Raw genomic sequence first — 56,737 nt, 5'->3', positions numbered from 1 at the left:
GATGCGACGCATCATGGAGGCGGCCGGCCAGTCGCTGCCCGAGGTCAAGCCGATCCTCGAACTCAACCCCGAGCACGCCCTGGTGGCGCGCCTCGAGAGCACCGAGGGCGAGGGCTTCGAGAACCTGGCGCGCATCCTGCTCGACCAGGCGATCATCGCCGAGGGCGGTCATCTCGATGATCCGGCCACCTACGTCAAGCGTCTCAATGCCCTGTTGAGCGCCTGATACCCCGGCGCTACCGCTTTCTTGCGGTAAGTGACCACTACCCCGTCGGCCCTCCCTGCCGGCGGGGTTTTTCGTTGCCGAGGGCGCAGCGGGGCCCGAGTTTTGGCGAGTGGCGCCCTAAGCCACCTTGATCCGATGGCTGCGTTGTGGTGCTCTATAGCGTTCTGGTTCTCGGCACCGGGCATCGGCACCGGTTCAGTCATTGTGGGGCCGCCCAGGGCGGCCTGAAGCAAGGAGATGGAACGTGAAAATAGGCGCACCGAAGGAGACTGCCCGGGGGGAAGCGCGTGTTGCGCTGACCCCCGAGAGCGCGAAGCAGATCCAGAAACTGGGACATGAGTGCCTGATCGAGGCCGGGGCCGGGGTGGCGGCCGGCTTCAACGATGACGCCTACCGCGAGGCCGGGGTCACCGTCGTCGACGGGACAGAGGCGCTCTGGACCGAGGCCGAGGTGGTCATCAAGGTCCGCGAACCCTCCGAGGAGGAGGCCCGTCGGTTGCGTGAAGGCCAGACGCTGATTGCCTTCTTCTGGCCGGCCCAGAACGAGGCCCTGCTCGAGCTGTGCAAGGCCCAGGGGGCCACCGTCGTCGCCATGGACATGGTGCCGCGCATCTCGCGGGCGCAGAAGATGGATGCGCTCTCGTCGATGGCCAACATCGCCGGCTACCGGGCGGTGATCGAGGCGGGCAACAACTTCGGGCGCTTCTTCACCGGCCAGGTGACCGCGGCGGGCAAGGTGCCGCCGGCCAAGGTGCTGGTGATCGGCGCCGGCGTGGCGGGCCTCTCCGCCATCGGCACCGCCACCAGCCTGGGGGCAGTGGTACGCGCCTTCGACGTGCGTCCCGAGGTGGCCGAGCAGATCGAGTCCATGGGCGCCGAGTTCCTGTTCCTCGACTTCGACGAGAGCCAGGACGGCTCGGAGAGCGGCGGCTATGCCGCGCCCTCCAGCCCCGAGTTCCGCGAGAAGCAGCTCGAGTGCTTCCGCGAGCAGGCCCCGGACGTCGACATCGTCATCACCACGGCGCTGATCCCCGGCAAGCCGGCGCCCAAGCTGTGGCTGGAGGACATGGTCGAGGCCATGAAGCCCGGCTCGGTGATCGTCGACCTGGCGGCCGAGAAGGGCGGCAACTGCGACCTGACCCGGCCGGACGAGAAGGTGGTGACCGACAATGGCGTGACGGTCGTCGGCTACACCGACTTCCCCTCGCGCATGGCCACCCAGTCCTCGCTGCTCTATTCCACCAACATCCGTCACATGCTCACCGACCTCACGCCCGAGAAGGACGGGAAGGTCGTGCATGACATGGAAGACGACGTGATCCGCGGCGCCACTGTGACCCACCAGGGCGAGGTCACCTTCCCGCCGCCGCCGCCCAAGGTCAAGGCCATCGCCGCGGCCAAGCCCAAGCCCAAGGAGAAGGAGCCGACGCCGGAGGAGAAGAAGGCCACCGAGCTTGCCGCCTTCAAGGCGCAGACCAAGCGCCAGGTGACCCTGCTCGCCGTGGGCGGCGCGCTGATGCTGCTGCTCGGCCAGGTGGCCCCGGCCTCCTTCATGCAGCATTTCATCGTCTTCGTGCTGGCCTGCTTCGTCGGCTTCCAGGTGATCTGGGGCGTCAGCCATTCGCTGCATACGCCGCTGATGGCGGTGACCAACGCGATCTCCGGCATCATCATCCTCGGGGCGATCCTGCAGATCGGCTCCGGCAGCGTCGTCGTCGGCGTGCTCGCGGCGATCTCGGTGCTGATCGCGTCCATCAATATCGTGGGTGGCTTCCTGGTGACACGCCGGATGCTGGCCATGTTCCAGAAATCCTGAGCGGCGGAGACACGACATGTTGGGTCAAGGATTCGTATCTGCCGCGGCGATCGCGGCAAGTGTATTGTTCATCCTCTCGCTGGGTGGGCTGAGTAACCAGGAGAAGGCCAAGCGTGCCGTCTGGTACGGCATCGTCGGCATGGCCGTGGCGGTGTTCTTCACCGCCTTCGGGCCGGGGATCGGCGGCTACTGGTGGATGATCCCGATGATGATCATCGGGGCGGGTGTCGGCGTCTACGTGGCCGGCAAGGTCGACATGACCGAGATGCCGCAGCTGGTCGCGGCACTGCACAGCTTCGTCGGCCTGGCCGCGGTCTTCGTGGCCTGGAGCGCGGACCTGGAGCGGCGCCGGGTAATGGCGGCGCGGGCCGTGGATGCCTCGATGGAGGAGTTCTCGGCCTTCGCCGCCCTGGTGGCCACCAAGGCCCCGGACGAGCTGCTGTTCCTGCAGGTCGAGGTGGTGCTGGGCATCTTCATCGGCGCGGTGACCTTCACCGGCTCGGTGATCGCCTTCGGCAAGCTGGCCGGCAAGGTCGACGGCAAGCCGAAGCAGTTGCCCGGCGGGCACATGCTCAACGCCGGTGCGGCGGCCCTGTCGCTGCTGCTGGCCATCCTCTATCTCAACGGTGCCGGCTTCTGGACCCTGCTGGTGCTGGCGGCGCTGGCCTTCTTCATCGGCTACCACCTGATCATGGGCATCGGCGGCGCCGACATGCCGGTGGTGGTGTCGATGCTCAACAGCTACTCCGGCTGGGCCGCGGCCGCCATCGGCTTCACGCTCTCCAACGACCTGCTGATCGTCACCGGCGCCCTGGTGGGCTCCTCCGGTGCCATCCTGTCGTACATCATGTGCAAGGCGATGAACCGCAACTTCATCAACGTCATCCTCGGCGGCTTCGGCGGCACTCAGGGGCCGGCGGCGGAGATCGAAGGCGAGCAGGTGGCCATCGACGCCGGCGGCGTGGCCAGCGCCCTCAACGATGCCGACAGCGTGATCATCGTGCCGGGCTACGGCATGGCGGTGGCCCAGGCCCAGAATGCGGTCAGCGAGCTGACCCGCAAGCTGCGCAGCGCCGGCAAGAACGTGCGCTTCGGCATCCACCCGGTGGCCGGTCGCCTGCCGGGGCACATGAACGTGCTGCTCGCCGAGGCCAAGGTGCCCTACGACATCGTGCTGGAGATGGACGAGATCAACGACGACTTCCCCACCACCGACGTGGTGATCGTCATCGGCTCGAACGACATCGTCAATCCGGCCGCCCAGGAGGATCCCAACAGCCCGATCGCCGGCATGCCGGTGCTCAAGGTCTGGGAATCCAAGCAGGTCTTCGTCTGCAAGCGCGGCCAGGGTACCGGCTACTCCGGCATCGAGAACCCGCTGTTCTTCAAGGAGAACACGCGGATGTTCTACGGCGATGCCAGGTCGAGCATCGACTCGCTGCTGCACCTGATCGACTGACCCTTGCGCGCCCGGGCCGAATCGCCGGCCCGGGCCTCGACCTCCCGACACGCCCCTTCGCGGGGCGTTTTTCGTTACACTGCCCTTCATCCATCCAACTTCCCGGGGCGACCATGTCAGACCAACCCATGCGCGTGGCGGTGCTCGGCGGCGGCAGCTTCGGCACCGCCCTGGCCAGCATCGCCGCCGATAACGGTGCCGAGGTGCGCCAATGGCTGCGCGACCCCGAGCTGGCGGCGCAGATCACTCGCGAGCACCGCAACGGCCGCTACCTGCCCGACTACGCCATCAATGCCGCGGTGGTGGCCTCCACCGAGATGGCCGAGGTGCTCGAGGGCGCCGAACTGGTGCTGGTGGCCATTCCCTCCAAGGCCTTCCGCGAGGTGGTACGCCAGGCACGGCCCTTCCTGCACGAAGACCAGATCCTGGTCAGCACCACCAAGGGCATCCAGGAGGAGGGCTTCAAGCTGATGAGCCAGATCCTCGAAGAGGAGACCGGCTTTGCGCATATCGGCGTGATCTCCGGGCCGAACCTGGCCTCGGAGATCGCCGACAAGCAGCTCACCGCCACGGTGATCGCCAGCGACGACCCGCAGACGCGTACCCGCGTGCAGACCGCGCTGGGCTGCGACTACTTCCGGGTCTATGCCAGCAACGACCGCTTCGGCGTGGAGCTTGGCGGAGCGCTCAAGAACATCTACGCGATCGCCGCCGGCATGGCAGCGGCGCTGGGCATGGGCGAGAACACCCGCAGCATGCTGATGACCCGGGCGCTTGCCGAGATGAGCCGCTTCGCGGTCGACCAGGGAGCCAACCCCATGACCTTCCTGGGACTGGCCGGGGTCGGCGACCTGATCGTCACCTGCTCCTCGGCGCTGTCGCGCAACTATCGGGTGGGCCAGGCCCTGGGCGAGGGCAAGACCCTGGACGAGGCGGTACAGGCCCTGGGCCAGGTCGCCGAAGGGGTCAACACCGTGCGCCTGGTGCGCGACAAGGCCCACGAGGACGGCGTCTACATGCCGCTGGCCGAGGGCCTCTATCAGGTGCTGTTCAAGGGGGTGCCGGCCCGCGACATGGCGCGGCTGCTGATGCTCGGCGAGCAGAGCAGCGATGTGGAGTTCGTGCTGCCCCGCAAGGACGTGCAGCAGGATCGTCGCGACAGGGGCGGACGCCTTGGCTGAGCGGCTGCTGATCATGCGCCACGGCGAGGCCGGCCACGGCCGGCCGGATGCGGCACGCGAGCTCACTGGGCAGGGCGACCGGGAGACGGCCCGCATGGCGTGCTGGCTCGCGGCCCGCGAGGAGCCGGACCTCACGCGGCTTCGCCTGCTGGTCAGTCCCTATGTGCGGGCCCGACAGACGGCGGAGCGGATCGCCGAGCCTCTGGGGCTCGTGGTCGAGACCCTGCCGATCATCACCCCCGACGATCCCCCCGAGGCGGTGGTCGAATGGCTACTGGAGCAGCCGGAGGGGCGGCCCATGATGCTGGTCAGCCATATGCCGCTGGTCGCGGCCCTCACCGGCCTGCTGGTGGAAGGGCGGGTCGATCGCGGCCCCGGCTTCCCCACGGCCGCCGTGGCCGAGCTGGAAGCCGAGGTGTGGGCGGCGGGTTGCGCCAGGCTGGCGCGTTTCACGGCACCCGCCGACCTGGACTAGATCAGGCCGACGGCCCTGAGCCCGAAGGCACCCAGGGTGATGGTCAGGCTGGCCATCAGCGTGGTCAGGGCGATGATGTTGGCGGTGAGTGCGGCATTGCCGCCCATCGCCTTGGCCATCACGAAGGCCGCGGCGGCGGTGGGGCTGGCGAAGAACAGGAACATCACCCCGAGCTCGCGTCCCTCGAAGCCGGCCCCCCAGGCGGCGCCGGTGGCCAGTGCCGGGACGGTGACCATCTTCATCAGGCTGGCGCTGACCGCCAGCCGGCCCGAGTCGCGGATCTCCCCAAGCGAGAGGGTGGCGCCGATGCAGATCAGGGCCAGCGGCAGGGTCAGGGAAGCGAAGTAGTCGCCGGAGGTCATCAGCCAGCCGGGCAGGGGCAACCCCACGGCGGCCACGGGAACGGCGGCGACCACCGCGAGGATCAACGGGTTGGTGGCGATATGCCCGAGGATGCTGCGCCAGTCGGTGTGCCGTCCCTCCTGGTAGCTGGCCAGGGCGATCACCGAGAAGGCGTTGTAGGTGATGATCACCACCCCCAGCAGCAGGCCACCGGCGGACAGCCCGTAGTCGCCGTACATGCCGGCGGCGAGCGCCAGGCCGACGATGCCGCAGTTGCCGCGAAAGGCGCCCTGGACATAGACGCCGCGCTCCTCTCGGGGCACGCGCACAAGCGCCCAGCCCCAGCTGAACAGGAAGCTGCCCAGGGTTGCCAGGGCGAAGAAGCCGAGCAGCGCCGGGTTCAGGGTGGCCGTCAGGTCGGCACGGATGATGCTGAGGAAGATCAGCGTCGGCAGGGTGGCCTTGAAGACCAGCATCGAGGCGGTGGAGACGAAGGCGCGGTCGATCCAGCCGGCGCGCTTCAGGCCAATGCCGATGAAGACCATGGCGAACACCGGCAGGGTGATCTCCAGGGTCTGCAGGAAGAGGGTGGAGAGCTCCATGGGGCCTGGCCTAGCGCGTCAGCCAGAAGCCGACGACGATGGCGGCCACCACGGTCACCAGGAACACGCGATTGCGGGTGCGGGTATCACGGATGGGCTTGCGGGGGTCTTCCACGAGGGGCTCCTGTCGATTGGCCTGTCGCCGCCGGGCGACTTGGCGGATCATGGTAATCCCGTTAGCCTGCTATCGCCAGAAGGGTGCCGGCCGGGCGCCCGCCAGCAGGAAGAGTCCATGAGCAGATCCGACCACGCCTCGCGCATCCCCCTCGTCTTTGCCCACGCCAACGGCTTCCCGGGGCAGAGCTACCGCAGCTTCCTGGCGCCGCTGGCCGAGCGGTTCGACGTGCACCCGCTGGATCGGCTGGGCCATCATCCCGACTTCCCCGTCGGGCATAACTGGCTGGCCCTGCGCGACGAGCTGCTCGAGCACCTGGCCCGCCTCCCGGGCCCGGTGGTCGGCGTGGGCCACTCCATGGGCGGCGTGCTGATGGCCATGGCCGCCGAGCGCATGCCCGAGAGGTTCCGCTGCGTGGTGATGCTCGACCCGCCGCTGATGCTGGGCCTGGAGGCCTGGGTGATGAAGGCGGCCAAGCGCCTGGGCCTGGCCGACCGGGTGACCCCCGCGGGCAGGAGCCTGGGCCGTCGCGACAGCTGGCCCGACCGCCAGGCGATGTTCCACTACCTGCGCCGGCGGGGACTCTTCCGGCGCTTCACCGAGGCCGCCCTGCACGACTACGTGGACGGCGGTACACGGGAGCTGGACGACGGTCGCGTGGTGCTGCTCTACGACCCCGACATCGAGGTGCAGGTCTTCCGCCACCTGCCGGACCACCTGGGTGATCTCCCCGGCCGGGTCAGGGTGCCCCTGGGGGGGCTGGCCGGTGCCGAGTCCGACCTGCTCACTCCGCGTCGACGTCGCCGTCTGGCACGGCGGGGCGTGAGCGTGGCCCAGGTCCCGGGCGGACACATGTTCCCCATGGAGTTCCCCGACCAGACCCGCTCGGCCCTGCTGGCCCTACTCGACGACCTGCTGGAGTCGCCGGCATGAGCGAGCCCCGCTCCCTGAGACTGGCAGGCGGCCGCCTGGCGGCGCTGGCCTGGGGCGATGATCAGGCCCCCACCTGGCTGGCGCTGCACGGCTGGCTGGACAATGCCGCCAGCTTTTCACGCCTCGCCCCCCGGTTGGTCGCAGACCTCGGCATCCGGGTGGTGGCCATCGACTTTGCCGGCCATGGCCTGTCCTACCACCGTCGTGGCGACTATGCACTGTGGGACTACTGCCACGACCTCCTCGATGCCTGTGACCACCTGGGCCTCGCGCGGGTGCCCTTGCTGGCCCACTCCATGGGGGCCGGGGTGGCCTGCCTGACGGCCGCCGCCCTGCCGGAGCGCGTCGAGACGCTGGTGCTGCTCGACGGCCTGGGGGCGCTGACCACCGAGGCCGGCGAGGCACCTGGCCAGCTGCGCAAGGGCCTGCTCGCCGATCGGCGCCCCCTCTCGACGGGGCCGCGCTATCCTGATAATGAGACCGCCGTGGCGGCACGGGTGGCCGGCGGGGCGACGCCCATCGATGCCGAGACGGCGCGCCCGCTGGTGTCACGCAACCTCGAATCGTTGCCCGGTGGTCACGTGCAGTTGCGCACCGATGCCCGCCTGCTGCGCCCGTCCCTGGTGCGGCTCTCTCCCGAGCAGGTGGGGGCCATGCTGGCAGCGATCCGTTGCCCGGTGCTGCTGGTGGAGGGGGAAACCGGCATCCTGGGAGAGCGGGCGCGGGCACGCCAGGCCCGGGCGGCGGTGGCGAGGCTGACGCGCCGCGTGCTGCCGGGAGGGCATCACCTGCACCTGGAGCCGTCGGCCGCAGCAGGGGTGGCGGAGGCCATCGTCGAGTGGCACGAGAGCTGATCCTGGGAGCCGAGAAGGGGGGCGCATCATGAGCCAGCAGCGGGAAGCCGACAACACAGGGCGCAAGAGCGTGGCACTGGTGCTCGGCAGCGGGGGCGCCCGTGGCTATGCCCACATCGGGGTCATCGAGGAGCTCGAGGCGCGAGGCTATCGGGTGGTGGCGATCTCCGGCTGCTCCATGGGCGCCCTGGTGGGCGGCGTCTACGCGGCAGGGGAGCTGGCCGCCTACCGCGACTGGGTCTGCCGGCTGGACTACTTCGATGTGCTCAGGCTGGTCGATGTCACCTGGAGCCCCATGGGGGCCATGCGGGCCAACAAGGTGATGGGCAAGCTCGAGAGCCTGATCGGCGATACCCGCATCGAGGACCTGGAGATCCCCGTGACCACCGTGGCCACCGACCTGACCCGTCAGCGCGAGGTGTGGTTCCAGAGCGGCTCGCTGCTCGAGGCGATCCGCGCCTCGATCGCCGTGCCCGGGGTGATCACGCCGGTGCATCGCGGCGACCAGGTGCTGGTGGATGGCGGGCTGCTCAACCCGCTGCCGATTATCCCCACGGTGTCGGCCCAGGCGGACTGTGTGCTGGCAGTCAATGCCACGGCGCATAGCCCGCGCCCGGTGACCCTGGAGGAGTTGCTGCCCCCCGAGGAGGTCGCCGAGGAGCAGGCGCGCGAGAAGTCTCGGGAAGCCGGTGGCGTCGACTTTGCCAGCTGGATCGACGGGGTCCGCGGGGCTACCCGTCGGCTGTTCGATGGCTTCGGCAATACCAACGCCACTACCAGTACCAATGGCGGCAGGAGCGAGGTGGACGAGGCCCTGGAGCGCGGCCGTCGCGAGTGGGGACGCCTGGACATGGTGCTGGCCTCCTTCGACATCACCCAGGCGGCCCTGGCCAAGTACAAGGTAGCGGGCTATCCGCCGGATGTGCTCATCGAGGTACCCAAGACGGTCTGTGGTGCCTATGAGTTCCACCGCGCCGAGGCGTTGATCAGTCTCGGCAGGCACCTGGCCGTGGAGGCGCTGGACCGCTTCGAGGGACGTGCCCATCCCGGCTGGGGAAGCCCGTCCATCGTCGTGGAAACGCCGACCAGGGAAGGCCAGGAAGGGGAGGGGGTGTCCTGAACGGTGTCAGGCCTGACTGCCGCGCCGCCTGAGCAGCACGTAGACCGCCCCCGTGCCGCCGTCGATCGCGGTCGCCGAGCAGAAGGCCAGCACGCTCGGCCACTCCCGCAGCCAGGCATTCACGTGGCTCTTGATCACCGGATAGTCGCTGGTGGTGCCCCAGGCCTTGCCGTGGACGACCAGCACGCAGCGCCGGTGGCGGCTCGCGGCGTCGCGCAGGAAGGCCTCCAGTTCCTGCCGGGCCTCCTCGAGGGTATGGCCATGCAGGTCGAGCCCGGCCTCCCAGCCGATGCGCCCGCGCTTGAGCTGCTGGCGGGTGCGCCAGGGCAGGTCGGGCAGCGCGAAGTCGAGGAACTCGGAGGGTCGCACCGGCTCCACCCGGCCATCCGAGGTGCGACCGGCCGCGGCGAGGTCGTCAGGGGCCGAGGTCGCCGCGGCCCGTCGCTCGGCCGCGGCGGGATCCCCCCGGCGCCGGCGCCCGGGATCGGCCCGGTTGCTGGCGATCGGGCGCACGCCGGCCTCTTTCAGGGCCTGGCGAAAGGCACTGATCTCGTCCTCGTCCGAGGGATGGCGGTCTCGACTCATGGGGCATTCGGCTTGTGACGCAAAGCGCCAGTATACCGCCCCTGCCGTGGCTGTGAACCGCGGGCCCGGTTACAATCGGCTCTCGTCCCGACCCGAACCCTCCGACTCCAGGATGCCCCGTGGCTGAATCTCTCCCTGATGCGTCTTCCTCCACCCTCGTGCTCAGCGACGAGGCCCTCGCCGATGGCCTGGTCACCCTGCGCGACTGCCTGCGCTGGGCCGCCAGCGAGTTCCACCTGGCGAGCCTCTTCTACGGCCACGGCACCGATTCCGCCTGGGACGAGGCCGTGGCGCTGACGCTGGGCGCCCTGCACCTGCCCTGGAACGTCGACCCGGCGGTGCTCGAGGCGCGGCTGCTGCCCATGGAGCGTGCCCGCATCGTGTCGCTGGTTCGCGCCCGCATCGAGACCCGCCGCCCGCTGCCCTACCTGTTGGGCGAGGCCTTCTTCGCCGGTGTCCCCTTCAGCGTCGACGAGCGGGTGCTGATTCCCCGCTCGCCCATCGCCGAGCTGATCGAGCATGGCTTCGCCGCCTGGTTCCCCGTCGAGCCGCCGAGGCGCGTGCTCGACCTCTGCGCCGGATCGGGCTGCATCGGCATCGCCACGGCGCTGCACCTGCCCGGCTGCGAGGTCGACCTGGCCGACATCAGCCCCGACGCCCTGGCCGTGGCCCGTATCAACATCACCCGCCACGAGGTGGGCGAGCGGGTTCGTGCCGTGGCGTCCGACCTCTTCGCGGGGCTCGCCGGCCAGCGCTATGACCTGATCGTCTGCAACCCGCCCTATGTGGACACCCGCGACCTGACCACCATGCCCGCCGAGTTCCGCCACGAGCCGGCATTGGCGCTGGGCGCGGGGGCCGACGGGCTGGATATCGTGCGCCGCATCCTGCGCGAGGCTCGCGAGTACCTCACCGACGCGGGCGTATTGATCGTCGAGGTCGGCAACTCCGACCATCACCTGGAGGCTGCCTTCCCCGAGGTGCCCTTCCTGTGGCTCGAATTCGAACGCGGTGGCCAGGGGGTGTTTGCCCTGACCGCTGCAGAACTCGACGCCCATGCGGCGTCCTTCGCCTGATTTCCATCTCCCGACCCAGGAGGAGCGACCATGTCCGGCAACACCTTCGGCAAGCTGTTCACCGTCACCACCTTCGGCGAGAGCCACGGGCCTGCGCTGGGGGCCATCGTCGACGGCTGCCCGCCGGGACTGCCGCTCACCGAGGCGGACCTGCAGCGCGACCTGGATCGCCGTCGCCCCGGCAGTTCCCGCCACACCACCCAGCGGCGTGAGCCCGACCGGGTACAGATCCTCTCCGGCGTCTTCGAGGGGGTGACCACCGGCACGACCATCGGCCTGATGATCGAGAACACCGACCAGCGCTCCAAGGACTACTCGAAGATCAAGGACCAGTTCCGCCCGGCCCACGCCGACTACAGCTACCACCACAAGTACGGTATCCGCGACTACCGCGGCGGCGGGCGCTCCAGTGCCCGGGAGACCGCCATGCGAGTGGCGGCCGGGGCCATCGCCAAGAAGTATCTTGCCGCGCAGGGGATCTCCGTCCGCGGTTACATGAGCCAGCTCGGCCCGATTGCCATCGACTTCAAGCAGTGGGACGCGGTGGACGAGAACCCCTTCTTCTGCCCCGACCCCGATCGCGTGGCGGAGCTCGAGGCCTACATGGACCAGCTGCGCCGTGACCAGGACTCGGTGGGGGCAAGGATCAGCGTGGTGGCAGAGGGCGTGCCGCCGGGGCTTGGTGAGCCGGTGTTCGATCGCCTGGACGCCGAACTGGCCCACGGCCTGATGAGCATCAACGCGGTGAAGGGCGTGGAGATCGGCGACGGGTTCGCCGCCGTGGCAAGCCGCGGCAGCGAGCATCGCGACGAGATGACCCCCGAGGGCTTCCTTTCCAACCATGCCGGCGGGGTGCTCGGCGGCATCTCCAGCGGTCAGGCGATCATCGCCCATCTGGCGCTCAAGCCTACCTCCAGCATCACCACGCCGGGGCGCAGCATCGACGTCCATGGCCACCCGGTCGAGGTGGTTACCAGGGGGCGCCACGACCCCTGCGTGGGCATCCGTGCCACGCCCATCGCCGAGGCGATGATGGCGCTGACGCTTATGGACCACCTGCTGCGTCACCGCGGCCAGAATGCCGAGGTCCAGGTGTCGACGCCCCGATTGCGCTGAGCCGCGCTATCCGGCATGGCTGCTACACTTCAGTGGACCATCCACAAGAGTGACGCCATGAAGATCAACGTCGAGTTCGACCTGACCCCCGAGGAGTTTCGCCGGGCGCTGGGCCTGCCGGACGTGGAGGCCTTCCAGAAGGACCTGCTGAATCGGATCTACAAGCAGATGGAGTCGGGTACGGAAGGGTATGACCCGATGAGCCTGATGCAACCCTTCCTGCAGCAGCCCGGCTTGTCCCAGAACCTCTCCCAGGGGCTCTCCCAGGGCCTGTCCAGCTTCGGCAACTACCAGCAGATGATGCTCGACATGCTGACCAAGGCCGCCAGTTCCGCGAGCAGCGGCGGCGGGACAGCGAGCGGAGACCAGAAGGGAGGCCAGAAGACGGACGCGGGGGAGTCCGGGAGTTCGGGTAAGTCGTCCGGTGGCTCAGCCGGGAAGTCCAGCGCGGGCAGCACCTCCCGCAAGTCCACGGCCAGTGCCCGCTCCCGCAGCAAGCGCGAGAGTTGACGGCGGAAGCCGACGGGGCGCATTCGACCTTCGCGGGGGGCGCCATTAATACGGTTGCAACACAGCTGGTGGCAGACTAGGCTTTGTGCAGTGCAGCAAGCCGTTCGTTATCGATCCTCCAGGAGGAGTTCGACATGCAAGACCAAGACAAGATGATCAACGCATTCAACGAGCAGACCCGTCAGTTCTTCGAACCGATGCGCAAGCTCAACTCCCTGATGCTGAACAACATGGAGAAGATGACCCAGTATCAGATGGAGTCCATGAAGCGCTACAGCCAGATGGGCACCGAGCGCATGCGAGACGCCGGCGAAGTGACCGACGCCGAGAGCATGCGCGACTTCGGCACCCGCCAGGCCGAGATGATGAACGAGCTCTCCAAGCAGATGCTCGAGGATGCCAAGGCGATGAGCGAGATGAGCCTGGAGTTCAAGGCCGAGCTCGAGAAGCTCTATGCCGAGTCGGGCAAGCAGCTCGCCGAGCAGGCCGAGAAGGCCGGCCAGGCCGCCAAGGGCGAGGCACCGAAATCGGATGAGCCCGCCAAGGCGACCAGCCAGTCCTCGTCGCGCAAGCGCTGATAACAGGATAAGCTAGCCGCGCCTGTCCGGTGCCCGGATCCCGGGTGCCGGACCTTGCCGTGGTTGGCCATGCCTTGCCCAGCGCGAGGTGATGCGGTAACAGACTACAAGGCCTTAGGCCGGTGTCAGTGTCCGGCCGTCAGCAACACCGGCCTTGATGAATAACAGGAGGGGTCAATGCAGTCAGGGGTGCAAGCACCGACACAGGCCGAGCTCGAGGCGTGGAATGCCCAGCTCGCCGTGATCGGCGAGGAATACAAGGCCTTGATGCAGGATCTGCTGGCACGCATGGTGCCCAGCGATGCCGCGGAATCGGTCCATGAAGACATGCGCCAGTGCTTTCAGGCCGGTGCCCAGTCGCTGATGCAGAACCCGCCCCTGCTGTGGCAGACCCAGTCCCGGCTGCTCCAGGACCAGTTCCAGCTGTGGCAGCAGTCGCTGCGCAGCCTCGCCGGCGAGGAGGTCGAGCCGCTGATCACCCCGGACAAGGGCGACCGCCGCTTCCGGGACGATGCCTGGCGCGATGATCCCTACTACCTGGCGATCATGCAGCAGTACCTGCTGTTCTCGCGCATGGTGGAAGAGCTGATCGAGCGCCTGGATGGCCTCTCGGAGGACCAGAAACGCAACCTCGGGTTCTATGCACGCCAGCTGGTCAATGCCATGGCGCCGACCAACTTCGTCACCACCAACCCCGAGGTGATGCGCAAGACCATGGAGACCCGTGGCCAGAACCTGGTCGAGGGCCTGGCCCGGCTGCGCGAGGACCTGGCCAACTCCGCCGAGGGTCTCAATGTCACCATGACCGATCGCAGCGCCTTCGAAATCGGCGAGAACATCGCCGTCACCCCGGGGGCGGTGGTCTACGAGAACGAGCTGATCCAGCTGATCCAGTACACGCCGGCCACCGAGCAGGTCTACAAGACCCCGCTGCTCGTGGTGCCGCCCTGGATCAACAAGTACTACATCCTCGATCTTCGTCAGGACAACTCCCTGGTGCGCTGGCTGGTGGAGCAGGGCCACACCGTCTTCCTGATCTCCTGGCGCAACCCCGGCCCCGACCAGCGCGACCTGACCTGGGCCGACTACATGCAGATGGGCCCCATCGCCGCCATGGGGGCCATCGAGCAGGCCACCGGCGAGAAGTCGGTCAACCTGATGAGCTATTGCATCGGCGGGACCCTCGCCGCCTCGACCGTGGCCTACCTGACCAGCACCCGGCGTGGCCGCAAGGTCAAGTCGGTGACCTACATGGCGACCCTGCAGGATTTCCGCGACCCGGGCGAGATCGGTGTCTTCCTCTCCGAGCCGGTTCTCGAGGGCATCGAGGCCAAGCTCGAGCGGGATGGCTACCTCGACGGCCGGGTCATGGCCTACTCCTTCAACCTGCTGCGCGAGAACGACCTCTTCTGGTCCTTCTACATCAATAACTACCTGAAGGGCGATGCACCCGCCCCCTTCGACCTGCTCTACTGGAATACCGACGGCACCAACCTGCCGGCCGGGACCCACGCCTGGTACCTGCGGCACATGTACCTGGAGAACCGTCTGGTCCAGCCGGGTGGCATCGAGCTCGACGGGGTCAAGATCGACCTGCGCAAGATCTCCACGCCGAGCTACTTCATCTCCACCCGGGAAGACCACATCGCCAAGTGGAACAGCACCTACTACGGCGCCCTGCTGCCCAAGGGGCCGGTCAAGTTCGTGCTGGGTGGCTCCGGCCATATCGCCGGGATCGTCAATCCGCCCAGCAAGAACAAGTATGGCTACTGGACCAACGACGAGCTGCCGGGCACCGCCGAGGAGTGGCTGGAGGTCGCCGAGCCCCATGAGGGCTCCTGGTGGCCCCACTGGCAGGCGTGGATCACCGAGAACGGCTATGTGGACACCGAGAAGCTGGTGCCGGCGCGACAGCCCGGTGACGGCGAGCTCGATATCCTCGAGCCGGCCCCGGGGCGCTATGTGCGCATGACCATCCCCGAGGTGCTGGGCGAGAAGTAAGCGCCGAGCTACAAGCGCCGAGCTACAAGCGAACCCCGAGGCCATGACCTCGGGGTTCGCTTTTTTCGGGAGCAGCACACACTGATGGCTGCTTGGCTGCTTGGCTGCTTGGCTGCTTGGCTGCTTGGCTGCTTGGCTGCTATTGGCTCGGCGCTCGGCGCTGAATCCCCGGCAGCACCAGCAGGGCGGCCAGCAGCCAGGCTGGCCAGCTGCCCGTGCGGGTAAAGGGCGTGAGGCCTTGCATGGGCGTGACCTCGCCCTCGAGGACGGTGGCCTCGAACTGCGGGGCCCGGGCCGTGACCCTGCCCTGCGGGTCGATGAGGGCAGTCACGCCGTTGCTGGTGGCACGCACCACCGGGCGGCCGTTCTCCAGGGCCCTCAGGCGGGCCATCTGCAGGTGCTGCATCGGCCCGATGGAGCGCCCGAACCAGGTGTCGTTGGAGACGGTGAGCAGGACCCCGGCATCGCGGGCTCGCGAGGCCACCAGGTCGGCATAGATGATCTCGTAGCAGATGGCGTTGCCGATGGTCAGCTCGCCGGCGCGGATCGGCGCCTGGTTGGCCGGTCCCGGGGCCATGGTCGGCGCCGGCAGGTCGAAGAAGGCGATGGCCCCGCGCAGCAGGCTCTCCAGCGGCAGGTACTCGCCGAACGGCACCAGGTGGGCCTTGCGATACTCGCCCTCCACGTCGCCCCGACCGACGACGCTGTTGTAGTAGCGGCCCTCGTCGTCACGCTGCAGGATGCCGGTGAGCAGGTCGGTGTCCCTCGGCAGGCCGGCCCGGGCCCGGTCGAGGTGGGGGGCGGCCTGGTCCTCGAACATGGGCAGGGCGGCCTCGGGCCAGATCACCAGGTCGACGTCCGTCTCCAGTTCGCGGGTCATCGAGAGATAGGTGTCGACCGCGCGGCGCTGCCCCTCGGGGGTCCACTTGATCAGCTGGGGGAGGTTGCCCTGGAGCAGGGCGACGCGCACCGGCTCGCCGGCGGGGGAGGTCCACTGGGCGGGCAGGGCCAGCGGCACCAGCCACAGCGCGGCGAGCGGCGCGGCGGCCCAGGCGCGGCGGCGAAGGAGCTCGACGCCGAGGCTGCCGGTGAGGGCGGTGATCAGCGTCAGCAGGTAGACGCCGCCCACCGGGGCCCAGGGGGCCAGCGGAGAATCGACCTGGGCGCTGCCCAGCAGCAGCCAGGGGAAGCCGGTGAACAGCCAGGTGCGCAGCCACTCGCCCAGTACCCAGGCGCCCGCGAAGCTCAGCGCGGCGAGGCGCGGCCCGCACAGCCGCCGGTAGAGCCAGAGGGTGAGGGCGAAGAACAGCGCCAGGCCGGCGACGAACAGCGCGGTGAGCAAGAGCGCCAGGGGCACGCCGGTGTAGCCGTAGTCATGGATCGAGACGTAGACCCAGGAGGCCCCGGAGCCGAACAGGCCCAGCCCGTAGCACCAGCCGCGAAGCGCCGCCTGGGCGGGCGTCAACGCATGCAGTCCCAGGTAGACCAGACCGGCGGCCACCGGGCCCAGCCACCAGAGCGCGAAGGGAGCGGCACTGAGGGTGGTCAGGCCGCCGGCGAGCAGGGCCGCCAGGCAGCCCAGTGCCGGGGTCAGTCGGGCGTCAGCCATGGTGTCCATCCGTGGTCATGGGGCCGCGTCACTCCTCGGCGCTCTCCTCGCAGGGTTCGGCCTCGAGCAGGCGGATGCGGCGGTTGTCGGCGTTGAGTACCGTGAAGCGCCAGCCACCGATCTCGGTGTGTTCGCCGCGTCCCGGCAGGTGCCCGAAGCGCTGCATCACCAGGCCGCCGAGGGTGTCGAACTCGTCGTCCGAGAAGCGGGTGCCGAAGCGGTCGTTGAAGTCCTCGATGGTGGTCAGGGCGCGAATCGCATAGCGCTCGTCCCCCAGCTCGCGGATATCGATCTCCTCGTCGATGTCGTGCTCGTCCTCGATCTCGCCGACGATCTCCTCGAGGATGTCCTCGATGGTGACGATGCCCGCCGTGCCGCCATACTCGTCCACCACCACCGCCATGTGGTTGCGGGTGTCCTGGAACTCCTTGAGCAGGCTGTTGAGGCGCTTCGACTCGGGCACGAACATGGCCGGTCGCAGCACCTCGTCGAGCTGGAAGGGCATGCCGTTCCCCTGGCCGCCACGCAGCAGCGGGAGCAGGTCCTTGGCCAGCAGGATGCCCTTGACCTCGTCGAGGTTCTCGCCAATCACCGGATAGCGGGAGTGGCCGGTCTCGAGTATTACCGGCAGGTATTCCTCGAGGGGCTGGTCGAGGGCGATGGCGGTGATCTGGGAGCGAGGGATGAGGACCTCGCGCACCTGCTGGTCGCTGATGTTCAGGGCGCCCTCGATGATCATCATGGCGTCCTGGTCGAGCTTGAGGCGGGAACCTGCCTGGCGCAGGAACTCCAGCAGTTCGTCGCGAGAGCTGGGTTCATCGCTGTCGCTGGACAGGGCACTGAACAGCTTGTCGAGCCAGGACTTGCTGCCCTGACTGCTCGATCGGTCTTCGCTCATGCGTCGGCTCTCTCGTCCTCGGTATCGGAATCGTGATTCGACGGCGCATAGGGGTCGGCGATCCCCAGCGACGCGAGTATCTCACGCTCGAGGGCCTCCATGGCCTCGGCCTCGGTCTCCTCCAGGTGGTCATGACCCAGCAGGTGCAGGGTGCCGTGGACCACCATGTGAGCGTAGTGAGCGCGCAGCGACTTGTCCTGCTCCGCGGCCTCGCGGACCACCACCGGGTGGCAGACCACCAGGTCACCGAGCAGCCCCAGATCGACCCCGGGCGGGTTCTCGAAAGGGAAGGAGAGCACGTTGGTGGGCCTGTCCCTGCCGCGGTAGTCGCGATTGAGGGCCCGACTCTCGGCGTCATCGACGAAGCGGATGGTGAGCTCGTGGCGTGGCTCATCGGCATGACGGGCCAGCACCACGGCCACCCAGGCCTCGAGCTCGGCCTGTGACGGCAGGCCGTCGACCTCGAGCGCGACCTGGCGGTCGATGAGCAGGGCGCTCATGAGTCGACGGGCCCCTGGTCGTCGTGGCGCTGCTTGTCCTGCCGGGCGCGCTCCAGGCGTTCCTGCCGCAGGGACTCGCGCTCCTCGCGCTGGGCGCGCTCGGAGGCTTCCTGCTCGGCCTCGAAGTGGTCATAGGCCTCGATGATGCGCTGTACCAGCGGGTGGCGCACCACGTCCTTGGCGGCGAAGTGGGTCACGCCGATGCCGGGGGTCCCCTTGAGCACCTCGAGCACCTGGATCAGCCCCGAGGTCTGGCCGCGGGGCAGGTCGACCTGGGTGACGTCGCCGGTGATCACCGCGGTGGAGCCGAAGCCGATGCGGGTCAGGAACATCTTCATCTGCTCGCGGGTGGTGTTCTGGCTCTCGTCGAGGATGATGAAGGCGTTGTTGAGGGTGCGCCCGCGCATGTAGGCCAGCGGGGCGATCTCGATCACCTGGCGCTCGATCAGCTTGGCCACCTGCTCGAAGCCGATCATCTCGTAGAGGGCGTCGTAGAGCGGGCGCAGGTAGGGGTCGATCTTCTGGGCCAGGTCCCCGGGCAGGAAGCCGAGCTTCTCGCCGGCCTCCACGGCCGGGCGAACCAGCAGGATGCGGCGCACTTCTTGCTGGTTGAGCGCCTCCACCGCCGCCGCCACGGCCAGGTAGGTCTTGCCGGTACCCGCCGGGCCGATGCCGAAGTTTATGTCGTGGGCGCGAATGCTCTGCACGTAGCCCTGCTGGTTGAGGCCGCGGGGCTTGATCAGCGTACGCGGAGTACGCAGCAGCACCTCGTCCTCCGGCTCGCCACCTTCCTCCTCGTCCAGCGCTTCCAGGCCCGACTCCTGCAGGAAGAGGTGCACGGTGTCCGGCTCCAGGTCGCTGGCCTCGGTCTCGCGATAGAGGTGTTCCAGCACGTTGGCGGCCGCCTTGACGCGATGGGTCGGTCCGGCGAGCTGGAAGATGTTACCGCGGTTGCGCAGGGTGATGCCGAGCCGCGACTCGACCAGCTTGAGATGTTCGTCCCGCTGGCCGCAGAGGTTGGCCAGGCGCCGGGGGTCGTTGGGCTCGAGGTTCAGGGTGACGATGCGATTGGCCGTGGAAGATGGCTGGCTCAAGGCAGGGGGATCCGTTTAAGGGAATGTGGGGGTCAGCTTACTGCCCCGGCCTTGGCCGGGGCAATCGTGGCGCTCAGAAGCGAGCAGGGGAGGCCAGCTCGCCGCGCAGCGAGTTGGGCAGCGCCTCGCTGATCTCCACGTCGACGAAGTAGCCGATCAGCTCGAAGGGGTTGGCGGCACGGAAGTTGACCACGCGGTTGTTCTCGGTGCGCCCGGAGAGCTGCCCCGGATCCTTCGGCGAGAAGCCGGTGACCAGGATGCGCTGGGTGGTGCCCACCATGCGCCGGCTGATCTGCATCGCCTGCTGGTTGATGCGCTCCTGGAGGATCGCCAGGCGCTGCTTCTTGATGCCTTGCGGGGTGTCGTCCTCGAGGCTGGCCGCCGGCGTGCCGGGGCGTGCCGAGTAGACGAAGCTGAAGGAGTGGTCGAAGCCGATGCGGTGGATCAGGTCCATGGTGGCCTCGAAGTCCGCCTCGGTTTCGCCGGGGAAGCCGATGATGAAGTCCGAGGAGAAGCTGATGTCCGGGCGCAGTGCGCGGATGCGCTCCATCTTCTCGACGTACTCCTCGACGGTGTGGCCGCGCTTCATGGCGGCGAGCACGCGATCCGACCCGGCCTGCACCGGGAGGTGCAGGTGGCTGACCAGCTCGGGGATCTCCCCGTAGGCCTCGATCAGGCTGTCGGAGAACTCCACGGGATGGGAAGTGGTGAAGCGGATCCGGTCGATGCCCTCCACCGCCGCCACGCAGCTGATCAGTTCGGCCAGGTCGATCTCGTCGCCCAGCTGGTTCTCGCCGCGGTAGGCATTGACGTTCTGCCCCAGCAAGTTGATCTCGCGCACGCCCTGGTCGGCCAGGTGGATCACCTCCTCCATCACTGCCTCGAAGGGGCGCGAGACCTCCTCGCCGCGGGTATAGGGCACCACGCAGAAGGTGCAGTACTTGGAGCAGCCCTCCATCACCGAGACGAAGGCGGTGGCGCCGTCGGAACTCGGCTTGGGCAGGTGGTCGAACTTCTCGATCTCGGGAAAGGTGACGTCGACCACCGAGATCTGGTCGTTGCGCCGCGAGTCGAGCATGGACGGCACGCGATGCAGGGTCTGGGGCCCGAACACCATGTCGACATGGGGCGCGCGCTTGCGCAGCGCCTCGCCCTCCTGGCTGGCCACGCAGCCCCCGACGCCGATCACCAGGTCGGGGTTGGCCTCCTTGAGCTTCTTCCAGCGCCCCAGCTGGTGGAACACCTTTTCCTGGGCCTTCTCGCGAATGGAGCAGGTGTTGAGCAGGATGACGTCGGCATCGCGCTCGTCGTCGGTGAGCTCGAGCTGATGGGATTCGCCGAGCAGATCCGCCATGCGCGCGGAGTCGTACTCGTTCATCTGGCAGCCATGCGTCTTGATGAAGAGTTTCTTCGCCATAAGAATAGGTCGCGGCATCTGGCGCGACGGTGCACCGGTGGATGGACGTTGGCAGATGGCCGAATGGCCACCCGGACAAGACCCAATATTATACGCGGCGGCCGCCATCGGGGCCAGCTGACGGCCGGCGCGACTGTGGTACCCTGTGCGCCTTCAAGGGGCGGGCACGGGTGCGTGCCCTGGTCAGAAAGTGACCGGCAGCGGCAAGGGGCGGTTGGCATGCCGGCTGCGGGTGGCTTTCCAGCGGTTTTCCCGATGGTTGTCCACAGTCGCTGTGGGTAACCCGATACCACGAACAGCATCGCCGCCGCGGCCGGCAGGGACGTCCGCAGGTGGTGCGCCCTACGCGACAGAGCCGCGACACGCGAGCCTTGGACAGCCAGGATAACGGCATGACGATACATAGACTCAAGATTCTGACACTGGGCGTGGCGCTCGCGACGCTCCCCCCCATGTTGCATGCCCAGGAGGCGGCCGACGGCACCGCCTGGGTGTCGGATGAGCTCACCACCTATGTGCGCAGTGGCCCGACCGACGGCTATCGGATCGTCGGCACCCTGACCGCCGGCGAGCCGGTGACGGTCCTCGAGACCAGCGGCGACTACAGCCGGGTGGAGGACGCCGATGGCGACGACGTCTGGGTGCTCAGCAGCGAGCTGCAGGAGGACCCCAGCGCCCAGCAGCAACTGCCCGCGCTGGAAGCCCGGGTGGAGGAGCTGACCGACGAGCTTTCCGGCATCAACGACACCTGGGAGAGCCGTACCGCGTCGATGACCGAGACCCTCGAGGTCCGCGAGCGGCGCATCGCCGAACTCGAGGCGCACAACTCGGCGCTCGAGGGGGAGACCGAGCAGTCGCGCTCCACCATCCGCGAGCTCCAGGCCCGCCTGGATACCCAGGAGGAAGACCTGCTGATGCGCTACTTCATGTACGGTGGCGGGGTCGCCGGGGCCGGCCTGCTGGTGGGGCTGATCGTGCCCCACCTGCCGCGTCGTCGCCGCAAGCGAGATCGCTGGTTCTGATGCCGGGCCGGCAGGGGGAGTGATGGCCAACGAATGGCTGGAGCGCTGGCGCGAGGGGCGCATCGGTTTCCACCGTGACCGGCCTCATCCGCTACTGGTCCGCTACTGGCCCGGCCTGGGGGTGCGGGCCGGCACCAAGGTGCTGGTGCCGTTGTGCGGCAAGAGCCTGGACATGCGCTGGCTGGCGCGCCATGACCATCCGGTGCTGGGCATCGAGCTGGCCGGGCAGGCCATCGAGGCGTTCGTCGCCGAGGGCGTGGGGGAGGTGACCCGCTACCGTCAGGCCGGTTTCGACATCTGTCGCCAGGGCAGCGTGGAGCTCTGGAGCGGCGACTTCTTCCACTTCCATATCGAACAGGCGGCGGAGATCGGGGCCTTCTACGACCGCGCCGCCTTGATCGCCCTGCCGGCGGCCACCCGCCAGCGCTACGCCTTCCACCTGGCCCAGCTGATCCCCCCCGGTGCTCGAGGGCTGCTGATCAGCCTGACGCGTGGCCCGGGGGGTCCACCCTTCAGCGTGTCCGCCGAGGAAGTGCGCGAGCTGTTCGAGCCCAACTTCCGCATCACCCACCTGGAGGACGGCGAGCCGGAGCCCAACGGCTTTCGCGAGAGTGCCTGGGCGCTGGAGCGCCGGGGCCCGCTGACCTGAGGCGTTCAGCGTGCCAGCAGGCGTCCCAGCTCGGGGTCGCGGAAGGCACGGTCGAGGCTGTCGGAGAGCAACTCGTTGACCATGCGGGTGTTGGCCTCCTTGTCGGGGCGCACCGCATAGCTCTGGGTGCGGCGTGAGGTATAGGTGCCGGTATAGGTGTTGTCGCCGTTGATCGCCTCGGCGACCAGCACTGCCTCGAGCCGTGCCTCGTCGATGACCGGACGGCTCTCGCCACGCTCGTAGCCCAGGTGGTCCAGGGTCAGCGTCAGGCTGGGTCGTCCCTCGGCGCGCTCGTTGGTCGGGGTGAAGCCCATTTCCCGCACCGCGCGTTCCGCCTCCGCCTGCAGCCGCGGCACCAGTTCGTGGGCGTTCACGGTGATCACGGCGGTGGACATGGCACTGCCGGTCCGGGTGCCGATCACCTCGCTGTCACGACCATCCACGGCCGTCACGGTGACCTCCTGACCGCTGCCGCTCTGCGGCACCTGGGCCGTACGCCTGGGGTCGAGCTGCAGATAGTGAGGGCTGGCACAGCCGGCCAGCCAGCCGGTGGCGAGGAGCAGGGCACAGGCACCCAGGAAGTGACGACGCTGCATGGAAAGTCTCCCGATGATCGCAGGGCTCCGAGTATATCCCCCGGCTCTGGTGGCCGAAACCGGTGGGGCGACCCGTCCCGTGCGAGGGGTTACACTGCAGGGATAGCCACAGGAGCCGCGACATGATCCGACCCGCCACCCGGGAGGAGTTCCCGCAGCTTGTCGACATCTGGCTGCGCGCCTCCCAGCAGGCTCACCCCTTCATCTCCGAGGCCTGCTGGAAGGCACGTGCCGATGACATGGCGCTTCGCCGCCTTCCCGCCTGCGAGGTGCAGGTGCTGGAGGCCGGCCGACGCGTGATCGGCTTCTGCGCCATGCACGGTGATCATCTCGAGGCGCTGTTCGTGGACCCCGAGGTGCAGAGCTTCGGCCATGGTTCCGGCCTGATGGCCCACGCCATGGAGGGTCACCAATGCATCACCCTGTGGGTCTATTCGCGCAACGTGAGGGCCGTCTCCTTCTACCGGCGGCTGGGGTTCAGCATCGTCGATGAGCGTGAGGACCCGGAGACCGGGGAGCAGGAGTCGCTCATGGCCTGGTCACGCTGACGGCACGGGGCGCCATGCTCGGAGACGCGGCACCGTCGGCGGTGCAGGGCGGGAGCCCGCATGAGGCGCCGGGCGAGGTCCTGACCCTCGCGGGCCTCTGGTAGAATGCCCGGGATCGCGCGATCGCCTGCACACCCCCATGACGGACGACTCCATGACCGACACGACCCGCGACTTCCTCATCGCTCCTTCCATCCTCTCCGCCGATTTCGCCCGGCTGGGCGCGGAAGTGGATGATGTCCTGGCCTCTGGCGCCGACATCGTCCACTTCGACGTGATGGACAACCACTATGTACCGAACCTCACGATCGGGCCGATGGTCTGCGAGGCCCTGCGCAAGCACGGGGTGAGCGCACCCATCGACGCCCACCTGATGGTCAAGCCGGTGGATCGGCTGATCGGCGACTTCATCGATGCCGGGGCCAGCTACATCACCTTCCACCCGGAGGCCTCGGATCACATCGACCGCTCGCTGCAGCTGATCCGTGACGGTGGCTGCCAGGCCGGCCTGGTGTTCAACCCGGCCACGCCGCTCTCCCATCTCGACCACGTGATGGACAAGATCGACATGATCCTGCTGATGAGCGTCAATCCCGGCTTCGGGGGCCAGTCGTTCATCCCCGGGACCCTGGACAAGCTGCGCGAGGCGCGCCGCCGCATCGATGCCTCGGGTCGCCCGATCCGCCTGGAGATCGATGGCGGGGTGAAGGTCGACAACATCGCCGAGATCGCCCGGGCCGGTGCCGATACCTTCGTGGCCGGCTCGGCGGTGTTCAAGGCGCGCAACGAGGCCGACCCGCACCGCTACGACAGCGTCATCCGCGAATTCCGCGACCAGCTGGCCAGGGCATAGGGCGCCCCGTGAAGGAGGCGGTTCCTGCTCCCCTGTGGCATCTCTACCTGGTGGAGACGGCCGGCGGTGCGCTGTACACCGGGATCACCACGGACGTGGCCCGGCGCCTGGCCGAACACCGTGCCGGCCGGGGGGCCAAGGCGCTGCGCGGCAAGGGACCGCTGGTGCTTCGTCACCAGGAACCCGTCGGCAGCCGCGGTGAGGCATTGCGCCTGGAGGCACGCCTGAAGCGCCTGACCGCGCGGGCCAAGCGCACCTGGCTGGCACAGCGGCAGGTGGAGCCGGGAGAGGTCCCGATGGCCTGACGGTCAGTCCGGATGAAGGGGCTGGGTCAGTGTAGCTTCATGCGTGGCTTGAGGAAGCGGTTGATGCCATCCACCACCACGATGAGGCCCGTCTTGAGCGTGCCGTGGATGGCACGCTGGTGCATGCGATAGAGCGAGGCATAGAAGAACTTCGCCAGGTGGCCCTCGATGAACAGGCTCCTTGCCGAGGCCCCGCGCATCAGGCTGCCGACGGCTTCGAAGTGCGCCAGCGAGATCAGCGACCCCCGGTCCCGGTAGACAAAGGGCTTGAGCGGCCTGCCGTCCAATTGCGCCCGCAGGTTGCGAGAGAGCGTCGCGACCTGCTGGTGGGCGGCCTGGGCGCGCGGGGGCACCGTGCTGCCATCGCGCTGGGGGCAGCTGGCACAGTCTCCCATGGCGAAGACAAGGGGGTCCTCCGTGCTCTGCAGGGTCGCGTGAACCTTGAGTCGGTGATTGGACTCCGTCGGCAGTCCCAGCTCTGAGAGGAAGGGCGGGGCCTTGATGCCCGCCGCCCAGACGGCGAGATCCGTGTCGATGCGCTTGCCATCGGCGGTATGGATCGCGTCGGCCTCCACCCGGGTCACGCGGGTGGCGGGATGGAGGTGCACGCCGAGGCCCGCCAGTTCCTGGTGGACCGCCTGGCTGATGCGCTCGGGCAGGGCCGGCAGGATGCGGGGGGCGGCCTCGAGCAGGTGAACCTCGAGGTGGTCACTGTCCAGGTCCGTGACGCCGTAGCTTTGCAGCATGCGCGAGGCTTCGTGGAGTTCCGCCGCCAGTTCCACCCCGGTGGCGCCGGCGCCGACGATGCCGACGACCATGCGGGCATGCTTGTCCCGGCGCGGATTGTTGTAGCGCAGGAAGGTATTGAGCATGTCCCGGCGGAAGGCCTCGGCCTGCTGCGGGCTGTCGAGGAAGTGGCAATGCTCGCCGACGCCCGGCGTGTCGAAGTCATGACTGACGCTGCCCAGCGCCAGCACCAGGAGGTCGTACTCGAGCATGCGGGAGGGCAGCACTTCGCTGCCGTCCTCGTCGAGGATGGGGGCCAGGTTCAGGGTGCGAGCCTCGCGGTCGACATCACACAGGGTGCCGCGCTGGAAGCGGTAGCCATGGACGGCGGAGTGCCCCTGATAGGAGATCTCGTCGAGCCCCGAATCCAGCGCCCCGGTAGCGACCTCATGCAGCAGCGGCTTCCAGATGTGCGTCGCATTGCGGTCGACCAGCACGATCTCGGCTCGCCCGCGCCTGCCGAGCTTGCGGCCTAGGCGCGTGACCAGTTCGAGGCCGCCGGCACCACCCCCGACCACGACGATTCTTGGCACACTCATGCAGCGACTCCAGATAAGGGACGGGTCTCCAGCATAAGCCCTTGCCCGATTTCCTGCCCATGACCTGTCCGGCATAATGTTCGCCCGACCGCATCGCGAGAGGCATCATGCACCCCATACTGAACGACATCCGTCTGGTGACCTTCGACCTGGACGGGACCCTCGTCGACTCCGTGCCCGACTTGGCCGCGGCGGTGGACGCCGCCCTCGCGGATCTCGACCTGGCGCCCCCCGGCGAGCCCCGGGTCCGCGACTGGGTGGGCAATGGCTCGCTCAGGCTGATGGAGCGCGCCCTGCGGGACGCCCTGGGCCGGGACCCCGACGCGGGGCTGCTGGCCCGGGCCCACCAGGGCTTCCTCCACCACTACGGTCGCGACCCCAGCGCTCGCACCCGGCTCTATCCCGGGGTGCGGCAGGCGCTGGACGCCCTGCACGACCGGGGACTGCCCCTGGCGCTGGTGACCAACAAGCCCAGCGCCTTCATCGCGCCGATCCTCGAGGCCTTCGGCCTGCAGGCGCACTTCGGCCTCTGTCTGGGGGGCGACAGCCTGGCGCAGAAGAAGCCCGACCCGGCCCCGCTGCTGCATGTGGCGGCCCACTTCGACGTCTCGCCCTCGGCCTGCCTGATGGTCGGTGACTCGCGCCATGACATCGAGGCCGGACGCGCCGCGGGTTTCCGCACGCTGGCCGTGCCCTACGGCTACAATCACGGCGAGCCGGTGCGCGATAGCGCCCCGGATGGCGTGGTTGAATCGCTGGCGGAACTCGTTTAACGTGAGTCCGGCTAATGCTATAAGCGCGGCCCAATCAATATGTTATTGCTATAAGACGCGGAAACCCCTCGATGATCAGCCGCACGAAGCCGGACCCTCTCTCGACCGCCGTCCGACGCCTGCCCCGTTCGCCTGCCCGCGGCGGCTGGCGATGGTGACGCTCGCCTCGCGAGCCTGACCCGCGGCGTCCCTGCGCCCGCCATCGCCAACCCGTCACATCGAGGACCCGGGCATGATGACTCCCGAACGCTTCCACGAGCTGGCCGACGCCGGCTACAACCGCATTCCGGTCACCCGCGAGGTGCTGGCCGACCTCGACACGCCGCTTTCCACCTATCTCAAGCTGGCCGACGCGCCCTGGACCTTCCTGCTGGAGTCCGTGCAGGGCGGCGAGAAGTGGGGGCGCTACTCGATCATCGGGCTGCCCTGCCGAGAGCGCCTCGAGGTTCGTGGCTTCACCGTCAGCCATATCGTCGATGAACAGCTCCAGGGCGCCGGCGAGGTGGAGGATCCGCTGGCCTGGATCGAGCAGTTCCAGGCCCGCTTCAAGGTGCCGCGTCTCGATGACCAGCCGCGCTTCGACGGTGGCCTGGTGGGGTACTTCGGCTACGACACCATCCGCTATATCGAGCCGCGCCTGCGAGGCGTCGAGAAGCCCGACCCGATCGGTGTGCCGGACATCCTGCTGATGGTCTGCAACGACCTGGTGGTGTTCGACAACCTCTCCGGCCGCCTGGCGCTCTGGACGCATGCCGACCCCGCCGAGCCGGAGGCCTACGCCCGCGCCCTGGACCGGCTGGAACGCCTGGAGGTCCGCCTGCGCAGCGCCACCCTCAACACCATCAGCCCCGGCACCGGGCGCGCCGCGGTGGAGGAGGGGCACTTCACCTCGGGCTTCACCGAGGAGGGATTCAAGGCGGCCGTGGAGACCATCAAGGAGTACGTGCTGGCCGGCGATGTCATGCAGTGCGTCCCGTCCCAGCGCATGTCGATCCCCTACCAGGCGCCGCCGCTGGACCTCTACCGGGCCCTGCGCAGCCTCAATCCCTCGCCCTACATGTTCTACCTGAACCTGGGCGATCATCAGGTGGCGGGCTCCTCGCCGGAGATCCTCACGCGGCTGGAGGAGGGCGAGGTCACGGTACGGCCCATCGCCGGCACACGCAAGCGCGGCCACAGCGAGGAGGAGGACCGCGCCCTGGAGGCCGACCTGCTGGCCGATCCCAAGGAGCTCGCCGAGCACCTGATGCTGATCGATCTGGGGCGCAACGACGTGGGACGCATCAGCGAGACCGGCTCGGTGAGGGTGACCGACCGGATGGTGGTCGAGCGCTACTCCCACGTGATGCACATCGTCTCCAATGTCGTCGGGCGCTTGAAGCCGGGGCTTTCCGCCATGGACGTGCTGCGCGCCACCTTCCCGGCGGGCACGGTGTCCGGCGCGCCCAAGATCCGGGCACTCGAGATCATCGACGAGGTCGAGCCGGTCAAGCGCGGCGTTTACTCCGGCGCGGTGGGCTACCTCTCCTGGCACGGCAACATGGACACCGCCATCGCCATTCGCACGGCGGTGATCAAGGATGGCCAACTGCACGTCCAGGCCGGCGCGGGCATCGTCGCCGACTCGGTGCCCGAGATGGAGTGGCAGGAGACGCTCAACAAGGGCCGCGCCCTGTTCCGTGCCGTGGCCATGGCCGAGCGTGGCCTGGATAACCTCGAGTGACCCCTGATTCCTGTTGTCCGGCGCTGGCCGGGCGAGTGCCGGAGAGCCTGCCATGTCCGTGCTGATGATCGACAACTATGACAGCTTCACCTTCAACGTGGTGCAGTACCTGGGGGAGCTGGGCGCCGAGGTGGTGACCCTCCGCAACGACGCCATTACCCTGGAGGAGATCGATGCCCTGGCCCCGAGCCACCTGGTGATCTCGCCGGGGCCCTGCACGCCCGACGAGGCCGGCATCTCCATGGCGGCCATTCGCCGCTTCGCCGGGCGGATCCCCGTGCTGGGCATCTGCCTGGGTCACCAGGCCATCGGCCAGGTCTATGGCGGCAAGGTGGTCCGCGCGCCCCAGGTGATGCATGGCAAGACCTCGCGGATCCGCCACCTCGGCCAGGGGGTCTTCGAGGGCCTCGAGGACCCCTTGGAGGTGACGCGCTACCATTCGCTGGTGGTGGAGCGCGAGGGCCTGCCTGACTGCCTCGAGGTCACCGCCTGGTGCGACGATGACGATGTCACCCCGGGGCTGATCATGGGGCTGCGCCACCGTGAGCTGGATGTCGAAGGGGTGCAGTTCCACCCCGAGTCGATCCTGACCCGCCAGGGCCATGAGCTGCTGGCCAACTTCCTGAAACGTCGCTGAGCCGTGCCCATGCCAGAGGAGAGCAACGTCATGCAGATGCGAGAGGCCATCGGTGCGGTGATGCGCCGCGAGAACCTGAACTTCGCCGAGACCCACGAGGTGATGCGCCAGATCATGACCGGCGAGGCCAGCGATCCCCAGATCGCCGCCTTCCTGGTGGGCATGGCCATGAAGGGCGAGACCGCCGAGGAGATCAGTGCCGCGGCCCAGGTGATGCGCGAACTGATGAACCCGGTCCGGCTGCAGGCCGACAACGTGGTCGACATCGTGGGCACCGGGGGCGATGGCGCCAACCTCTTCAACGTCTCCACCGCGGCAAGCTTCGTGGTCGCCGCGGGCGGGGCCCATGTCGCCAAGCACGGCAACCGCGGGGTCTCCTCCTCGTCGGGCAGTGCCGACCTCTTCGCCGTGGCCGGCATCAACCTGAACCTGGATGCCGAGCAGGTGGGCCGCTGCATCGAGCAGGTGGGGGTAGGCTTCATGTTCGCGCCCAACCACCACCCGGCGATGCGCTATGCCGTGGGCCCGCGTCGCGAGATGGGGGTGCGCACCCTGTTCAACATCCTGGGGCCGCTGACCAACCCCGCCGGCGCCCCCAACCAGGTACTGGGGGTCTACGCCCCCGAGCTGGTGCCGCTGATGGCCGAGGTGCTGCGGCGCCTGGGCAGCGAGCACGTGCTGGTGGTGCATGCCGAGGACGGCCTCGACGAGATCTCGCTGGCGCAGCCGACGCTGGTCGCCGAGCTGAAGGCGGGCGAGATCCGCGAGTACACCATCGCCCCCGAGGACTTCGGCATCGCCCGCCAGTCCCTGGACCCGCTGCGAGTGAAGACCGCCGAGGACAGCCTGCGACTGGTCGAGCAGGCCCTGGTGGGCGAGGGGCCGGCGGCGGACATCGTCGCGCTCAACGCCGGCGCCGCCCTCTATGCCTCGGGGGTGGCCGACAGCCTCGCGGAGGGTGTGGCCATGGCACAGGACGCCCAGGCCTCCAAGCTGCCGCTCGAGAAGCTCCGGGAGCTCGCCAACTTCACCCGCGTGTTTACCCAGTGAGGCCCGACATGACCGAACCCCGTCCCCTGCCCACCATCCTTGAGCGCATCCTGGCCCGCAAGGAGGAGGAGGTCGCCGAAAGGCGCCGTGTCGTCTCCGAGCAGGATCTGCTGCGCCTCGCCGCCGAGCAGGCCGCCCCGCGGGGCTTCGTCGCCGCCCTCGACCGCGCCATCCAGGCCGGCGATCCGGCGGTGATCGCCGAGATCAAGAAGGCCTCGCCCTCCAAGGGGGTGATCCGCGAGGACTTTCGCCCCGGCGAGATCGCCGCGAGCTACGCCCAGGGCGGTGCGGCCTGCCTCTCGGTGCTCACCGATGCCGATTTCTTCCAGGGCCATGAGGACTACCTGATCGAGGCACGCGAGGCCTGTACGCTGCCGGTGATCCGCAAGGACTTCATCACCCACGGCTACCAGGTCAGCGAGGCACGCGCCCTCGGCGCCGACTGCATCCTGTTGATCGTCGCCGCCCTCGACGATGCCCGGATGGCGGACCTGCATCGCCAGGCCATGGCACTGGGCATGGACGTGCTGGTGGAGGTGCACGACGCCCTGGAACTCGACCGGGCACTCAAGCTCGACCTCGCGCTGGTCGGGATCAATAACCGCGACCTGCACACCTTCGACACCCGGCTCGAGACCACCCTGGAGCTGCTGCCGCGGATTCCGGCCGGCGTCAGCGTGGTCACCGAGTCCGGCATCCATACCCGCGACGACGTGCTGCGCATGCGCGAGCATGACGTCAACGCCTTCCTGGTGGGCGAGGCCTTCATGCGTGAGGCCGACCCCGGTCAGGCCCTGCGGCGGCTGTTCTTCTGATCGCCTGTCCTGCGCAAGCGACAGCGGGCAGCCTTCGGGCTGCCCGCTGTGGTTTCGGGCATCGGGAGTGGCTCACATGCCGAGTTCAACTCAGCGCTGGAAGACCCAGAGGATGGCCGAGACCACCAGGCTCGCCAGGATCATGGTGGTGATCGGGAAGTAGAACGAGACATTCTCGCGGCGGATGACGATATCGCCGGGGAGCTGGCCCAGGGGCAGCTTGGAGAGCCAGGGCCAGAGCAGACCCGCGGCGATGACGATGAGGCCGATCAGGATCAGGGTGCGGTTCATGGGGCAGCGCCTCCTCGGGCCGACACGCCTATGCCTGGTTCAAGGGACCGTGTCGGCGGTGACCGGTTCGCGACAGCAGGGTGACGGTCAGCGCCGGCAGGAAGGTCAGCGTCACGAAGGCGGTGCCGAGCAGGCCGAACAGCACGATGGCACCCACCCCTCGGTAGAGCTCGGTCCCTTCGCCGGGCAGGAAGACCAGGGGCGAGAGCCCGCCGATCGTGGTCAGGGTGGTCATGGCGATGGGGCGCAGGCGGCTGGCCACGGCGTCGTGCACCGCCTGGCGCACGTCCGCGGTGGCCTCGCGCAGATTCACGCGGGCCTGGTGCACGACCAGGATGGGGTTGTTGACCACCGTGCCCATCAGGATCAGAAAGCCCAGCATGGTGATCATGTCGAAGGGCTGGCGGATCTCGGCGAGCCCCAGCCGGGGCAGCCAGCCACCCACCAGGTTCATCAATGCCAGGCCGACGATGCCGCCGGCCGCACCCAGCGGGATGGTGGCCAGGATCAGCAGCGGATAGCCCCAGTGGGCGAAAATCGCCACCAGCAGCAGGTAGACGAGGACCAGGGCGATCAGGCCGTTGTCCATCAGCGAGGCGCGGGTGGCATCCAGCTGGTCACCGGCGCCGGTGAGGGTGACATCGATATGCCCCGGCAGCGCCCCCGACTCGCGCAGGTGCTCGATCACCTCGCGGTTCACCCGCTCGATCCCGGCCTCCAGGGGCACGTCGCGCGGCGGGATGATGTCGAGGGTCACACTGCGGCGGCCATCCACGCGGCGCAGGGTGGCGGTGGCGACGGTCTCGCGTATCTTCGCCAGGCTGCTGAGCGGCAGGGTGACGCCGAGGGGCGTGTGGACCGGCAGGTCGACGAGGTCGTCCAGAGCGGCGGCGTCCACACCGTTGCCATAGCCGTAGAGGTCGATCTTCTCGCCCTCGAAGTAGACGTCGTCCAGGTAGGTGCCGTTGCTCAGGGCGGCCACGGTGGTGCCCAGGTCGTCGGCGTCCAGCCCCACCTCGGCGGCACGGTCCCAGTCGGGATAGACCTCGATCAGGGGCTGCCCCAGGTCCAGCGCCGAGGGACGCGACTGGATGCGCGGACTGGCAAAGACCTGCTCGGTGCGGGCATACAGCCGGTTGGCCGCCGCGTAGAGTTCGGCGAGGTCGTTGCCGGCGATGTCCAGCGTGATGCTGCGCGTGCCGCCGTCATTGCTGGAGATGATCGAGCCGCGCGAGGCGAAGGCGCGCATGTCGGGATAGGCCTCGAAGCGCTGGGTCAGGGCGTCCATCAGCGCTTCGATATGCGCCGGGTCGCGGGTCTCGGCGATGATGCGCAGGCTTTGCGGTCCGACCTGGGTGCCTATGGTGCGTATGGCGGGAATCTCGCTTCTGCCTTCGTCGAAGTCGCTCGGGTCGGCACCTACGTGGGGCAGCAGCTCGGCCTGGACCTCCTCGGCAATGGCCGCCATGGTCGAGAGGTTGTAGCTGGCCGGGGCATTCATGCTGGCGAAGGTCTTGGCCTCTTCCCCTTCCGGCAGGTAGGCGGCCGGCGGCGTCAGCCATGCGAAGATCGCCAGGCCGCCCGCGAGTGCCATGGCCATGGCCGCCCAGCGCCGCGCCGTGGAGGCGATCAGCGCATCGACCAGGCGCAGGCAGCCGCGCATCCAGCGTGGCGCCTGGTGGCCGGCGGACGAGCCGCGTCCATGGAAATCGAGGTGGGCGCCGAGGGTCGGTATCACGGTAATCGCCACGACCAGCGAGGCGAGGATCGAGGTGGCGATGGCCACGGCGATGTCGGAGTAGAGCTGGCCGGCCTCCTCCTCGATGAAGAAGATCGGCACGAACACCAGCACGGTGGTCAGGGTGGAGGCGAGCACCGCCGGCCAGACCTGCTGCACGCCCACCAGGGCGGCCTCGAAGCGCTGGCGGCCGTTGCGGCGCTGGGTCTCGATGCTCTCCAGCACCACGATGGTGTTGTCGATGGTCATGCCGATGGCGAAGGCGACCCCGGCCAGCGAGATCACGTTGAGGCTGCGGCCGGCCAGCAGCAGCCCCAGGAAGGCGGCGATGGTGCAGATGGGGATGCCGATCACGCCGGCAAGGGTGGCGCGCGGCGAGCGCAGGAAGGCGAACATCACCAGGGTGGCGAACAGTGCCCCCAGACCGAGATTGGTCCAGACATTGGCGATCGAGGCCTCGACATAGCGCACGTCGTCGCTGGAGAGCGCCAAGTGCAGGCCCTGCTCGGCGAGCAGGCCGTCATTGAGGGACTCGACCTCTGCCAGCATGCCGCGCTTGATGTCGATGACGTTGGAGCCGGGCTGGCGACGCACCTGGACGCTGAGCACCGGGTCGCCCCGGGAATCGAAGGAGCGCTCGCTCAGTTCGGCGTGGGAGAGGCGTGCCTCGGCGACATCTCCGAGCCGGATCACGGTATCCCCGCGGCGCGTGAGGATCAGCGACTCGAGCTCGGCGATGTCCTGGAAGCGTCCCACCGTACGCAGCAGGTAGCGCCGCTTGCCGCTCTCCAGGTCGCCGCCGGAGACGTCCTGGTTGCGGGCCTGCAGGGCGTCGCGAATGTCGCCGATGCCCAGCGAGTGGTCGGCCAGGGCATCGGGGTCGATGAGCAGCTGCATCTGCCGTTCGGCGCCGCCCGACACGGTTACCTCGGAAACGCCCGCCACGCTCTCCATGCGCGGGCGGACATTGTCCTCCAGGTAGTCGCGCAGCGCCGCCGTGTCGAGGTCGCGGGGGTTGCCCTCGCGGGGTGCCACGTTGAAATACATGAAGGCGTTGGCCGAGAAGGAGTTGGCCACGATGCGCGGCTGGTCGACGTTGGTCGGGTAGGAGGGCACCTGGCTCAGGGCGTTGTTGACCCGAATCAGCGTCTCGGTGAGGTCGATACCGAAGGGAAAGTCGAGCTCGATCTCCGCCGCGCCGCTGGTGGCGGTGGATTCCATCCGCACCAGGTTGGGAACGTTGCGCAGGTATTCCTCCTGCTCGATGAGGATGTCCTTCTCGATGTCCTGGGGTGTGGCGCCGGGCCAGCGGGTCTCGACGCCGATGGTGCGGACCTCCAGGTCGGGAATCATCTGCACCGGAATCCGCCAGATGGCGGCAATGCCCAGCACCAGCAGGATCAGCACCACGACGCTGACCAGAACGCCATGACGGATAATCGCCGCGAACATGGAATCATGGCTCCTTCATTCGTCGTCCAGGGTGAGGCGCTGCCCTTCTTCCAGGCGCTCGTTGCCCCTCAGGACGACACGATCACCGGCCCTGACGCCCTGCTGGATGGCGACCTGGCCGTCGTGGCTGGCCCCGGTGGTGACGCGTCGCTCGTCGGCGTGCCATTCGCCGTCCTCCTCGCGGGCCAGCCAGAGGCTGACGCTGCCGTCCGGGCGGCGGATCAGGGCGTCGCGTGGCACGGCGGGGCGGCGTTCGCCGCTGAGCATCAGCCGACCCTGCACGGCCATGCCCGGCAGCATGGGCGGGGGATCATCGAGGGTGGCGCGTAGCAGGAACTGGCGCGAGGCACCGTCCTCGAGCGGGACATCGGCGATGGGCCGGGCGGCTAGCCAGGCGTCGCTCCCCGGCAGGCGTACTTCGATCTCGGCGTCGCTGAGCCGGTGATGCAGGTCGAGGGGCACGGCGAAGTCGAGCGTCAGCCGTTCGAGGTCGATCAGCGTCAGGATCGGCGTGCCGGACGCCGCCCACTCGCCGATGGCCACATCGCGGTGCGTGAGCCTACCGGCGAACGGGGCCCGCAGGTGGTGGCGCTCGAGGCCTACCTGGAGGCGGTCACGCTCGGCGCGGCGACGTTCGAGCGTTGCCTCGGCAATGGCGACATCGGTCTCGCGCTGCCTCAGCTCGTTGCTGGCAATGTTGCGCCCTTCGCTCAGGCGGGTGGCTTCCCGGAGTCGCCGGCGGGCATTGTCCCTTGCCGCCAGGGCTTCGCTGACGTCGGCTTCGGCGCTTTGTGCCTGGAGCGCGATCTCCTCGGCATCGATGCTCAGCAGCCGGTCGCCGGTTTGCACGTCGTCGCCGAGCGAGACTGGCAACGCGGTGATGCGCCCCTCGACATCGCTGGAAAGGTGCGCGGTGCGCGGGGCCGTCACGCTGCCGTTGATGTCGATCGTCTCCACGATGACGCGCTCCTCGACCCGGGCGGTGGTGACGAGGGCATCCTGGGCCAGCAGCGGGGCGGGGAGTCCGAGCAGCAGGCCCAGGCCGAGGAAGCAGCGCATGGAACGGATGATGGTCACGGTTCTCCTTGTGGTATCGGGCGCCAGCCTGCCGCCAAGGGGGTATCCTGCGCCTGGTTCTGCCCGAGGAACGGCAGCGAGTCCCATTGGCCGGGATACTCGCCGCTCAACCTCGAGCGATGCGCAGCTGCTGCAACAACCCCTGAAGCGGGTGGGGCAGGCCCTGGTCCGAGAACCGCTTCACCTGGCTGCGGCAGGAGTAGCCGGTAGCCAGCAGCTTGCCCGAGTTGGCCTCACTCTCCACCACCGGCTGCCATGACTGGGCGTAGATGGTCTTCGAGGTCTCGCGGTTGCGCGCCTCGTGGCCGTAGGTGCCCGACATGCCGCAGCAGCCGGTGGCGACGAGCTCGAGCTTGAGGCCGAAGGCGACGAATACCTGCTGCCACGCCCAGGGGCTGCCCGGGGCGTTGGTCTTCTCGGTGCAGTGGGAGAGCAGCCGGTAGCCCGGGGCGTCGAGGCTCAGGCCAGGGGGCGCCAGCCGCGCGGCCTGGGTCACCAGCCACTCCTGCAGCATCAGCACCTCGGGCACGGCGTCCGGTCCCAGCGCCTTCACGTACTCCTGGCGATAGGTCAGGGTCATGGCCGGGTCGATCCCCACCAGCGGCACGCCGAACGCCGCCAGGGTCCTGAGGCGTCTGGCCTGCTTCTCGGCGGTGCGTTCGAAGGCGCCCAGGAAGCCCTGGACATCGAGCGGCTTGCCGTTAGGCGAGTAGGGCGCGACGAAGACCCGCACGTCCAGGCGCGAGAGCAGCTCGACGATGTCCATCACCAGCCTGGCCTCGAAGTGGCTGGTGAAGGCGTCCTGCACCAGCACCACGCTGCGGGCCTTCTGCGCCTCGGTGAGCAGGCCGAGCGACGTCGGCGTGGCCTCCGCCACGCCCCAGGCGGCGAGCTGCTTCCTCAGGCTGGCGCGGGAGAGCTTCGGGCTGTCCACCAGGCCGAGCGGGCCGGCCAGCAGCCGGTCGACCAGGCGATTCTCCAGGGCGGCGTTGTAGAGCGGCGCCATCCGGGCCAGCGTCGGCACCAGGAACTCCATGCCACCCACCAGGTAGTCGCGCAGCGGGCGAAGGTAGCGGCCGTGGTAGACCTCGAGGAAGCGCGAGCGGGAATCCGGGACATTGACCTTCACCGGGCACTGGCCGGCGCAGGACTTGCAGGCGAGACACCCCGCCATGGCGTCGTACACCTCGTGGGAGAAGTCTTTCTCGCCGCGCCGCCTGGCCAGGGTGTTCCTGAGCCGCAGCGGGAAATCCTTGACGAAGCCCCAGGCGCCCTCGGCCTTCTTCTTCCTCGACTCATCGACCAGGTCGGTGCCGGCCTCGCCCTGGAGGCGCAGCCATTCGCGGATCAGGCTGGCGCGTCCCTTGGGGGAGTGGATGCGGTCACGGGTGGCCTTCCAGGAGGGGCACATGGCGTCATCGGGGTCGTAGTTGTAGCAGGCGCCGTTGCCGTTGCAGTAGACGGTGGCCGCGTGGGCCTGCCAGACCCGCTCGTCTATGGTGCGGTCGAACTGGCCGCGGGTGGGGACCCCGTCGATGGTCAGCAGGTTGGGATCGACCCACTTGACCGTTACCTCTTGATCAGAGGCGCTGGTTTGTGAGGCCTTACCCGCGGCATCGGGCGGGATAGAGAGCGGCGAGGCGATCTTGCCGGGATTGAGCTGGTTGTGGGGATCGAAGGCCGCCTTGACCCGTTGCAGGCTGGGATAGAGTTCGCCGAAGAAGCGGGGGGCATACTCCGAGCGCACGCCCTTGCCGTGTTCGCCCCACAGCAGGCCGTGGTACTTCTTCGTCAGTGCGGCCACCTCGTCGGAGACCTCGCGGATCAGCCGGGCCTGGGCCGGGTCCTTCATGTCGATGGCCGGCCGCACGTGCAGCACCCCGGCATCCACGTGGCCGAACATGCCGTACTCGAGGCCCCGGGCGTCCAGGGCGGCGCGGAACTCGGCGATGTAGTCGGCCAGGTGCTCCGGCGGGACGGCGGTGTCCTCGACGAAGGGGATCGGGCGCTTCTCGCCCTTGGCATTGCCCAGCAGGCCAACGGCACGCTTGCGCATCCCGTAGACCCGCTGGATCTGCTCGCGCCCCTCGGCCAGCGTATAGCCGAGGCGGGGCACGCTCGTATCGGCCTCCAGGTGGCGACAGAAGGCCGCGACCCGGTCCTTCAGCCGGTCGGGGGCGTCGTCATTGAATTCGATCAGGTTGATGCCGCGCACCGGCGTCTCGCCCGAGGGAAAGAATTCCGCCACGCTGTCCCAGACGAAGTCCTCCATGGCCAGCATCAGTACCTTGTCGTCCACCGTCTCGATGGAGGTGGGCTGTGCCTGCGGCTGGGCTGTTGAAGCGCCGAGCGCCTGCGGCTGGTCTTGTGAAGAGCCCATCAGGGCCCGAGCGTCGCGCAGGGCGTCCATGAAGCCGGCATAGCGCACGTTGACCAGGGTCGAGTGCTTGGGGATCGGCAGCACGTTGAGCACCGCCTCGTCGAGCAGGCCCAGCGACCCCTCGGCGCCGCACAGCAGGCTGTTGATGTCGAGGCGACCCTTGGCGTCGCGCAGGTGCGCCAGGTCGTAGCCGGTCAGGCAGCGGTTGAGCGGCGGGAACTTGGCCTCGATCAGCTCGCCCTGGGTATCGATGATCTCCCGCGCGGTGCGGTAGGCCGCCCCGGTGACGTCCTGGCGCTCGCACTGGCGGGCGAGCTCGGCGTCCTCCAGCGGGCGGCTAATGAGCCGCTCGCCGCCCAGCAGCAGGGTCTCGAGTTCGAGCACGTGGTCGCGGGTCTTGCCGTACTCGCAGCTGCCCTGGCCGCTGGCGTCGGTGGAGATCATGCCGCCGATGGTGGCGCGGTTGGAGGTGGAGAGGTCCGGGGCGAAGAAGAGCCCATGGGGCTTGAGCGCCGCGTTGAGCTGGTCCTTGACCACGCCGGCCTGGACCCGCACCCGGCGCTGCTCCACGTCGATCTCGAGGATCGCGTTCATGTGCCGCGAGACATCCACCACCAGGCCGTCGGTGAGCGACTGACCGTTGGTGCCGGTGCCGCCGCCGCGCGGGGTCAGCGCCACCCGGCGGTGTTCGTCACGGCCGGCCAGCCGGGCGATGCGCTCGAGGTCGGCGCCGTGCCTGGGGTAGAGCACGGCCTGGGGCAGGCGCTGGTAGATGGAGTTGTCGGTGGCCAGCACGGTGCGGGCGGCATAGTCCGGGGCGATCTCGCCCTCGAAGCCCGCGTCGCGCAGGGCGTCCAGGAAGCGCAGGTAGCGGTTGTCGAGGCCCTCGATGCGGCGCGAGTCGGCGGTATCCAGTCGTGCGATCATGGCGCTCTTGTCTGGGGAGGAGAGAGTGGCGCTACTTTACCGCGAGAGGGCAGTGTCGCGCATCCTGCCCCGGGCGATCGTCCGGGACAGGTGGCGGAACGCGGTGGTGCGTGGCGCCGCTGTGGCCTTTTGCCTACAATGGCTGCCCTGTCTGCCGATGCCATTGCCGGCGCTCCCGGCCCTGGCGACTCCCGACTTCACGACTGCAACGGACTGGATGCCATGCTCGACCCCAAACTGCTGCGCAGCGACCTCGACGCTGTCGCCCAACGACTCGCCAAGCGGGGCTTCGTCCTCGACACCGACCGTCTCGAGGCGCTGGAGTCCCGTCGGCGCGAGCTGCAGGCCGAGACCGAGTCCCTGCAGGCCGAGCGCAACACCCGCTCCAAGGCGATCGGCAAGGCCAAGTCCCAGGGCGAGGACATCCAGCCGCTGCTCGACGAGGTCTCCGACCTGGGCGAGCGCCTGGACGCCGCCAAGGTGCTCCTGGCCGAGGTGCAGGCCGAGTGGGACGCCGTGGTCAGCGGTTTGCCCAACCTGCCCCACGAGAGCGTGCCGGTGGGCGAGAGCGAGGAGGACAACGTCGAGCTCCACCGCTGGGGGACGCCGCGCGCGTTCGATTTCGCGGTGCGCGACCACGTCGACCTGGGGGCGCTCAGGGGCCACCTGGACTTCGAGCTGGCGGCGAAGCTGACCGGGTCCCGTTTCGCGGTGATGCGCGGCCCCATCGCGCGGCTGCATCGGGCGCTGACCCAGTTCATGCTCGACAAGCAGACCCTCGAGCATGGCTACGAGGAGTGCTATGTCCCCTACATGGTCAACGAGGCGTCGCTGTACGGCACCGGTCAGCTGCCCAAGTTTGGCGAGGACCTGTTTCGCCTCGACGACGAGCGCGGCTACCACCTGATCCCTACCGCCGAGGTGCCGTTGACCAACTTTGCCCGTGACGAGATCCTCGACCACCGGGCGCTGCCGATGAAGCTCACCGCCCATACCCCGTGCTTTCGCAGCGAGGCGGGCTCCCACGGACGCGACACCCGCGGCATGATCCGCCAGCACCAGTTCGACAAGGTCGAGATGGTGCAGCTGGTCGACCCGGCCACCAGCTATGCGGCCCTGGAGGAGATGCGCGGCCACGCCGAGGCGATCCTCCAGGCGCTGGAGTTGCCCTATCGGGTGGTGACGCTCTGCACCGGCGACATGGGCTTCGGGGCGGCCAAGACCTACGACTTGGAGGTGTGGCTGCCGAGTCAGGACACCTACCGCGAGATCTCCTCGGTCTCCAACTGCGAGGCGTTCCAGGCGCGGCGCATGCAGGCGCGCTTCCGCCACCCCGAGCAGAAGAAGCCGCAGCTGCTGCACACCCTCAACGGCTCCGGGCTGGCGGTGGGGCGCTGCCTGCTGGCGGTGATGGAAAACCACCAGCGCCCCGATGGCTCGATCGGCATCCCCGAGGCGCTGCGCCCCTACATGGGCGGGCTCGACACCATTAACGCTTGACGCCCCGCGGCGCTACTGCGCGATCTCCCAGCTGACACTGACGCCTGCCTCGATGGTAATGGTGCCGGGGCGGTACTCGGCCTGGGGCAGGCTCTCCCGGGCGTCGGCACTCATGGCCATCATCCGCGGCTGGAAGATCGGCGAGCGGGTCTCGTTCACGGAGACCACCTCACCCAGGCCGATGCCCAGGGTCTCGGCCATCAGGGTGGCCTTGTGGCGGGCCTTCTCCAGCGCCTTGACCAGCGCCTCGTCGGTCGCGGCATCGCGGTCGGCCAGGTCATAGCTCACGCCGTCCAGGGCATCCACGCCGGCCTCGGTCAGCGCATCGAGCAGCACAGGCAGTTGCTCGAGGTCATCGAGTTGGAGGCGAATCGGGCGCTCCAGGCGGGTGCGTACCAGCGTCTCGCGCTCGCCCTCCTCGTGCCGCTCGCCCGGCAGGTGCTCGGGTTGCACGTTCAGGGAGCCGGCGCGGATCGCCTCGCGCGCAAGCCCCACCTCTTCCAGGGCGCGAATCAGGTCGGCGGCACGGGCTTCCAGCTTGTCGCGGGCCTCGCGCAGGAGATCCGGGTCGTTCGCGGTAGCCTCGCGCTGGGCGACGGCCGGCGTGTGTTCCCAAAGGCGAGCGTTGAGCGTGGCACGATCCGGCACCACCTGCAGGTCGGCCTCGGCCTGGACCTCCAGGCGGCGCGGCGTCTCTTCGGCGTGGGCGTGGGCCAGCATCGGCGGCGAGGCCGCGACCATCAGCGCGGCCAGGGCCGGCACGAGCAGCGGGCGGAAGGGGCGGGCAATCGGCATGGCGTTCTCCTTGTCACATAGCGGACACCCCGGCTTCGAGCCCGCGGGTCGGGGATGGTTCCCGTCCTTTGCATTTGCCTCGCGTCCCGGCATCATGACGGGACCTTCAACGGTCGTGAGTCCGGGCATGCCCCATCCCAAAGACAGCAATTCGAGCACCATCCCGCTCAACCTGATCCTGGCACTGGCCGCGCTGGTTATTATCATTACCGGCATGAAGGCCGGCTCGAGCCTGCTGGTGCCCTTGCTGCTGGCGGTATTCATTGCCGTGGTCTGCACGGCACCGGTGCAATGGTTGGCGCGGCTGGGGGTGAGTCCATGGCTGGCGGTATGGCTGACCCTGCTGGTGCTTGGTGGATTGTTGTCGCTGCTCGGTCTGCTGCTGGTGAACAGTTTCGGTACCTTCGTCGATGCCTTGCCGGGGATCGAGCAGAAGCTCTACCAGTACTACCTGGGCCTCCTCGACGGGCTGGCGGGGATGGGGCTTGCCATCGATACCAACCGCCTGGCGGAACTGCTGGATGCCGAGCAGTTCGGCAACTGGATCCCGACGGTGCTCGGTGAGGTGGGTAACCTGATGATGCAGAGCGTCATCGTGGCCTTGCTGGTGATGTTCCTGCTGTTCGAGACCGTCAGTTTTCGCACCAAGGTTTTCCTCGCCCTGGATGATCCGGCGCCGAGCCTGCGACGTTTCAGCGAGTTTAGCCTGACCCTGAAGCGCTACCTGGCGGTAAAGACAGTGATCAGCCTGGTGACCGGCGCGCTGATCTGGGTCGCCTGCAAGCTGCTTGGCGTCGAGTTTGCCCTGCTCTGGGCGGTGATGGCCTTCGCACTCAACTTTATCCCCAACATCGGTTCGGCCATCGCCGCCTTTCCCCCGGTGCTGCTGTTGTTGGTGAATCCCGAGGGCGGTTTCTTCGATGCGATGTTGCTGGCGGCGGCGTATCTGGCCGTCAACTTCCTGCTGGGAAATATCGTCGAACCGCGGGTGATGGGCCGGGCCCTGGGGCTCTCGACCTTCGTGGCCTTCCTGTCGCTGGTGGTGTGGGGCTGGATCTTCGGGGCGGTGGGGATGCTGCTCTCGGTGGTGTTGACCATGACCCTGAAGATCGCCCTGGACAGCCATCCCGAGACCCGTTGGATCGCTCATCTGCTGGGGCCCGCAGACGGGCCGAAGCCTGACAAGGCCGACCGGCCACCATTGGAGCGCCTGGACGATTCTGCCTGAACCGACCGGAAACGACATCGCCCCGGCCGTGGCCGGGGCGATGGAGTGACCGAGGGTCGCCGGATCAGGCGTTCTGGTCGATGAACTGGCTCAGCTGTGACTTCGACTGGGCGCCGACTAGGGAGGCGACCTTGGTTCCGGACTTGAACAGCATGACGGTCGGCACGCCGCGCACACCCTGCTCGGCGGCGATCTCGGGGGCATCGTCCACGTTGATGCTGACGACCTTGAGGTTGCCGGTGCGTTCCTCGGCGACCTCGTCGACCACCGGCGCCATCACCTTGCAGGGACCACACCAGGGGGCCCAGAACTTCAGCAGGACCGGCGTGTCGGCCTTGAGGACTTCCTGCTCGAAGTTGGCATTGGTGACATCGACGTTGTTGGCCATGTGATTCTCCAGTTTCGTTGCGCTGCATCGAGCGGATGGGGTGACATGCAGGGCATGCCCGGTCGGACGATGTTAGCGGTCGACCGAAGTGGTGGCAAATCCCCGCCGTGTGGCAGGGCGCAGGAAAGCGGTTGCACTTGCCCGGCCAGGTTATGCTATAAAGTAATCATGGGTAATTTTCTTATGTCTTGCGGGTATTTTGAAAGCCCCACGACACGCGAGGGAGGGCGGCCATGAAACTTCAGCAGCTGCGCTACATCTGGGAGGTGTCGCGCCACAATCTCAACGTCTCGGCTACTGCCCAGAGCCTCTTTACCTCCCAGCCGGGCATCTCCAAGCAGATCCGCCTGCTCGAGGACGAGCTCGGTGTCGAGATCTTCGCTCGCAGCGGCAAGCACCTGACCCGCGTGACCCCCGCGGGGCAGGCGATCATCGAACTGGCCGGGCAGGTACTGAGGCTTGCCGAGAACATCAAGGAGGTCGCCCAGGAGCACAGCGACGAGCGCCGCGGCAGCCTGGCGATCGCCACCACCCACACCCAGGCGCGCTATGCGCTGCCGCCGGTGATCCGCGACTTCACCCAGAAGTATCCCGACGTGGCGCTGCACATGCAGCAGGGCACGCCCAAGCAGATCGCCCAGATGGTCAGCGATGGCCAGGCCGACTTCGCCATTGCCACCGAGTCCCTCGAACTCTTCAACGACCTGGTGTTGCTGCCCTGCTATCGCTGGAACCGCTGCATCCTGGTGCCCCAGGGACATCCGCTGGCCGAGATGGAGACCCTGACGCTGGAGGCCCTGGCGGGCTACCCGCTGGTCACCTACGTGTTCGGCTTCACCGGGCGCTCCCAGCTCGACGATGCCTTCCGCGCCCGTGGGCTGACGCCCAACGTGGTGCTCACCGCGGCCGATGCCGATGTCATCAAGACCTACGTGCGGCTGGGGATGGGGGTGGGCATCGTCGCCCATATGGCCGTGGATGCCGAGCACGACACCGACCTGGTGGCGGTGGAGGCCGGTCACCTCTTCGCGAGTTCCACCACCAAGATCGGGATCCGCCGTGGCACCTTTATGCGCGGGTACATGTATGACTTCCTGGAAGGCTTTGCCGGCCATCTGACGCGGGACCTGGTCGACGAGGCTCTGGCCGCCGGCCCACGTCACGAGGAGGCGCTCTTCAAGGATATCGCGCTACCCTCGCGCTGAGCGGCGGCGCTCTTCCCCGGCCCAGCCTGTCGCGGGTGGTCTCGCCCGCGACGCCAACCGCGCTCATCAGTGTTGCAGGTGCAGGCCGCACTCGCGTTTCTCCTCGACCTTGGTAGGGTCGAAGTAGTCGAAGTTGTTGGGCAGGTCGTGGCTCTGCAGGTACTGATAGAGGTCGCGGGCCGTCCAGTGCAGCAGGGGGGAGACCTTCAGCAGCCCGTCCCCGTTGCGGCTCACCGGTGCCATGCGGGCACGTTCGGGGGTGTCCTCGGCACGCAGGGCGGTAAACCAGACATCCGGCGCCATCTCCCGCAGGGCGCGCTCGAAGGGTTCGAGCTTCACCTCCCGGGTGAAGGCCGCATGGCGCGGATCCTCGATCCCCGGTGCGGGGCCTTCCAGTGCCTCACGATGGGCCCGCGAACGCCGTGGCAGGTAGCTCACCAGGTTGAGGTCCAGGCGCTGGATCAGGTCGTCGGCGAACCGGTAGGTGGCGTCGGTGTTGTAGCCACTGTCCATCCACACGATCGGGATATCCGGCTGCTGGCGCGTGACCATGTGCAGGATCACGGCCTCGAAGGGGCGGAAGTTGGTGGTGCAGATCGGCCGTTGCCCCTGATCCAGCGCCCAGCGGATCAGGGCCTCGGGGTCGTTGCCGAGCTCCCGGTTGATGACGTCGAGTTGTGGCTCCATGCGGGGCTCCCGGGCAGGTGATCTTGAGTCTGGGGCTACCCTAGCAGAGCCGGCGAGACCTTCCCCAATACCGATTCATTGGATATCTATTCCTTATTGAAGTAAGTGATGCCTTTGTTTATTCCATAAAGCATCAGGGCCGGCCGACATCAGGGCCCGCATCAGGTGGCGGATCTTGTCCAGGGTCTCGGTGTACTCGTCTTCGCCCCGGGAGTCGGCGACCAGGCCGCCTCCGCCCCACAGGTGCAGCGCTCCGCCCTCGGCCACCACGGTGCGGATGGCGATGGAGGTGTCCATCTGACCGCGCACATCGACGTAACCGAGGCTGCCGCAATAGGCGCTGCGACGGCTGGGCTCCAGTTCGTCGATGATCTGCATGGCCCGCACCTTCGGTGCGCCGGTGATGGAGCCGCCGGGAAAGGCGGCGGCCAGCAGGTCGATGGGCCGACGGCCTGCCTCCAGTTCGCCGACGATCACGCTCACCAGGTGGTGCACGTTGGCGTAGCTCTCCAGGCCGCAGAGCTGGGGTACCCGCACGCTGCCGGGCCGGCAGACCCGCCCCAGGTCATTGCGGAGCAGGTCGGTGATCATCACGTTCTCGGCCCGGTCCTTGAGACTCGCGACCAGTTCCCCGGCCAGCCGACGGTCCTCCTCGGGGGTCGCGCCCCGGGGCCGCGTGCCCTTGATCGGGCGAGTCTCGACCCGGCCCTCCCGGCAGAGCAGGAAGCGTTCCGGAGAGAGCGAGAGGATCGCCTTGTCGTCCCAGGCCAGGTAGCCGGCGAAGGGAGTGGGCGTGGTGTCACGCAGCCGACAGTAAGCCGCCCAGAGGTCACCCTCGAAGGGGGCGCTGAAGCGCTGGGCCAGGTTGATCTGGTAGCAGTCGCCGGCGCGGATGTAGTCCTGCACGGTGGCGAAGCGTGCCAGGTAATCATCGCGACTGAGCTCGGCGGCGAAGGGCGCGGTGAGGCGGAAATCCGCTGCCGGACGCGTCGTACCCTCCAGCCACTCGAGCACCTGGCGGCGTCGTGAGGCGCTGCCCACCAGCCAGCTCTGCCGGCAGTCATGGTCCTGGATCAGTGCCCAGTCATAGAGACCTACCCGGCTGGCCGGCAGCCTGACCGCCTGCCGGGCCTGTCCGCCCACCGGCTCGAGCCGCCGTCCGAGGTCATAGCTCCAGTAGCCGATCAGGCCGCCGAGAAACGGCAGCCGGCTGTCCGGCACCTTGTCGGGCAGACGGTCGAGCAGCGCCTGCTGGGCGGCGAAGGGGGAGAGCCCCGCCAGCGCCGGGTCGCCATGGACATGGCCCGCAGCGTCGACCTCGAGCAGTTCGAGGGGGTCGCAGCTGAGGATGTCGTAGCGGCCACCCGGCGCCGTCGGACGACCGCTGTCCAGCAGCACGGCACCGGGCCTGTCGCGCAGGGACGCGAAGTAGCCCAGCGGATCCTCGTGGTAGGGCAGGGGTGTGATCTCGATCGGTGGTGTCATCACGGCGTCTTCCCGGAACAGGCGTCCCATTCTAGGCGTCGAGAGCCGACTTGTCCCTCCCGCCGACATCCCCTGTCGACATGCTACCGCTCCATCCCTCGCGCGATTATTGTCGACATTGATGGAGGTGGACCACGAGTTGTCTACAACCAAAGGTTAAGCCCTTCTGCCCTGCCGGCCTGTTGACCACGGGGGAGGCAGTGTCTAAAGTTCGTCCATCACTCGATTGTCGACAATTGCCATGAACTCAGTCGCGCCGGAACAGGTCACGAACCCCGAAGTCCGCACCCTGGCGGAACGGGTCTTTCAGCAGCTGCAGGATGCCATCGTCAGGGGAGAGCTGGCACCGGGCAGCAAGATCACCGAGCCGGGATTGTCCCGGACCTACGGGATCTCCCGTGGGCCGCTCAGGGAGGCCATGCGCCGCCTCGAAGCGCACCGCCTGATCCAACGGGTGCCCCATGTCGGGGCTCGGGTGGTCAAGCTCTCCATGAAGGAGCTGCTCGAGCTCTTCGACGTGCGCGAGGCCCTGGAAAGCATGGCCGCCCGGCTCGCTGCCGAGCACATGACGCCCAAGGAGATCGCCGGGCTGCGTGAGGTGCTGGCCATGCACGAGCGTCAGGCCGACCTGCGCCGCGGCGAGGCCTACTATCAGCGCGAGGGTGACCTGGACTTCCACTTCCGCATCGTCCAGGGCAGCCACAACAAGATGCTGACGGGCATGCTCTGCGATGACCTCTATTATCTGGTGCGGCTCTACCGTACCCAGTTCAGTGCCAGCGGCACGCGTCCCCAGCGCGCCTTCGTCGAACACCACCGCATTGTCGATGCCATCGAGGCCGGCGACGCCGAGCTGGCGGAGCTGCTGATGCGCCGCCACGTCAGCGCATCCCGGGCCAATGTGGCCGACCGCTACGCCGCGACGCTCAAGCAGGAAGCCGAGGCGACCACCTGAGGCCGACCCGGCCAACATTAGGAGATCCAGCATGACTCAGCAGACCCCTGGTGCGCGCTTCCGCGCCGCCCTCGAGGCCCACCGCCCGCTGCCTATCGTCGGCACCATCAACGCCTACACCGCCATGATGGCCGAGCGCGTAGGCCACCAGGCCATCTACCTCTCCGGTGGCGGCGTGGCCAATGCCTCCTTCGGCCTGCCGGATCTCGGCATGACCACCATGAACGATGTGGTCGAGGATGCCCACCGCATCTGCGGTGCCACCGAGGTGCCGTTGCTGGTGGACATCGACACCGGCTGGGGCGGCGCCTTCAACATCGCCCGCACCGTCAAGGAGATGCAGCGCGCCGGCGTGGCCGCCGTCCACCTCGAGGACCAGGTGGCCCAGAAGCGCTGCGGGCATCGCCCCAACAAGGCGATCGTCTCCCAGGAAGAGATGGTCGACCGCGTCAAGGCCGCCGCGGATTCGCGCCTCGACCCGGACTTCTACCTGATCGCGCGTACCGATGCCTTCCAGAAGGACGGCCTGGATGCCGCCATCGAGCGGGCCAACGCCTGCATCGACGCCGGTGCCGATGCCATCTTCGCCGAGGCCGTGCACACTCTGGATGACTACCAGGCGTTCTGCGAGCGCGTCGACGCGCCGATACTTGCCAACATCACCGAGTTCGGTGCCACGCCGCTGTTCACCCAGCAGGAGCTGGGCGAGGTGGGCTGCCGCATGGTGCTTTACCCGCTGTCCGCCTTCCGCGCCATGAACGCGGCGGCACTCAAGGTCTACCAGAGCATCCACGACAAGGGCCACCAGAAGGACGTGGTGGAGCTGATGCAGACCCGCGACGAGCTCTACGACTTCCTCAACTATCACGACTTCGAGCGCAAGCTCGACGCGCTGTTCGCGGAGAAGGGCGGCGAGGCGTAACGCTGCCCGCCCGTCAATCCGACAAGAACCGACTCACAAGGAGACACCACATGGCAGACAAACCCGTCAGCAGCAGCGGCCTGCGCGGCCAGAGTGCCGGGACCACGGCCCTGTGCACCGTCGGCAAGACCGGCTCGGGCCTCACCTATCGCGGCTTCGACGTCAAGGAACTGGCCGAGAAGGCGCGCTTCGAGGAAGTGGCCTACCTGCTGCTCAAGGGCAAGTTACCCAACCAGGCCGAGCTCGATGCCTACATCACCAAGCTCAAGGGCCTGCGTGGCCTGCCCGACGCGCTCAAGACCGTCCTCGAGCAGATCCCCAGGGACGCCCATCCCATGGACGTGATGCGTACCGGCGCCTCCATGCTGGGCAACCTGGAAACCGAGGAGAGCTTCGATGAGCAGCAGGACGTCTCCGACCGCCTGCTGGCCGTGCTGCCGTCGATCATCTGCTACTGGTATCGTTTCAGCCACGATGGCGTGCGCATCAAGACCGAGACCGATGACGAGTCGGTCGGCGGGCACTTCCTGCACCTGCTTCGCGACGAGCCGGCCTCCGAACTGCATGCCCGGGTGATGAACGTCTCGCTCATCCTCTATGCCGAGCACGAGTTCAACGCCTCGACCTTCACGGCTCGCGTCTGCGCCTCGACCCTCTCCGACATGCACTCCTGCGTGACCGGCGCCATCGGCTCGCTGCGCGGTCCCCTGCATGGCGGTGCCAACGAGGCGGCCATGGCGATGATCGAGGACTGGCAGTCGCCGGAGGAGGCCGAGCGCGAGATCCTCGGCATGCTCGAGCGCAAGGACAAGATCATGGGCTTCGGCCACGCGATCTACCGCGAGTCCGATCCGCGTAATGCCATCATCAAGCACTGGTCGAAGCAGCTGGCCGAGGACGTGGGCGACAGCGTGCTCTACCCGGTCTCCGAGCGCGTCGAGGAAGTGATGTGGCGCGAGAAGAAGCTGTTCTGCAACGCCGACTTCTTCCACGCCAGCGCCTACTACTTCATGGACATTCCCACCAAGCTGTTCACTCCGATCTTCGTCTGTTCGCGGGTCAGCGGCTGGTGTGCCCATGTCTTCGAGCAGCGCGCCAACAACCGTATCATCCGTCCGAGCGCCGACTACGTCGGTCCGGAGAAGAGCGAGTGGGTGCCGATCGGGCAGCGCGACTGATTCCGCGCGTCCGCGGCAAGGCGGCCCATGCGAGGTCGCCTTCTACCGCCTCTCTCCACCACCCCGCGCCCTGATGCCAACGAGGCTCCGTCCGACGCCATGAATACCAACTACCGTAAGCCGCTCCCCGGTACCGAGCTTGACTACTTCGACGTGCGTGCCGCCGTCGAGGATGTCCAGCCCGGTGCCTATGACACCCTTCCCTATACCTCGCGGGTACTGGCCGAGCAACTGGTTCGCCGCTGCGAGCCGGAGATGCTCACCGACTCGCTCCGGCAGCTGATCGAGCGTCGCCGCGACCTGGACTTCCCCTGGTATCCTGCCCGCGTGGTGTGCCACGACATCCTCGGTCAGACGGCGCTCGTCGACCTGGCCGGCCTGCGCGATGCCATCGCCGAGCAGGGCGGCGACCCTGCCAAGGTCAACCCGGTGGTGCCCACCCAGCTGATCGTCGACCACTCCCTGGCCGTGGAGCACGCCGGCTTCGACCCGGACGCCTTCGACAAGAATCGCGCCGTCGAGGATCGTCGCAACGAGGATCGCTTCCACTTCATCGAGTGGACCAAGACCGCCTTCGAGAATGTCGACGTGATCCCCGCCGGCAACGGCATCATGCACCAGATCAACCTGGAGAAGATGTCGCCGGTGGTGCAGGCGCGCGACGGCGTGGCCTTCCCCGATACCTGCGTGGGCACCGACAGCCATACCCCGCACATCGACTGCCTGGGCGTGATCGCCATCGGGGTCGGCGGCCTCGAGGCAGAGACCGTGATGCTGGGTCGCCCCTCCATGATGCGCCTGCCCGATATCGTCGGTGTGGAGCTGACCGGCAAGCCCAAGCCGGGTATCACCGCCACCGATATCGTGCTGGCGATCACCGAGTTCCTGCGCAAGGAGCGGGTGGTCGGGGCCTATCTCGAGTTCTTCGGCGAGGGGGCTTCCAGCCTGACGATCGGCGACCGCGCCACCATCTCCAACATGACGCCGGAGTATGGCGCCTCGGCGGCGATGTTCTACATCGATGACCAGACCCTCGACTATCTCACCCTCACTGGCCGCGAGCCGGAGCAGGTCGCGCTGGTCGAGACCTACGCCAGGCAGACCGGCCTGTGGGCCGACAGCCTGGTCGACGCTCAGTACGAGCGCGTGCTGACCTTCGATCTGGCAAGCGTGGAGCGCAACCTGGCCGGGCCCTCCAACCCGCATCGCCGCCTGCCCACCAGCGCCCTGCACGAGCGCGGGATCGCCGTGGACTACGACAAGGCCCAGGCGGAAGAGAAGGCGGGCAGGATGCCCGATGGCGCGGTGATCATCGCCGCCATCACCAGCTGCACCAACACCTCCAACCCACGCAACGTGGTGGGCGCCGCCCTGCTGGCCAAGAAGGCCAACGAGCTGGGCCTGGTGCGCAAGCCCTGGGTGAAGTCCTCCTTCGCGCCAGGCTCGAAGGTCGCGCGCCTCTATCTGGAGGAGGCCGGCCTGCTGTCCGAGCTGGAGAAGCTGGGCTTCGGCATCGTCGCCTACGCCTGCACCACCTGTAACGGCATGTCCGGCGCGCTGGACCCCGAGATCCAGCAGGAGATCATCGACCGCGACCTTTATGCCACCGCGGTGCTCTCCGGCAACCGCAACTTTGATGGCCGCATTCACCCCTATGCCAAGCAGGCCTTCCTGGCGTCGCCGGCGCTGGTGGTGGCCTACGCCATCGCCGGTACCGTGCGCTTCGACATCGAGAAGGACGTGCTGGGCACCGACCAGAACGGCAACCCGGTGACGCTCAAGGACCTCTGGCCCTCCGACGAGGAGATCGATGCCATCGTCGGCGAGTTCGTCAGGCCGGAGCAGTTCAAGCAGGTCTATATCCCGATGTTCGACCTGGACGCCGCGGAGAAGGCCGAGAGTCCGCTCTACGACTGGCGCCCGCAGAGCACCTACATCCGCCGCCCACCCTACTGGGAAGGCAACATGGCGGCCGTGCGCGCACTGAAGGGGATGCGGCCGCTGGCGATCCTGCCGGACAACATCACCACCGACCACCTGTCGCCGTCGAACGCCATCATGATGGACAGCGCGGCGGGGGAGTACCTGCACAAGATGGGCCTGCCGGAGGAGGACTTCAACTCCTACGCCACCCATCGCGGCGACCACCTCACCGCCCTGCGGGCAACACTCGCCAACCCCAAGCTCTTCAACGAGATGGTGCGGGACGAGGACAGCGAGGTCAGGCAGGGCTCGCTGGCGCGCATCGAGCCGGAGGGCCAGGTGACCCGCATGTGGGAAGCCATCGAGACCTACATGGAGCGCAAGCAGCCGCTGATCGTCATTGCCGGCGCCGACTACGGCCAGGGCTCCTCCCGTGACTGGGCGGCCAAGGGCGTGGCCCTGGCCGGGGTCGAGGCGATCGTCGCCGAAGGCTTCGAGCGCATCCACCGCACCAACCTGATCGGCATGGGCGTGATGCCGCTGCAGTTCAAGGAGGGCACCAGCCGTCACACCCTGCAGCTCGACGGCACCGAGACCTATGACGTCGAGGGCAAGCCGGCGCCGGGCGCGACCCTTGAGCTCGTGATTCACCGCACGACCGGCGAGGTTGATCGTGTGCCGGTGACCTGCCGCCTGGATACCGCCGAGGAAGTGACCGTCTACTCCGCCGGCGGCGTGCTGCAGCGTTTCGCCAAGGACTTCCTGGAGTCCGAGGAGGTGGCGAGCGCATGAGTCGGCTACCCCAGATCAGGATTCCCGCCACCTATATGCGTGGCGGCACCAGCAAGGGCGTCTTCTTCAAGCTCACCGACCTGCCGGAGGCCGCGCGGCTACCCGGCGAGGCCCGTGATCGCCTGCTGATGCGGGTGATCGGCAGTCCCGACCCCTACCAGAAGCAGATCGATGGCATGGGCGGTGCCACCTCCAGCACCAGCAAGACGGTGATCCTGAGCCGGAGCGAGAGTCCCGACCACGACGTGGACTACCTGTTCGGCCAGGTCTCCATCGACAAGGCCTTCGTTGACTGGAGCGGCAACTGCGGCAACCTCTCCGCGGCGGTGGGGCCTTTCGCGATCAGCAATGGCCTGGTGGACCCGGCGCGCATCCCGGAGAACGGCGAGGCCGAGGTGCGCATCTGGCAGGCCAATATCGGCAAGACCATCGTCTCCCGGGTGCCGATCAGCGACGGCGAGGTGCAGGAGACCGGTGACTTCGAGCTGGACGGGGTGACCTTCCCGGCCGCCGAAGTGCCGGTGGCCTTCAAGGACCCGGCGGACGGCGAGGGCGCCATCTTCCCCACCGGCAACTTGGTGGATGACCTGGAGGTGCCGGGCGTGGGCACCCTAAAGGCGACCCTGATCAACGCCGGCATTCCCACCGTCTTCCTGAATGCCACCGAACTCGGCTATACCGGCACCGAGCTGCAGGAGGCGATCAACGGCGACGCCAGGGCGCTGGAGATGTTCGAGACCATCCGCGCCCACGGGGCGGTGAAGATGGGGCTGATCGCCGACGTCAGCGAGGCCGCGGCCCGCCAGCATACCCCCAAGGTGGCCTTCGTGGCGTCGCCGGCCGACTACCTCGCCTCCAGCGGCAGGCAGGTCAAGTCCGAGGAGGTCGACCTGGTGGTGAGGGCGCTCTCCATGGGCAAGCTGCACCACGCCATGATGGGCACCGCGGCGGTGGCCATCGCCTCGGCGGCCGCCATCGAGGGCACCCTGGTCAACCTGGCCGCCGGTGGTGGCAAGCGCAATGCGGTGACCTTCGGTCACCCCTCCGGCACCCTGCGGGTCGGCGCCGAGGCCAGCCTGGTGGACGGCCGCTGGGTGATCGACCAGGCGGTGATGAGCCGCAGCGCCCGAGTGCTGATGGAGGGCTGGGTCCGCATTCCCGGCGACAGTTTCTAGGGCCTGCCTGGTGCATGGTCCTGCTGATGGAAAAGGCGCCCCGGGTCCCAGGACTCGGGGCGTCTTCTATAGTGAAGGACACGCATCGAAGGCGTTTGCTCGACAAGGCAAAAGGAGAAGGGCATGAGTACCGTGGAAGCCAACGTGCGGCCGGACTATGACGTCGAACTGCAGAAGATCGCCGACTATGTCCTCGGCTTCACGATCGAGAGCAGCGAAGCGCTGGACACCGCCCGCCATTGCCTGATGGATACCATGGGGTGCGGCCTGCTGGCGCTGCGCTTCCCGGAGTGCACCAAGCACCTCGGGCCGCTGGTCGAGGGTACCGTGGTGCCCCACGGCGCCCGCGTACCGGGGACCTCGTTCCGACTGGATCCCGTCAAGGCGGCCTGGGACATCGGGGCCATCATCCGCTGGCTCGACTACAACGATACCTGGCTGGCCGCCGAGTGGGGGCACCCCTCCGACAACCTGGGGGGGATCCTGGCGATCGCCGACCACCTCTCCCAGAAGCGGCTCGCCCAGGGGGATTCGCCGCTGGCCATGCGCGAGGTGCTGGAAGCCATGGTCATGGCCCATGAGATCCAGGGCGTCATGGCGCTGGACAACTCCTTCAACCGCGTGGGCCTCGATCACGTGGTGCTGGTCAAGGTGGCCTCGACCGCCGTGGTGGCCAAATTGATGGGGGCCGATCGCGAGCAGTTGCTCTCGGCGCTTTCCCACGCCTGGGTCGACGGCCAGAGCCTGCGTACCTACCGTCATGCCCCCAATGCCGGCTCTCGCAAGAGCTGGGCCGCCGGGGATGCCACGTCACGCGCGGTGCGCCTGGCCGATATCGCCATGCGTGGCGAGATGGGCATCCCCGGGGTGCTCTCCGCCCCGCAGTGGGGGTTCTACGACATCCTCTTCAGCCATACCAACCGGGATCTGGCCCTGAAGCCGGAAGCGGAGCGCACGTTCTCTTTCCAGCGCGAGTTCGGTAGCTACGTGATGGAGAACATCCTCTTCAAGATCTCCTTCCCGGCCGAGTTCCACGCCCAGACGGCCTGCGAGGCCGCCGTCACCCTGCACCCCCAGGTCAAGGATCGTCTGGACGAGATCGACCGCATCGAGTTGACCACCCACGACTCGGCAATACGCATCATTTCCAAGGAGGGGGATCTGGCCAATCCGGCGGATCGCGACCACTGCCTGCAGTACATGACCGCCGTGCCGCTGATCTTCGGCAGCCTGACCGCCGAGCACTACGAGGACGAGTTCCACGAGGCGAACCCGCGCATCGATGCGTTGCGCGGCAAGATGCAGGTGGTCGAGGATGAGGCCTACTCGAGGGACTACTACGACCCCGAGAAACGCTCCATCGCCAATGCCATCCAGGTCTTCTTCAAGGACGGCAGTGCCACCGAGAAGGTCGAGGTCGAATACCCGGTGGGCCACCGTCGTCGTCGGGCGGAGGGGATTCCGCTGCTGGTCGACAAGTTCCGGCGCAACCTGGCGACCCGTTTCCCGGCAGGCCGATGCGAGACGATCATGGCGCTGTGCGAGGAGCAGGCACGCCTGGAGCGCACCCCGGTGAACCGCTTCGTCGACCTCTTCGTGATCTGAGCGTCCGCGTGTCCCGTCGCCGTCCTGTCGCCGCGCGGCAGGCAGTGTTCTCACGGGTAGGGCCACTGTCCTCGGGCACGTCCCTGGGCCCGTGGGAAACACGCCGGCGAGCGGCATGGCGCGGCTGTGAATACTGGGCTATATTTTTTGACGCACGGGGGTTGCGTGTTCCGGCGTCAGATCGTAAAGTACGCATCCGCTGCCGGCGACGGGCACACGTTGCAGGCGGTAATGATTGGCACAAGTGGTTGTTTCTGTTTGGGTTTTTCGAAGCCCTCTCGAGAAAAACGAGATTGACAGAACGGCCAGATGCAGTAGAATGCATCGCCACACCGACCGGCCAGTCGCCGGCTCGGATGATCGGAAGTCGCTGCTTCAGGGTCTCCGAGCAGGGCTTGACAGCAGCGGTCGAATCGGTAGAATTTCGCTTCCTTGCAGCGGCGTCGCAACGGCCTTTGGGTCGCGACCAAAGCGAGATGCTCTTTAACAATCGATCAGGTAATTCATGTGGGCGCTTGTCGGGATGTCGGTGACCAGTCACTGAAACATTCAAGGCAAGCGACTCGTCAAGGACCTTCGGGTCTTTTTGAGAACGTTTGAACCTTGAGCCAGGTTTGGTTCCACCTTAGGAACTATCAGACTTTAAACTGAAGAGTTTGATCATGGCTCAGATTGAACGCTGGCGGCAGGCCTAACACATGCAAGTCGAGCGGAAACGATGGAGCTTGCTCCAGGCGTCGAGCGGCGGACGGGTGAGTAATGCATAGGAATCTGCCCGGTAGTGGGGGATAACCTGGGGAAACCCAGGCTAATACCGCATACGTCCTACGGGAGAAAGCAGGGGATCTTCGGACCTTGCGCTATCGGATGAGCCTATGTCGGATTAGCTTGTTGGTGAGGTAATGGCTCACCAAGGCGACGATCCGTAGCTGGTCTGAGAGGATGATCAGCCACATCGGGACTGAGACACGGCCCGAACTCCTACGGGAGGCAGCAGTGGGGAATATTGGACAATGGGCGCAAGCCTGATCCAGCCATGCCGCGTGTGTGAAGAAGGCTTTCGGGTTGTAAAGCACTTTCAGTGAGGAAGAAGGCCTTGGGGCCAATACCCCCGAGGAAGGACATCACTCACAGAAGAAGCACCGGCTAACTCCGTGCCAGCAGCCGCGGTAATACGGAGGGTGCGAGCGTTAATCGGAATTACTGGGCGTAAAGCGCGCGTAGGTGGCTTGATAAGCCGGTTGTGAAAGCCCCGGGCTCAACCTGGGAACGGCATCCGGAACTGTCAGGCTAGAGTGCAGGAGAGGAAGGTAGAATTCCCGGTGTAGCGGTGAAATGCGTAGAGATCGGGAGGAATACCAGTGGCGAAGGCGGCCTTCTGGACTGACACTGACACTGAGGTGCGAAAGCGTGGGTAGCAAACAGGATTAGATACCCTGGTAGTCCACGCCGTAAACGATGTCGACTAGCCGTTGGGGTCCTAGAGACCTTTGTGGCGCAGTTAACGCGATAAGTCGACCGCCTGGGGAGTACGGCCGCAAGGTTAAAACTCAAATGAATTGACGGGGGCCCGCACAAGCGGTGGAGCATGTGGTTTAATTCGATGCAACGCGAAGAACCTTACCTACCCTTGACATCGTGCGAACTTTCCAGAGATGGATTGGTGCCTTCGGGAGCGCACAGACAGGTGCTGCATGGCTGTCGTCAGCTCGTGTTGTGAAATGTTGGGTTAAGTCCCGTAACGAGCGCAACCCTTGTCCCTATTTGCCAGCGATTCGGTCGGGAACTCTAGGGAGACTGCCGGTGACAAACCGGAGGAAGGTGGGGACGACGTCAAGTCATCATGGCCCTTACGGGTAGGGCTACACACGTGCTACAATGGCCGGTACAAAGGGTTGCAAAGCCGCGAGGTGGAGCTAATCCCGAAAAGCCGGTCTCAGTCCGGATCGGAGTCTGCAACTCGACTCCGTGAAGTCGGAATCGCTAGTAATCGTGAATCAGAATGTCACGGTGAATACGTTCCCGGGCCTTGTACACACCGCCCGTCACACCATGGGAGTGGACTGCACCAGAAGTGGTTAGCCTAACTTCGGAGGGCGATCACCACGGTGTGGTTCATGACTGGGGTGAAGTCGTAACAAGGTAGCCGTAGGGGAACCTGCGGCTGGATCACCTCCTTAAACGACCAGTCCCGGCACCCGGCAAGTGTCCACAATGAATTACCTGATCGA

General features: G+C 67.5%; 49 protein-coding genes and 1 rRNA gene (1 of these 50 cut by a window edge). 33 read left to right on the top strand and 17 right to left on the bottom strand.

Translation table 11 applies throughout. The features are described from left to right. From htpG to sixA, 5 genes are all read left to right on the top strand, one after another. Positions 1 to 226, top strand: partial view of a molecular chaperone HtpG gene (htpG, locus tag QLQ83_RS06720; RefSeq protein WP_282734747.1) — the end only. Its footprint begins 1,679 nt before the window's first position; 226 of the gene's 1,905 nt are visible here — the last part of the coding sequence; its start codon lies beyond the left edge, outside the window; its stop codon occupies positions 224 to 226. A gap of 244 nt (positions 227 to 470) precedes the next feature. Next, complete coding sequence (locus tag QLQ83_RS06715; RefSeq protein ID WP_282734746.1) at positions 471 to 2,042, top strand: Re/Si-specific NAD(P)(+) transhydrogenase subunit alpha; 1,572 nt, start codon at positions 471 to 473, stop codon at positions 2,040 to 2,042. A gap of 16 nt (positions 2,043 to 2,058) precedes the next feature. Beyond that, the gene (locus QLQ83_RS06710; protein WP_282734745.1) at positions 2,059 to 3,501 is read left to right on the top strand and encodes an NAD(P)(+) transhydrogenase (Re/Si-specific) subunit beta; all 1,443 of its coding nucleotides are present in this window, start codon (positions 2,059 to 2,061) and stop codon (positions 3,499 to 3,501) included. Between the two features lie 113 nt (positions 3,502 to 3,614). Beyond that, positions 3,615 to 4,682 carry an NAD(P)H-dependent glycerol-3-phosphate dehydrogenase gene (locus QLQ83_RS06705; RefSeq protein ID WP_282734744.1) on the top strand — a complete coding sequence of 356 codons (1,068 nt, stop codon included), beginning with the start codon at positions 3,615 to 3,617 and terminating at the stop codon, positions 4,680 to 4,682. Beyond that, a complete protein-coding gene (gene sixA, locus QLQ83_RS06700; protein WP_282734743.1) occupies positions 4,675 to 5,157 on the top strand; it encodes a phosphohistidine phosphatase SixA in 483 nt (160 codons plus the stop codon). Before QLQ83_RS06705 ends, sixA begins: the two co-directional genes overlap by 8 nt. Here the strand turns inward: sixA and QLQ83_RS06695 are convergent. Next, a complete protein-coding gene (locus QLQ83_RS06695) occupies positions 5,154 to 6,101 on the bottom strand; it encodes an AEC family transporter (protein WP_282734742.1) in 948 nt (315 codons plus the stop codon). The genes sixA and QLQ83_RS06695 overlap by 4 nt on opposite strands. A 232-nt stretch (positions 6,102 to 6,333) precedes the next feature. Between QLQ83_RS06695 and QLQ83_RS06690 the strand changes: the two genes are divergently transcribed. Genes QLQ83_RS06690 through QLQ83_RS06680 form a run of 3 tightly spaced genes read left to right on the top strand, consistent with a single transcriptional unit; the run spans position 6,334 to position 9,123 of the window. Continuing rightward, a complete protein-coding gene (locus QLQ83_RS06690) occupies positions 6,334 to 7,149 on the top strand; it encodes an alpha/beta fold hydrolase (RefSeq protein ID WP_282734741.1) in 816 nt (271 codons plus the stop codon). Continuing rightward, on the top strand, positions 7,146 to 8,003 hold the full coding sequence (locus QLQ83_RS06685; RefSeq protein ID WP_282734740.1) for an alpha/beta fold hydrolase: 858 nt from the start codon (positions 7,146 to 7,148) through the stop codon (positions 8,001 to 8,003). Before QLQ83_RS06690 ends, QLQ83_RS06685 begins: the two co-directional genes overlap by 4 nt. 28 nt (positions 8,004 to 8,031) lie before the next feature. Then, positions 8,032 to 9,123, top strand: a complete 1,092-nt coding sequence (locus QLQ83_RS06680; protein WP_282734739.1) for a patatin-like phospholipase family protein — start codon at positions 8,032 to 8,034, stop codon at positions 9,121 to 9,123. Between the two features lie 6 nt (positions 9,124 to 9,129). Here QLQ83_RS06680 and QLQ83_RS06675 read toward each other — a convergent pair whose 3' ends face one another. Further along, positions 9,130 to 9,708, bottom strand: a complete 579-nt coding sequence (locus QLQ83_RS06675) for a Smr/MutS family protein (protein WP_282734738.1) — start codon at positions 9,706 to 9,708, stop codon at positions 9,130 to 9,132. A 119-nt stretch (positions 9,709 to 9,827) separates the two neighbouring features. On the opposite strand from QLQ83_RS06675, the gene prmB reads away from it, so the two are divergent. The 5 genes from prmB to phaC all read left to right on the top strand — a co-directional run bounded on the left by prmB (position 9,828) and on the right by phaC (position 14,989). After that, on the top strand, positions 9,828 to 10,784 hold the full coding sequence (gene prmB / locus QLQ83_RS06670; RefSeq protein ID WP_282734737.1) for a 50S ribosomal protein L3 N(5)-glutamine methyltransferase: 957 nt from the start codon (positions 9,828 to 9,830) through the stop codon (positions 10,782 to 10,784). Between the two features lie 30 nt (positions 10,785 to 10,814). After that, entirely contained in the window at positions 10,815 to 11,900 is a 1,086-nt protein-coding gene (aroC, locus tag QLQ83_RS06665; RefSeq protein ID WP_282734736.1) for a chorismate synthase, read from the top strand. A gap of 57 nt (positions 11,901 to 11,957) precedes the next feature. Further along, positions 11,958 to 12,410 carry a DUF6489 family protein gene (locus tag QLQ83_RS06660; RefSeq protein ID WP_282734735.1) on the top strand — a complete coding sequence of 151 codons (453 nt, stop codon included), beginning with the start codon at positions 11,958 to 11,960 and terminating at the stop codon, positions 12,408 to 12,410. A gap of 134 nt (positions 12,411 to 12,544) precedes the next feature. Then, complete coding sequence (locus QLQ83_RS06655; protein ID WP_282734734.1) at positions 12,545 to 12,988, top strand: phasin family protein; 444 nt, start codon at positions 12,545 to 12,547, stop codon at positions 12,986 to 12,988. A 177-nt stretch (positions 12,989 to 13,165) separates the two neighbouring features. Then, a complete protein-coding gene (gene phaC, locus QLQ83_RS06650; RefSeq protein WP_282734733.1) occupies positions 13,166 to 14,989 on the top strand; it encodes a class I poly(R)-hydroxyalkanoic acid synthase in 1,824 nt (607 codons plus the stop codon). A gap of 139 nt (positions 14,990 to 15,128) precedes the next feature. Here phaC and lnt read toward each other — a convergent pair whose 3' ends face one another. The 5 genes from lnt to miaB all read right to left on the bottom strand — a co-directional run bounded on the left by lnt (position 15,129) and on the right by miaB (position 20,507). Beyond that, positions 15,129 to 16,598: an apolipoprotein N-acyltransferase gene (lnt, locus tag QLQ83_RS06645; RefSeq protein ID WP_282734732.1), complete on the bottom strand. Its 1,470-nt coding sequence runs from the start codon at positions 16,596 to 16,598 to the stop codon at positions 15,129 to 15,131. A gap of 28 nt (positions 16,599 to 16,626) precedes the next feature. After that, positions 16,627 to 17,496 (bottom strand): HlyC/CorC family transporter, encoded by an 870-nt coding sequence (locus tag QLQ83_RS06640; RefSeq protein ID WP_282734731.1) that lies wholly within the window; start codon positions 17,494 to 17,496, stop codon positions 16,627 to 16,629. Then, complete coding sequence (gene ybeY, locus QLQ83_RS06635) at positions 17,493 to 17,996, bottom strand: rRNA maturation RNase YbeY (protein WP_282734730.1); 504 nt, start codon at positions 17,994 to 17,996, stop codon at positions 17,493 to 17,495. Before ybeY ends, QLQ83_RS06640 begins: the two co-directional genes overlap by 4 nt. Continuing rightward, positions 17,993 to 19,090 (bottom strand): PhoH family protein, encoded by a 1,098-nt coding sequence (locus QLQ83_RS06630; protein WP_282734729.1) that lies wholly within the window; start codon positions 19,088 to 19,090, stop codon positions 17,993 to 17,995. Before QLQ83_RS06630 ends, ybeY begins: the two co-directional genes overlap by 4 nt. A gap of 73 nt (positions 19,091 to 19,163) precedes the next feature. After that, positions 19,164 to 20,507, bottom strand: a complete 1,344-nt coding sequence (gene miaB / locus QLQ83_RS06625) for a tRNA (N6-isopentenyl adenosine(37)-C2)-methylthiotransferase MiaB (protein ID WP_282734728.1) — start codon at positions 20,505 to 20,507, stop codon at positions 19,164 to 19,166. A gap of 452 nt (positions 20,508 to 20,959) precedes the next feature. Here miaB and QLQ83_RS06620 point away from each other — a divergent pair, with 452 nt between their 5' ends. Both QLQ83_RS06620 and QLQ83_RS06615 read left to right on the top strand, forming a co-directional pair. Beyond that, positions 20,960 to 21,529, top strand: coding sequence for a TIGR04211 family SH3 domain-containing protein (locus QLQ83_RS06620; protein WP_282734755.1), 570 nt, complete (start codon positions 20,960 to 20,962; stop codon positions 21,527 to 21,529). Between the two features lie 22 nt (positions 21,530 to 21,551). After that, complete coding sequence (locus QLQ83_RS06615; RefSeq protein ID WP_282734727.1) at positions 21,552 to 22,178, top strand: class I SAM-dependent methyltransferase; 627 nt, start codon at positions 21,552 to 21,554, stop codon at positions 22,176 to 22,178. A 5-nt stretch (positions 22,179 to 22,183) separates the two neighbouring features. On the opposite strand, the gene QLQ83_RS06610 is transcribed toward QLQ83_RS06615, so the two are convergent. After that, a complete protein-coding gene (locus tag QLQ83_RS06610) occupies positions 22,184 to 22,774 on the bottom strand; it encodes a YajG family lipoprotein (RefSeq protein WP_282734726.1) in 591 nt (196 codons plus the stop codon). Between the two features lie 122 nt (positions 22,775 to 22,896). On the opposite strand from QLQ83_RS06610, the gene QLQ83_RS06605 reads away from it, so the two are divergent. The 3 genes from QLQ83_RS06605 to QLQ83_RS06595 all read left to right on the top strand — a co-directional run bounded on the left by QLQ83_RS06605 (position 22,897) and on the right by QLQ83_RS06595 (position 24,480). Next, positions 22,897 to 23,322 carry a GNAT family N-acetyltransferase gene (locus QLQ83_RS06605; protein WP_282734725.1) on the top strand — a complete coding sequence of 142 codons (426 nt, stop codon included), beginning with the start codon at positions 22,897 to 22,899 and terminating at the stop codon, positions 23,320 to 23,322. Between the two features lie 154 nt (positions 23,323 to 23,476). Continuing rightward, positions 23,477 to 24,175, top strand: coding sequence for a ribulose-phosphate 3-epimerase (gene rpe / locus QLQ83_RS06600; RefSeq protein WP_282734724.1), 699 nt, complete (start codon positions 23,477 to 23,479; stop codon positions 24,173 to 24,175). Positions 24,176 to 24,183: 8 nt separating this feature from the next. Continuing rightward, the gene (locus QLQ83_RS06595) at positions 24,184 to 24,480 is read left to right on the top strand and encodes a GIY-YIG nuclease family protein (protein WP_282734723.1); all 297 of its coding nucleotides are present in this window, start codon (positions 24,184 to 24,186) and stop codon (positions 24,478 to 24,480) included. A gap of 26 nt (positions 24,481 to 24,506) precedes the next feature. Here the strand turns inward: QLQ83_RS06595 and QLQ83_RS06590 are convergent, their stop codons facing one another. Beyond that, positions 24,507 to 25,805, bottom strand: a complete 1,299-nt coding sequence (locus QLQ83_RS06590) for an NAD(P)/FAD-dependent oxidoreductase (protein ID WP_282734722.1) — start codon at positions 25,803 to 25,805, stop codon at positions 24,507 to 24,509. A gap of 107 nt (positions 25,806 to 25,912) precedes the next feature. Between QLQ83_RS06590 and QLQ83_RS06585 the strand changes: the two genes are divergently transcribed. From QLQ83_RS06585 to trpC, 5 genes are all read left to right on the top strand, one after another. Next, positions 25,913 to 26,578, top strand: a complete 666-nt coding sequence (locus QLQ83_RS06585) for a phosphoglycolate phosphatase (protein WP_282734721.1) — start codon at positions 25,913 to 25,915, stop codon at positions 26,576 to 26,578. A 235-nt stretch (positions 26,579 to 26,813) separates the two neighbouring features. Next, positions 26,814 to 28,301 carry an anthranilate synthase component I gene (trpE, locus tag QLQ83_RS06580; protein WP_282734754.1) on the top strand — a complete coding sequence of 496 codons (1,488 nt, stop codon included), beginning with the start codon at positions 26,814 to 26,816 and terminating at the stop codon, positions 28,299 to 28,301. Between the two features lie 52 nt (positions 28,302 to 28,353). Beyond that, positions 28,354 to 28,938 carry an anthranilate synthase component II gene (locus tag QLQ83_RS06575; RefSeq protein ID WP_282734720.1) on the top strand — a complete coding sequence of 195 codons (585 nt, stop codon included), beginning with the start codon at positions 28,354 to 28,356 and terminating at the stop codon, positions 28,936 to 28,938. A gap of 30 nt (positions 28,939 to 28,968) precedes the next feature. Further along, positions 28,969 to 29,988, top strand: coding sequence for an anthranilate phosphoribosyltransferase (gene trpD, locus QLQ83_RS06570; RefSeq protein WP_282734719.1), 1,020 nt, complete (start codon positions 28,969 to 28,971; stop codon positions 29,986 to 29,988). 8 nt (positions 29,989 to 29,996) lie between these two features. Next, entirely contained in the window at positions 29,997 to 30,803 is an 807-nt protein-coding gene (gene trpC / locus QLQ83_RS06565; RefSeq protein WP_282734718.1) for an indole-3-glycerol phosphate synthase TrpC, read from the top strand. A gap of 90 nt (positions 30,804 to 30,893) precedes the next feature. On the opposite strand, the gene QLQ83_RS06560 is transcribed toward trpC, so the two are convergent. The 4 genes from QLQ83_RS06560 to ydiJ all read right to left on the bottom strand — a co-directional run bounded on the left by QLQ83_RS06560 (position 30,894) and on the right by ydiJ (position 38,668). Next, positions 30,894 to 31,094: a DUF2905 domain-containing protein gene (locus QLQ83_RS06560; RefSeq protein WP_282734717.1), complete on the bottom strand. Its 201-nt coding sequence runs from the start codon at positions 31,092 to 31,094 to the stop codon at positions 30,894 to 30,896. A gap of 28 nt (positions 31,095 to 31,122) precedes the next feature. Then, the gene (locus tag QLQ83_RS06555) at positions 31,123 to 34,284 is read right to left on the bottom strand and encodes an efflux RND transporter permease subunit (RefSeq protein WP_282734716.1); all 3,162 of its coding nucleotides are present in this window, start codon (positions 34,282 to 34,284) and stop codon (positions 31,123 to 31,125) included. A 15-nt stretch (positions 34,285 to 34,299) separates the two neighbouring features. Further along, positions 34,300 to 35,361, bottom strand: a complete 1,062-nt coding sequence (locus QLQ83_RS06550; RefSeq protein WP_282734715.1) for an efflux RND transporter periplasmic adaptor subunit — start codon at positions 35,359 to 35,361, stop codon at positions 34,300 to 34,302. Positions 35,362 to 35,467: 106 nt separating this feature from the next. Beyond that, positions 35,468 to 38,668: a D-2-hydroxyglutarate dehydrogenase YdiJ gene (gene ydiJ, locus QLQ83_RS06545; protein WP_282734714.1), complete on the bottom strand. Its 3,201-nt coding sequence runs from the start codon at positions 38,666 to 38,668 to the stop codon at positions 35,468 to 35,470. A 222-nt stretch (positions 38,669 to 38,890) separates the two neighbouring features. Between ydiJ and serS the strand changes: the two genes are divergently transcribed. Next, entirely contained in the window at positions 38,891 to 40,168 is a 1,278-nt protein-coding gene (serS, locus tag QLQ83_RS06540; RefSeq protein ID WP_282734713.1) for a serine--tRNA ligase, read from the top strand. Positions 40,169 to 40,180: 12 nt separating this feature from the next. Here serS and QLQ83_RS06535 read toward each other — a convergent pair whose 3' ends face one another. Further along, positions 40,181 to 40,963: an SIMPL domain-containing protein gene (locus tag QLQ83_RS06535; RefSeq protein WP_282734712.1), complete on the bottom strand. Its 783-nt coding sequence runs from the start codon at positions 40,961 to 40,963 to the stop codon at positions 40,181 to 40,183. 127 nt (positions 40,964 to 41,090) lie between these two features. Here QLQ83_RS06535 and QLQ83_RS06530 point away from each other — a divergent pair, with 127 nt between their 5' ends. Next, entirely contained in the window at positions 41,091 to 42,191 is a 1,101-nt protein-coding gene (locus tag QLQ83_RS06530) for an AI-2E family transporter (protein ID WP_282734711.1), read from the top strand. 64 nt (positions 42,192 to 42,255) lie between these two features. Here QLQ83_RS06530 and trxA read toward each other — a convergent pair whose 3' ends face one another. Continuing rightward, a complete protein-coding gene (gene trxA / locus QLQ83_RS06525; protein ID WP_250060073.1) occupies positions 42,256 to 42,579 on the bottom strand; it encodes a thioredoxin in 324 nt (107 codons plus the stop codon). A 233-nt stretch (positions 42,580 to 42,812) separates the two neighbouring features. On the opposite strand from trxA, the gene cysB reads away from it, so the two are divergent. After that, positions 42,813 to 43,784, top strand: coding sequence for an HTH-type transcriptional regulator CysB (cysB, locus tag QLQ83_RS06520; protein WP_282734710.1), 972 nt, complete (start codon positions 42,813 to 42,815; stop codon positions 43,782 to 43,784). A 66-nt stretch (positions 43,785 to 43,850) separates the two neighbouring features. Here the strand turns inward: cysB and QLQ83_RS06515 are convergent, their stop codons facing one another. Together QLQ83_RS06515 and pabB are read right to left on the bottom strand one after the other, a co-directional pair. Next, positions 43,851 to 44,471, bottom strand: a complete 621-nt coding sequence (locus QLQ83_RS06515) for a phosphoadenosine phosphosulfate reductase domain-containing protein (protein ID WP_282734709.1) — start codon at positions 44,469 to 44,471, stop codon at positions 43,851 to 43,853. 93 nt (positions 44,472 to 44,564) lie between these two features. Beyond that, positions 44,565 to 45,956: an aminodeoxychorismate synthase component I gene (pabB, locus tag QLQ83_RS06510; protein ID WP_282734708.1), complete on the bottom strand. Its 1,392-nt coding sequence runs from the start codon at positions 45,954 to 45,956 to the stop codon at positions 44,565 to 44,567. A gap of 241 nt (positions 45,957 to 46,197) precedes the next feature. On the opposite strand from pabB, the gene QLQ83_RS06505 reads away from it, so the two are divergent. From QLQ83_RS06505 to QLQ83_RS06475, 7 genes are all read left to right on the top strand, one after another. Next, on the top strand, positions 46,198 to 46,911 hold the full coding sequence (locus tag QLQ83_RS06505) for a GntR family transcriptional regulator (protein WP_282734707.1): 714 nt from the start codon (positions 46,198 to 46,200) through the stop codon (positions 46,909 to 46,911). A 31-nt stretch (positions 46,912 to 46,942) separates the two neighbouring features. Next, positions 46,943 to 47,833, top strand: coding sequence for a methylisocitrate lyase (gene prpB, locus QLQ83_RS06500; RefSeq protein ID WP_282734706.1), 891 nt, complete (start codon positions 46,943 to 46,945; stop codon positions 47,831 to 47,833). Positions 47,834 to 47,883: 50 nt separating this feature from the next. Next, positions 47,884 to 49,011 carry a bifunctional 2-methylcitrate synthase/citrate synthase gene (gene prpC, locus QLQ83_RS06495; protein WP_282734705.1) on the top strand — a complete coding sequence of 376 codons (1,128 nt, stop codon included), beginning with the start codon at positions 47,884 to 47,886 and terminating at the stop codon, positions 49,009 to 49,011. Between the two features lie 99 nt (positions 49,012 to 49,110). Continuing rightward, entirely contained in the window at positions 49,111 to 51,726 is a 2,616-nt protein-coding gene (acnD, locus tag QLQ83_RS06490; RefSeq protein WP_282734704.1) for a Fe/S-dependent 2-methylisocitrate dehydratase AcnD, read from the top strand. Further along, complete coding sequence (gene prpF, locus QLQ83_RS06485; protein ID WP_282734703.1) at positions 51,723 to 52,901, top strand: 2-methylaconitate cis-trans isomerase PrpF; 1,179 nt, start codon at positions 51,723 to 51,725, stop codon at positions 52,899 to 52,901. Before acnD ends, prpF begins: the two co-directional genes overlap by 4 nt. Before the next feature lie 123 nt (positions 52,902 to 53,024). After that, positions 53,025 to 54,506: a 2-methylcitrate dehydratase gene (gene prpD / locus QLQ83_RS06480; protein ID WP_282734702.1), complete on the top strand. Its 1,482-nt coding sequence runs from the start codon at positions 53,025 to 53,027 to the stop codon at positions 54,504 to 54,506. Between the two features lie 644 nt (positions 54,507 to 55,150). After that, positions 55,151 to 56,686: ribosomal RNA gene (locus tag QLQ83_RS06475) — 16S ribosomal RNA — on the top strand. The last annotated feature ends 51 nt before the right edge of the window (positions 56,687 to 56,737 follow it).

This window comes from Halomonas rhizosphaerae, from assembly GCF_030010555.1.
In the GTDB taxonomy this organism is placed as follows: domain Bacteria; phylum Pseudomonadota; class Gammaproteobacteria; order Pseudomonadales; family Halomonadaceae; genus Halomonas; species Halomonas rhizosphaerae.
Note: the sequence above shows the minus strand (reverse complement) of the source record. Positions and strands in the feature narration are given on the sequence as shown.

Bases quoted from the DNA above. Each gene is read 5' to 3' on its own strand.
- QLQ83_RS06675 (WP_282734738.1), bottom strand. From the start codon at position 9,708: ATGAGTCGAGACCGCCATCCCTCGGACGAGGACGAGATCAGTGCCTTT.
- aroC (WP_282734736.1), top strand. From the start codon at position 10,815: ATGTCCGGCAACACCTTCGGCAAGCTGTTCACCGTCACCACCTTCGGC.
- QLQ83_RS06535 (WP_282734712.1), bottom strand. From the start codon at position 40,963: ATGCCGATTGCCCGCCCCTTCCGCCCGCTGCTCGTGCCGGCCCTGGCC.
- rpe (WP_282734724.1), top strand. From the start codon at position 23,477: ATGACCGACACGACCCGCGACTTCCTCATCGCTCCTTCCATCCTCTCC.
- QLQ83_RS06655 (WP_282734734.1), top strand. From the start codon at position 12,545: ATGCAAGACCAAGACAAGATGATCAACGCATTCAACGAGCAGACCCGT.
- QLQ83_RS06590 (WP_282734722.1), bottom strand. From the start codon at position 25,805: ATGAGTGTGCCAAGAATCGTCGTGGTCGGGGGTGGTGCCGGCGGCCTC.
- QLQ83_RS06530 (WP_282734711.1), top strand. From the start codon at position 41,091: ATGCCCCATCCCAAAGACAGCAATTCGAGCACCATCCCGCTCAACCTG.
- ydiJ (WP_282734714.1), bottom strand. From the start codon at position 38,668: ATGATCGCACGACTGGATACCGCCGACTCGCGCCGCATCGAGGGCCTC.
- QLQ83_RS06685 (WP_282734740.1), top strand. From the start codon at position 7,146: ATGAGCGAGCCCCGCTCCCTGAGACTGGCAGGCGGCCGCCTGGCGGCG.
- pabB (WP_282734708.1), bottom strand. From the start codon at position 45,956: ATGACACCACCGATCGAGATCACACCCCTGCCCTACCACGAGGATCCG.
- lnt (WP_282734732.1), bottom strand. From the start codon at position 16,598: ATGGCTGACGCCCGACTGACCCCGGCACTGGGCTGCCTGGCGGCCCTG.
- QLQ83_RS06680 (WP_282734739.1), top strand. From the start codon at position 8,032: ATGAGCCAGCAGCGGGAAGCCGACAACACAGGGCGCAAGAGCGTGGCA.
- serS (WP_282734713.1), top strand. From the start codon at position 38,891: ATGCTCGACCCCAAACTGCTGCGCAGCGACCTCGACGCTGTCGCCCAA.
- prpD (WP_282734702.1), top strand. From the start codon at position 53,025: ATGAGTACCGTGGAAGCCAACGTGCGGCCGGACTATGACGTCGAACTG.
- trpE (WP_282734754.1), top strand. From the start codon at position 26,814: ATGACTCCCGAACGCTTCCACGAGCTGGCCGACGCCGGCTACAACCGC.
- QLQ83_RS06660 (WP_282734735.1), top strand. From the start codon at position 11,958: ATGAAGATCAACGTCGAGTTCGACCTGACCCCCGAGGAGTTTCGCCGG.
- QLQ83_RS06560 (WP_282734717.1), bottom strand. From the start codon at position 31,094: ATGAACCGCACCCTGATCCTGATCGGCCTCATCGTCATCGCCGCGGGT.
- QLQ83_RS06605 (WP_282734725.1), top strand. From the start codon at position 22,897: ATGATCCGACCCGCCACCCGGGAGGAGTTCCCGCAGCTTGTCGACATC.
- phaC (WP_282734733.1), top strand. From the start codon at position 13,166: ATGCAGTCAGGGGTGCAAGCACCGACACAGGCCGAGCTCGAGGCGTGG.
- prpF (WP_282734703.1), top strand. From the start codon at position 51,723: ATGAGTCGGCTACCCCAGATCAGGATTCCCGCCACCTATATGCGTGGC.
- trxA (WP_250060073.1), bottom strand. From the start codon at position 42,579: ATGGCCAACAACGTCGATGTCACCAATGCCAACTTCGAGCAGGAAGTC.
- ybeY (WP_282734730.1), bottom strand. From the start codon at position 17,996: ATGAGCGCCCTGCTCATCGACCGCCAGGTCGCGCTCGAGGTCGACGGC.
- QLQ83_RS06615 (WP_282734727.1), top strand. From the start codon at position 21,552: ATGGCCAACGAATGGCTGGAGCGCTGGCGCGAGGGGCGCATCGGTTTC.
- cysB (WP_282734710.1), top strand. From the start codon at position 42,813: ATGAAACTTCAGCAGCTGCGCTACATCTGGGAGGTGTCGCGCCACAAT.
- QLQ83_RS06515 (WP_282734709.1), bottom strand. From the start codon at position 44,471: ATGGAGCCACAACTCGACGTCATCAACCGGGAGCTCGGCAACGACCCC.
- QLQ83_RS06705 (WP_282734744.1), top strand. From the start codon at position 3,615: ATGTCAGACCAACCCATGCGCGTGGCGGTGCTCGGCGGCGGCAGCTTC.
- QLQ83_RS06620 (WP_282734755.1), top strand. From the start codon at position 20,960: ATGTTGCATGCCCAGGAGGCGGCCGACGGCACCGCCTGGGTGTCGGAT.
- QLQ83_RS06555 (WP_282734716.1), bottom strand. From the start codon at position 34,284: ATGTTCGCGGCGATTATCCGTCATGGCGTTCTGGTCAGCGTCGTGGTG.
- acnD (WP_282734704.1), top strand. From the start codon at position 49,111: ATGAATACCAACTACCGTAAGCCGCTCCCCGGTACCGAGCTTGACTAC.
- QLQ83_RS06585 (WP_282734721.1), top strand. From the start codon at position 25,913: ATGCACCCCATACTGAACGACATCCGTCTGGTGACCTTCGACCTGGAC.
- QLQ83_RS06575 (WP_282734720.1), top strand. From the start codon at position 28,354: ATGTCCGTGCTGATGATCGACAACTATGACAGCTTCACCTTCAACGTG.
- QLQ83_RS06505 (WP_282734707.1), top strand. From the start codon at position 46,198: ATGAACTCAGTCGCGCCGGAACAGGTCACGAACCCCGAAGTCCGCACC.
- QLQ83_RS06695 (WP_282734742.1), bottom strand. From the start codon at position 6,101: ATGGAGCTCTCCACCCTCTTCCTGCAGACCCTGGAGATCACCCTGCCG.
- prpC (WP_282734705.1), top strand. From the start codon at position 47,884: ATGGCAGACAAACCCGTCAGCAGCAGCGGCCTGCGCGGCCAGAGTGCC.
- QLQ83_RS06710 (WP_282734745.1), top strand. From the start codon at position 2,059: ATGTTGGGTCAAGGATTCGTATCTGCCGCGGCGATCGCGGCAAGTGTA.
- QLQ83_RS06690 (WP_282734741.1), top strand. From the start codon at position 6,334: ATGAGCAGATCCGACCACGCCTCGCGCATCCCCCTCGTCTTTGCCCAC.
- QLQ83_RS06640 (WP_282734731.1), bottom strand. From the start codon at position 17,496: ATGAGCGAAGACCGATCGAGCAGTCAGGGCAGCAAGTCCTGGCTCGAC.
- trpC (WP_282734718.1), top strand. From the start codon at position 29,997: ATGACCGAACCCCGTCCCCTGCCCACCATCCTTGAGCGCATCCTGGCC.
- QLQ83_RS06610 (WP_282734726.1), bottom strand. From the start codon at position 22,774: ATGCAGCGTCGTCACTTCCTGGGTGCCTGTGCCCTGCTCCTCGCCACC.
- miaB (WP_282734728.1), bottom strand. From the start codon at position 20,507: ATGGCGAAGAAACTCTTCATCAAGACGCATGGCTGCCAGATGAACGAG.
- prpB (WP_282734706.1), top strand. From the start codon at position 46,943: ATGACTCAGCAGACCCCTGGTGCGCGCTTCCGCGCCGCCCTCGAGGCC.
- trpD (WP_282734719.1), top strand. From the start codon at position 28,969: ATGCAGATGCGAGAGGCCATCGGTGCGGTGATGCGCCGCGAGAACCTG.